General features: G+C 71.2%; 56 protein-coding genes and 1 tRNA gene (1 of these 57 running past the window's edge). 34 read left to right on the top strand and 23 right to left on the bottom strand.

Going from position 1 to position 55511, the window contains the following annotated elements:
* On the bottom strand, positions 1-1241 hold the 5' portion of the coding sequence (locus AB3X52_RS14100) for an MFS transporter (RefSeq protein WP_367994727.1). Its footprint begins 205 nt before the window's first position; 1241 of the gene's 1446 nt are visible here — the first part of the coding sequence; its start codon is at positions 1239-1241; the stop codon falls past the left edge of the window.
* A gap of 37 nt (positions 1242-1278) precedes the next feature.
* Between AB3X52_RS14100 and nudC the strand changes: the two genes are divergently transcribed.
* Positions 1279-2187 (top strand): NAD(+) diphosphatase, encoded by a 909-nt coding sequence (gene nudC / locus AB3X52_RS14095; protein WP_367994726.1) that lies wholly within the window; start codon positions 1279-1281, stop codon positions 2185-2187.
* A gap of 9 nt (positions 2188-2196) precedes the next feature.
* Here the strand turns inward: nudC and AB3X52_RS14090 are convergent, their stop codons facing one another.
* The gene (locus AB3X52_RS14090) at positions 2197-2460 is read right to left on the bottom strand and encodes a mycoredoxin (protein ID WP_367994725.1); all 264 of its coding nucleotides are present in this window, start codon (positions 2458-2460) and stop codon (positions 2197-2199) included.
* A 74-nt stretch (positions 2461-2534) separates the two neighbouring features.
* Between AB3X52_RS14090 and AB3X52_RS14085 the strand changes: the two genes are divergently transcribed.
* The 4 genes from AB3X52_RS14085 to AB3X52_RS14070 all read left to right on the top strand — a co-directional run bounded on the left by AB3X52_RS14085 (position 2535) and on the right by AB3X52_RS14070 (position 5890).
* Positions 2535-4574 (top strand): ATP-dependent DNA helicase UvrD2, encoded by a 2040-nt coding sequence (locus AB3X52_RS14085; protein WP_367994724.1) that lies wholly within the window; start codon positions 2535-2537, stop codon positions 4572-4574.
* A gap of 489 nt (positions 4575-5063) precedes the next feature.
* A complete protein-coding gene (locus AB3X52_RS14080; RefSeq protein ID WP_367994723.1) occupies positions 5064-5360 on the top strand; it encodes a WhiB family transcriptional regulator in 297 nt (98 codons plus the stop codon).
* 40 nt (positions 5361-5400) lie between these two features.
* Positions 5401-5595 (top strand): putative WhiB-interacting protein, encoded by a 195-nt coding sequence (locus AB3X52_RS14075; RefSeq protein ID WP_496559906.1) that lies wholly within the window; start codon positions 5401-5403, stop codon positions 5593-5595.
* Between the two features lie 121 nt (positions 5596-5716).
* Positions 5717-5890 (top strand): hypothetical protein, encoded by a 174-nt coding sequence (locus AB3X52_RS14070; RefSeq protein ID WP_367994721.1) that lies wholly within the window; start codon positions 5717-5719, stop codon positions 5888-5890.
* An 82-nt stretch (positions 5891-5972) separates the two neighbouring features.
* Here the strand turns inward: AB3X52_RS14070 and AB3X52_RS14065 are convergent, their stop codons facing one another.
* The 5 genes from AB3X52_RS14065 to AB3X52_RS14045 form a co-directional block, all read right to left on the bottom strand.
* Complete coding sequence (locus AB3X52_RS14065; RefSeq protein ID WP_367994720.1) at positions 5973-6686, bottom strand: hypothetical protein; 714 nt, start codon at positions 6684-6686, stop codon at positions 5973-5975.
* 117 nt (positions 6687-6803) lie between these two features.
* The gene (locus AB3X52_RS14060) at positions 6804-6962 is read right to left on the bottom strand and encodes a DUF5679 domain-containing protein (protein ID WP_348859957.1); all 159 of its coding nucleotides are present in this window, start codon (positions 6960-6962) and stop codon (positions 6804-6806) included.
* A gap of 531 nt (positions 6963-7493) precedes the next feature.
* On the bottom strand, positions 7494-9347 hold the full coding sequence (locus AB3X52_RS14055) for a thiamine pyrophosphate-dependent enzyme (protein ID WP_367994719.1): 1854 nt from the start codon (positions 9345-9347) through the stop codon (positions 7494-7496).
* A 49-nt stretch (positions 9348-9396) separates the two neighbouring features.
* Positions 9397-10143 (bottom strand): acetate uptake transporter, encoded by a 747-nt coding sequence (locus AB3X52_RS14050; RefSeq protein ID WP_367994718.1) that lies wholly within the window; start codon positions 10141-10143, stop codon positions 9397-9399.
* Positions 10144-10155: 12 nt separating this feature from the next.
* Positions 10156-13236, bottom strand: coding sequence for an FAD-binding and (Fe-S)-binding domain-containing protein (locus AB3X52_RS14045; RefSeq protein WP_367994717.1), 3081 nt, complete (start codon positions 13234-13236; stop codon positions 10156-10158).
* Between the two features lie 85 nt (positions 13237-13321).
* Between AB3X52_RS14045 and AB3X52_RS14040 the strand changes: the two genes are divergently transcribed.
* On the top strand, positions 13322-14371 hold the full coding sequence (locus AB3X52_RS14040) for a PHP domain-containing protein (RefSeq protein WP_437440554.1): 1050 nt from the start codon (positions 13322-13324) through the stop codon (positions 14369-14371).
* Between the two features lie 11 nt (positions 14372-14382).
* Positions 14383-14928: a M48 metallopeptidase family protein gene (locus AB3X52_RS14035; RefSeq protein ID WP_367994715.1), complete on the top strand. Its 546-nt coding sequence runs from the start codon at positions 14383-14385 to the stop codon at positions 14926-14928.
* A 91-nt stretch (positions 14929-15019) separates the two neighbouring features.
* Here the strand turns inward: AB3X52_RS14035 and AB3X52_RS14030 are convergent, their stop codons facing one another.
* A complete protein-coding gene (locus AB3X52_RS14030; RefSeq protein ID WP_367994714.1) occupies positions 15020-15562 on the bottom strand; it encodes an NUDIX hydrolase in 543 nt (180 codons plus the stop codon).
* Positions 15559-16935, bottom strand: coding sequence for a zinc-dependent metalloprotease (locus AB3X52_RS14025; protein ID WP_367994713.1), 1377 nt, complete (start codon positions 16933-16935; stop codon positions 15559-15561). Before AB3X52_RS14025 ends, AB3X52_RS14030 begins: the two co-directional genes overlap by 4 nt.
* 59 nt (positions 16936-16994) lie before the next feature.
* Between AB3X52_RS14025 and AB3X52_RS14020 the strand changes: the two genes are divergently transcribed.
* From AB3X52_RS14020 to AB3X52_RS13990, 7 genes are all read left to right on the top strand, one after another.
* Positions 16995-17423: a molybdenum cofactor biosynthesis protein MoaE gene (locus tag AB3X52_RS14020; RefSeq protein WP_367994712.1), complete on the top strand. Its 429-nt coding sequence runs from the start codon at positions 16995-16997 to the stop codon at positions 17421-17423.
* Between the two features lie 34 nt (positions 17424-17457).
* On the top strand, positions 17458-17751 hold the full coding sequence (locus tag AB3X52_RS14015; RefSeq protein ID WP_367994711.1) for a hypothetical protein: 294 nt from the start codon (positions 17458-17460) through the stop codon (positions 17749-17751).
* Positions 17752-17818: 67 nt separating this feature from the next.
* Positions 17819-18871 (top strand): YlbL family protein, encoded by a 1053-nt coding sequence (locus tag AB3X52_RS14010; protein WP_367994710.1) that lies wholly within the window; start codon positions 17819-17821, stop codon positions 18869-18871.
* Positions 18868-19470: a PPA1309 family protein gene (locus tag AB3X52_RS14005; RefSeq protein ID WP_367994709.1), complete on the top strand. Its 603-nt coding sequence runs from the start codon at positions 18868-18870 to the stop codon at positions 19468-19470. Before AB3X52_RS14010 ends, AB3X52_RS14005 begins: the two co-directional genes overlap by 4 nt.
* On the top strand, positions 19467-22379 hold the full coding sequence (locus AB3X52_RS14000) for a UPF0182 family membrane protein (RefSeq protein WP_367994708.1): 2913 nt from the start codon (positions 19467-19469) through the stop codon (positions 22377-22379). The genes AB3X52_RS14005 and AB3X52_RS14000 overlap by 4 nt, the downstream gene beginning before the upstream one ends.
* A gap of 69 nt (positions 22380-22448) precedes the next feature.
* A tRNA-Met gene (locus AB3X52_RS13995) sits at positions 22449-22525 on the top strand.
* A gap of 124 nt (positions 22526-22649) precedes the next feature.
* Positions 22650-23534, top strand: a complete 885-nt coding sequence (locus AB3X52_RS13990; protein WP_367994707.1) for an OBAP family protein — start codon at positions 22650-22652, stop codon at positions 23532-23534.
* A gap of 40 nt (positions 23535-23574) precedes the next feature.
* On the opposite strand, the gene AB3X52_RS13985 is transcribed toward AB3X52_RS13990, so the two are convergent.
* A complete protein-coding gene (locus tag AB3X52_RS13985; protein WP_367994706.1) occupies positions 23575-24228 on the bottom strand; it encodes a GntR family transcriptional regulator in 654 nt (217 codons plus the stop codon).
* Between the two features lie 279 nt (positions 24229-24507).
* On the opposite strand from AB3X52_RS13985, the gene AB3X52_RS13980 reads away from it, so the two are divergent.
* The 10 genes from AB3X52_RS13980 to AB3X52_RS13935 all read left to right on the top strand — a co-directional run bounded on the left by AB3X52_RS13980 (position 24508) and on the right by AB3X52_RS13935 (position 32276).
* Entirely contained in the window at positions 24508-25290 is a 783-nt protein-coding gene (locus AB3X52_RS13980) for an ABC transporter ATP-binding protein (RefSeq protein ID WP_367994705.1), read from the top strand.
* Positions 25277-25987, top strand: a complete 711-nt coding sequence (locus tag AB3X52_RS13975; RefSeq protein ID WP_367994704.1) for an ABC transporter ATP-binding protein — start codon at positions 25277-25279, stop codon at positions 25985-25987. The genes AB3X52_RS13980 and AB3X52_RS13975 overlap by 14 nt, the downstream gene beginning before the upstream one ends.
* A gap of 2 nt (positions 25988-25989) precedes the next feature.
* Positions 25990-26871 carry a branched-chain amino acid ABC transporter permease gene (locus AB3X52_RS13970; RefSeq protein ID WP_367994703.1) on the top strand — a complete coding sequence of 294 codons (882 nt, stop codon included), beginning with the start codon at positions 25990-25992 and terminating at the stop codon, positions 26869-26871.
* The gene (locus AB3X52_RS13965; protein WP_367994702.1) at positions 26871-27959 is read left to right on the top strand and encodes a branched-chain amino acid ABC transporter permease; all 1089 of its coding nucleotides are present in this window, start codon (positions 26871-26873) and stop codon (positions 27957-27959) included. The genes AB3X52_RS13970 and AB3X52_RS13965 overlap by 1 nt, the downstream gene beginning before the upstream one ends.
* On the top strand, positions 27956-29209 hold the full coding sequence (locus AB3X52_RS13960) for an ABC transporter substrate-binding protein (RefSeq protein ID WP_367994701.1): 1254 nt from the start codon (positions 27956-27958) through the stop codon (positions 29207-29209). The genes AB3X52_RS13965 and AB3X52_RS13960 overlap by 4 nt, the downstream gene beginning before the upstream one ends.
* 215 nt (positions 29210-29424) lie before the next feature.
* The gene (locus AB3X52_RS13955; protein WP_437440553.1) at positions 29425-29715 is read left to right on the top strand and encodes an HU family DNA-binding protein; all 291 of its coding nucleotides are present in this window, start codon (positions 29425-29427) and stop codon (positions 29713-29715) included.
* A 164-nt stretch (positions 29716-29879) separates the two neighbouring features.
* Entirely contained in the window at positions 29880-30239 is a 360-nt protein-coding gene (gene fdxA / locus AB3X52_RS13950) for a ferredoxin (RefSeq protein WP_367994700.1), read from the top strand.
* A gap of 2 nt (positions 30240-30241) precedes the next feature.
* Positions 30242-30910: a helix-turn-helix transcriptional regulator gene (locus tag AB3X52_RS13945; protein ID WP_367994699.1), complete on the top strand. Its 669-nt coding sequence runs from the start codon at positions 30242-30244 to the stop codon at positions 30908-30910.
* Positions 30907-31257 carry a cupin domain-containing protein gene (locus AB3X52_RS13940; protein WP_367994698.1) on the top strand — a complete coding sequence of 117 codons (351 nt, stop codon included), beginning with the start codon at positions 30907-30909 and terminating at the stop codon, positions 31255-31257. The genes AB3X52_RS13945 and AB3X52_RS13940 overlap by 4 nt, the downstream gene beginning before the upstream one ends.
* Before the next feature lie 140 nt (positions 31258-31397).
* Positions 31398-32276, top strand: coding sequence for an HpcH/HpaI aldolase/citrate lyase family protein (locus AB3X52_RS13935; protein ID WP_367994697.1), 879 nt, complete (start codon positions 31398-31400; stop codon positions 32274-32276).
* 152 nt (positions 32277-32428) lie between these two features.
* Here AB3X52_RS13935 and AB3X52_RS13930 read toward each other — a convergent pair whose 3' ends face one another.
* Positions 32429-33223: a thioesterase family protein gene (locus tag AB3X52_RS13930; protein WP_367994696.1), complete on the bottom strand. Its 795-nt coding sequence runs from the start codon at positions 33221-33223 to the stop codon at positions 32429-32431.
* Positions 33224-33325: 102 nt separating this feature from the next.
* Here AB3X52_RS13930 and AB3X52_RS13925 point away from each other — a divergent pair, with 102 nt between their 5' ends.
* Positions 33326-33550 carry a hypothetical protein gene (locus AB3X52_RS13925; RefSeq protein ID WP_367994695.1) on the top strand — a complete coding sequence of 75 codons (225 nt, stop codon included), beginning with the start codon at positions 33326-33328 and terminating at the stop codon, positions 33548-33550.
* Positions 33551-33701: 151 nt separating this feature from the next.
* Positions 33702-34460 (top strand): alpha/beta hydrolase family protein, encoded by a 759-nt coding sequence (locus AB3X52_RS13920; protein ID WP_367994694.1) that lies wholly within the window; start codon positions 33702-33704, stop codon positions 34458-34460.
* A gap of 3 nt (positions 34461-34463) precedes the next feature.
* Here the strand turns inward: AB3X52_RS13920 and AB3X52_RS13915 are convergent, their stop codons facing one another.
* The 6 genes from AB3X52_RS13915 to AB3X52_RS13890 form a co-directional block, all read right to left on the bottom strand.
* Entirely contained in the window at positions 34464-36203 is a 1740-nt protein-coding gene (locus tag AB3X52_RS13915; RefSeq protein WP_367994693.1) for a hypothetical protein, read from the bottom strand.
* Between the two features lie 35 nt (positions 36204-36238).
* Positions 36239-37105 carry a PaaX family transcriptional regulator gene (locus AB3X52_RS13910; RefSeq protein WP_367994692.1) on the bottom strand — a complete coding sequence of 289 codons (867 nt, stop codon included), beginning with the start codon at positions 37103-37105 and terminating at the stop codon, positions 36239-36241.
* 79 nt (positions 37106-37184) lie between these two features.
* Positions 37185-38462 (bottom strand): kynureninase, encoded by a 1278-nt coding sequence (locus AB3X52_RS13905; RefSeq protein WP_367994691.1) that lies wholly within the window; start codon positions 38460-38462, stop codon positions 37185-37187.
* A 36-nt stretch (positions 38463-38498) separates the two neighbouring features.
* Positions 38499-39347: a tryptophan 2,3-dioxygenase gene (locus tag AB3X52_RS13900; protein ID WP_367994690.1), complete on the bottom strand. Its 849-nt coding sequence runs from the start codon at positions 39345-39347 to the stop codon at positions 38499-38501.
* Between the two features lie 95 nt (positions 39348-39442).
* Complete coding sequence (locus tag AB3X52_RS13895) at positions 39443-39940, bottom strand: VOC family protein (protein ID WP_367994689.1); 498 nt, start codon at positions 39938-39940, stop codon at positions 39443-39445.
* 131 nt (positions 39941-40071) lie between these two features.
* The gene (locus AB3X52_RS13890; RefSeq protein WP_367994688.1) at positions 40072-41448 is read right to left on the bottom strand and encodes an MFS transporter; all 1377 of its coding nucleotides are present in this window, start codon (positions 41446-41448) and stop codon (positions 40072-40074) included.
* A gap of 363 nt (positions 41449-41811) precedes the next feature.
* On the opposite strand from AB3X52_RS13890, the gene AB3X52_RS13885 reads away from it, so the two are divergent.
* A complete protein-coding gene (locus AB3X52_RS13885; RefSeq protein WP_367994687.1) occupies positions 41812-42795 on the top strand; it encodes a universal stress protein in 984 nt (327 codons plus the stop codon).
* 108 nt (positions 42796-42903) lie between these two features.
* Here AB3X52_RS13885 and AB3X52_RS13880 read toward each other — a convergent pair whose 3' ends face one another.
* A complete protein-coding gene (locus AB3X52_RS13880) occupies positions 42904-43140 on the bottom strand; it encodes a hypothetical protein (RefSeq protein WP_367994686.1) in 237 nt (78 codons plus the stop codon).
* Between the two features lie 444 nt (positions 43141-43584).
* On the opposite strand from AB3X52_RS13880, the gene AB3X52_RS13875 reads away from it, so the two are divergent.
* Genes AB3X52_RS13875 through AB3X52_RS13865 form a run of 3 tightly spaced genes read left to right on the top strand, consistent with a single transcriptional unit; the run spans position 43585 to position 47211 of the window.
* Positions 43585-45735: a DEAD/DEAH box helicase gene (locus AB3X52_RS13875; RefSeq protein ID WP_367994685.1), complete on the top strand. Its 2151-nt coding sequence runs from the start codon at positions 43585-43587 to the stop codon at positions 45733-45735.
* 51 nt (positions 45736-45786) lie between these two features.
* The gene (locus AB3X52_RS13870; protein WP_367994684.1) at positions 45787-47040 is read left to right on the top strand and encodes a low temperature requirement protein A; all 1254 of its coding nucleotides are present in this window, start codon (positions 45787-45789) and stop codon (positions 47038-47040) included.
* A 27-nt stretch (positions 47041-47067) separates the two neighbouring features.
* Positions 47068-47211: a hypothetical protein gene (locus tag AB3X52_RS13865; RefSeq protein ID WP_367994683.1), complete on the top strand. Its 144-nt coding sequence runs from the start codon at positions 47068-47070 to the stop codon at positions 47209-47211.
* 119 nt (positions 47212-47330) lie between these two features.
* Here AB3X52_RS13865 and AB3X52_RS13860 read toward each other — a convergent pair whose 3' ends face one another.
* The 3 genes from AB3X52_RS13860 to AB3X52_RS13850 form a co-directional block, all read right to left on the bottom strand.
* Complete coding sequence (locus tag AB3X52_RS13860) at positions 47331-48506, bottom strand: 4-hydroxybenzoate 3-monooxygenase (protein WP_367994682.1); 1176 nt, start codon at positions 48504-48506, stop codon at positions 47331-47333.
* A gap of 67 nt (positions 48507-48573) precedes the next feature.
* On the bottom strand, positions 48574-49803 hold the full coding sequence (locus AB3X52_RS13855; protein WP_367994681.1) for a glycosyltransferase family 2 protein: 1230 nt from the start codon (positions 49801-49803) through the stop codon (positions 48574-48576).
* A 31-nt stretch (positions 49804-49834) separates the two neighbouring features.
* Complete coding sequence (locus AB3X52_RS13850) at positions 49835-50137, bottom strand: hypothetical protein (RefSeq protein ID WP_367994680.1); 303 nt, start codon at positions 50135-50137, stop codon at positions 49835-49837.
* Positions 50138-50270: 133 nt separating this feature from the next.
* On the opposite strand from AB3X52_RS13850, the gene trxA reads away from it, so the two are divergent.
* On the top strand, positions 50271-50651 hold the full coding sequence (gene trxA / locus AB3X52_RS13845) for a thioredoxin (RefSeq protein WP_367994679.1): 381 nt from the start codon (positions 50271-50273) through the stop codon (positions 50649-50651).
* 56 nt (positions 50652-50707) lie between these two features.
* Positions 50708-51007, top strand: a complete 300-nt coding sequence (locus AB3X52_RS13840) for a chorismate mutase (RefSeq protein WP_367994678.1) — start codon at positions 50708-50710, stop codon at positions 51005-51007.
* A gap of 3 nt (positions 51008-51010) precedes the next feature.
* On the opposite strand, the gene AB3X52_RS13835 is transcribed toward AB3X52_RS13840, so the two are convergent.
* Positions 51011-52264 (bottom strand): ROK family transcriptional regulator, encoded by a 1254-nt coding sequence (locus AB3X52_RS13835; protein WP_367994677.1) that lies wholly within the window; start codon positions 52262-52264, stop codon positions 51011-51013.
* A 146-nt stretch (positions 52265-52410) separates the two neighbouring features.
* Here AB3X52_RS13835 and xylA point away from each other — a divergent pair, with 146 nt between their 5' ends.
* Entirely contained in the window at positions 52411-53586 is a 1176-nt protein-coding gene (gene xylA / locus AB3X52_RS13830) for a xylose isomerase (protein ID WP_367994676.1), read from the top strand.
* 18 nt (positions 53587-53604) lie between these two features.
* The gene (locus tag AB3X52_RS13825) at positions 53605-55029 is read left to right on the top strand and encodes a xylulokinase (protein ID WP_367994675.1); all 1425 of its coding nucleotides are present in this window, start codon (positions 53605-53607) and stop codon (positions 55027-55029) included.
* Positions 55030-55080: 51 nt separating this feature from the next.
* Here AB3X52_RS13825 and AB3X52_RS13820 read toward each other — a convergent pair.
* Positions 55081-55511, bottom strand: a 431-nt coding sequence (locus AB3X52_RS13820) for a D-arabinono-1,4-lactone oxidase (protein ID WP_367994674.1), incomplete at its 5' end; no start/stop codon positions are given.

Below are 55511 nucleotides of genomic sequence, written 5' to 3'. Positions count from 1 at the left end.
GCCGTGCCGCTGTCGGCCGGCGGGATGCCACCGACCGCGGCCGTGCTCGCCGGCGAGCTGATCAGTCCCGCGCCGGCACCGACGACGGCCAACCGCCAGTCCAGGTCGAGCAGGCCGGTGCGGTCCGGCACGAGCGCGAGCAGCAGAGAGCCAAGTGCCGCGACGGCGAGGCCCAGGACCAGCACGCGCAGGGCGCCGTACGACGCCACCAGCCGCCCCGCCACCGGCCCGAGCGCCGCCATGACGAGGGTCATCGGCAGGAAGGCGAGCCCCGAGACGAGGGCGCTGTGTCCCCGGACGTCCTGGAGGTCGAGGCTGTAGAAGTACAGCACCGCGAAGAAGGTGATGAAGTAGCCGAGCGCCGCGACGTTGGCGGCCACGAAGCTGCCCGACCGCCACAGCCGGAGCGGCATGAGCGGCGTCCCGCCGGTCGCGGCCAGACGGTGCTGGCGCGCGAGGAACGTGGTCAGGACGAGCGCGAAGACGGCGAGCGACGCCAGGATCAGCGGCGAGCCCCAGCCGCGGGCCGAGGACTCGATGAGGGCGTAGACCAGCGCCGCGAGCGACACCGCGGAGAGGGCGGCCCCGGCGAGGTCGACCCGCGGCGTGCGCGCCGGCGGGCCGTGCCGCTCGGCCGGGATCGCGGACCACCCGAGGCCCCAGGTGACGAACGCGAGCAGCATGCTCAGCCCGAACCCGAACCGCCAGGTGCTGACCTCGACGATGATCCCGCCGAGGACGGGCCCCGCCGAGAGCCCCAGCGAGGCGCCTCCGGCCCAGATCCCGACGGCACGGGCCCGGGCAGCCGGCTCGGCATACTCGAAGACCAGGATCGTCAACGTCTGCGGCAGCATCACCGCGGCGCCGACCGCCTGCACGACGCGGCCGACGAGGAGGACCGGGAGCGTGGGCGCCAGCGCGCAGAGCAGGCAGCCCAGGGCGAAGCAGGCGATGCCGGTGAGGAAGGCCGTCCGCCGCCCGAGGCGGCTCCCGACCGCGCCGCCGGGCAGCAGGAGCGCGGCGTAGCAGAGCGTGTAGAGCGAGGAGATCCACTGCAACTGGCTCGAGGAGGCGTGGAAGGCCGGCCCGATGTCGGGCACGGTGACGTTGACGATCGTGGAGTTGAACATCGACAGCGTCAGGCCGAGCGTCATCGCGGTGAGGACGGCCGCGCGCCCGGTGGTGGTCGGCGGGATCGGCCGCCCGGTCTCGCCCGCACCGGTCTCCTCCGCCCTCGTCACCGAGCCAACCTAGCGAGCGCCCACTAGCGTGGGGATCGTGCCTCCCACCCACCAGCACGTCCACGAGCAGCTGACCGGCAACGCCCACGACCGCAGCGGCCACCGCCGGCGCGACCAGGCCTGGCTGGACGCGCGCTGGAACGACGAGACGACGAGGGTCCTCGTCGTCGCCGGCAGCCGCGTCGCGCCGGCCGACCAGACCGTCGGCTGGCTCAGCCCGGCACAGGCGCCGGACGGGATCCGGGTGCTGCTGGGGGAGCATGACGGACGCGCGGACTTCGCCGTCCTCACCGATCAGTCGTACGCCGGCGACGACTGGGTCGGGCTGCGCGGGCTGTTCCCCGCGCTGCTCGCCGACAGCACCGACGCCACCTTGGTGTTCCACGCGATCGGGCTCGCCGAGTGGCATCGCGCCACCCGCTTCTGCGCCCGCTGCGGGCAGTCCGTCCACCCGGCCGCGGCCGGCCACGAGCTCGTCTGCGACCAGGGCCACCAGACGTTCCCGCGCACGGACCCGGCGGTGATCATGCTCATCACCGACGGCGAGCCGGGCGCCGAGGACGAACGCTGCCTGCTCGGCCATCACGCCCGCTGGCCGGAGGGGCGGTTCTCGACGCTGGCAGGCTTCTGCGAGCCGGGGGAGTCGCTCGAGGACGCGGTCCGCCGCGAGGTGGGGGAGGAGACCGGCGTGGTCGTCGGAGAGGTGACCTACTTCGGCAACCAGCCGTGGCCGCTGCCCGCGAGCCTCATGCTCGGGTTCACCGGCCGAGCCGTCGCGACCGAGATCGAGTGCGACCTCGAGGAGATCGCGCATGCGCGCTGGTTCACCCGCGCCGAGCTGCGGACGGAGACCGCGAGCGGCGCGATCGTGCTGCCGGGCGGCGTCTCGATCAGCCGTTCGCTCGTCGAGGCGTGGTACGGCGCCCCGCTGCCCGGCAGTTGGTGAGCCCCGCGGTCACTCCGCCAGCGCGGCGAGCTTCTCCTTGACCTGCATGATGCTCGGGTTGGTCATGGAGGTGCCGTCGGCGTACACCAGCGTCGGGACGGTCTGGTTGCCGTCGTTGACCGACTCGACGATCTGAGCGGCCTCGGGGACCTGCTCGATGTCGACGATCTCGTAGCTGATGCCTTCCCGCTCGAGCTGTCCCATGAGGCGCTTGCAGTAGCCGCACCACGGGGTGGTGTACATCGTGAACGGTGCAGTGAAGCTGGCAGACATCAGACTGTCCCCTCCGGCATCTAGGGTGTGTTCGTCGGACTCAACCTTCCCATTGCCAGGAGTGTTCCCACCGCATGACCTCTGACGCCCTCCTCGACGCCCTCGACCCCGAGCAGCGCACGGTCGCGGAGGCGCTGCGGGGCCCGGTGCGGGTGCTCGCGGGGGCAGGGACGGGCAAGACCCGGGCGATCACCCACCGGATCGCCCATGGCGTGCGGTCCGGCGTCTACGCGCCCACCGAGGTCCTGGCGGTGACCTTCACGACCCGCGCTGCGGGGGAGATGCGCCACCGGCTGCGCACGATGGGTGCCGGCGCGGTCCAGGCGCGGACGTTCCACAGCGCCGCGCTGCGCCAGCTGCGCTACTTCTGGCCCAAGGTCCACGGCACCGAGCTGCCGGCGCTCACCGAGTCGAAGATCCCGATGATCGCCGCGGCCGCCCGTCGTCAGCGGGTCCAGACCGACCAGGCGCTGCTGCGCGACCTCGCCTCCGAGATCGAGTGGGCCAAGGTCAGCAACGTCCATCCCGACGACTACGCCAAGGTGGCCGCGGCCCGGCGCCGCGAGGTCACCGGGCTCGACGCGGCGACCGTGGGCCACGTCTTCGCGGCCTATGAGGAGACCAAGCGCGGCCAGGGCCGGATGGACATGGAGGACGTCCTGCTGCTCACCGCCGGCCTGCTGAGCGAGGACGAGCGGGTGGCCGCGCAGGTCCGACGACAGTACAAATGGTTCGTCGTCGACGAGTTCCAGGACGTCTCGCCGCTCCAGTCCGCGCTGCTCGACCTCTGGCTCGGCGGGCGCGACGAGATCTGCGTGGTCGGTGACCCGGCGCAGACCATCTACTCTTTCGCCGGCGCCGACGCTGACTACCTCCGCGACTTCCCGCGGAAGTTCCCGGGCGCGACCTCGGTGGAGCTGGTGCGCAACTACCGCTCCACGCCGCAGGTCGTTGCCGCGGCCAACACCCTCCTCGCCGGGTCCGCGAGCCAGGGCGTCGAGCTCCGCGCCCAGCGTCCCGCCGGGCCCGCGGTGACCTTCGCCGAGCGCTCCGACGAGGTCGACGAGGCCGAGTCGGTGGCGGCCGAGATCCTCCGCCTGCACCAGTCCGGCCGGCCCTACTCCGAGATCGCCGTCCTCTTCCGGATCAACGCACAGTCGGAGACCTTCGAGGAGGCGCTCGCCGCCCGCCGGATCCCCTACGTCGTCCGCGGCGCCGCCCGGTTCTTCGACCGTCCTGAGGTCCGCGAGGCGGTGACCAGGCTGCGGGGCGCCGCCCGCTCCGGTGACGGCGAGGCCGGCGGCGAACAGCTCCTCGAGACCGTCCACGGCACGCTCGCGGGGATGGGCTGGACCTCGCGGCCCCCGGAGGGCCGGGGCCAGACCCGCGACCGCTGGGAGTCCTGGCAGGCGCTCGTGGACCAGGCCGCCGAGTTCGCCGCCGGTGGGGGAGACCTGAGCGGCTTCGTCGCCGATCTCGACCGGCGCGCCGCCGAGCAGCACGCTCCCGTGGCCGAGGGCGTCACGCTCGCCACCTTCCACGCCGCCAAGGGCCTGGAGTGGGACTCCGTCTTCCTCGTCGGACTCCAGGACGGCACCCTGCCGTTCTCCTACGCCTTGGAGTCGCCGGCCGCGCTGGAGGAGGAGCGCCGACTCCTCTACGTCGGCATCACCCGCGCCCGCCTCGACTTGGCGATCTCGTGGGCGCAGGCGCGCCAGCCCGGTGGTCGCGCGAGCCGCAAGCCGTCGCGCTTCCTCGACCCGCTCCTGCCCGACCGTCCTCGGGCGCAGGAGCGTCGCCCCGGAGTGGGCAAGGCCCGGATGTGCAAGACCTGCGGTCAACCGCTCGGCTCCCGCGAGGAGAAGGTCCGCGGTCGCCACGAGGACTGCCCGGCGGCCTACGACGAGGCGCTGTTCGAGCGGCTCCGCAGCTGGCGCAAGGAGGTCGCCGGCAACAAGCCGGCCTTCACCGTCTTCACCGACGCGACCCTCGAGGCGATCGCCGAGCGCAAGCCGTCCTCGCTCGATGAGCTGCTGCGGGTCAACGGCGTCGGGAGGAGCAAGCTCGACGCCTACGGCGAGGACCTCCTCGGGCTGGTCGCCGAGGCCGGTTAGAGGTGTGCGCCGAGATTTCCCCGAAATCCGTCGTTAATTCGTTTGCCGGGTGAAGGATCGCCGGGATAGCGTGCTGCAGACAAGCCCGAAACCGCGCACCCGGACCTGGCACGTCCCGCGCTCGAATCACCCGAAGGAGGTGGCCCCGATGATGACCAAGATTCCGAACCCCGCGATGGCTCTCAAGCCGTCCGGCCTTGGCATGCCTGCGTGCGGCCACGTCGTCCTCCCGGCGTTCGCCGGTGCGGGTGCCGCTGCTGGCTATGGCTTCGGTCGAGTTCGCGTCCAGGGACACGTGTCTCTTCTCGACGCGACGACCGATGTCTGGACCGCCAAGGCCCGCTTCGAGGCCACGGGTGACCCAGCCTGGAGTCCACCGACTGCGTGAGCGCACGCACTCGGCAGCCTCCAGGCCGCGGAACCCGAAACCCGGGATCCGCGGCCGTTTTGTTTCTCCACCGCGATCAGGTCAATGGAAGGAGGTGTCACATGACCAGCGTTCTCGAGCCCACCCTCGGTCTTCTTCACGACGAGGCTGGACGGGTCGACGAGGAGCTGCTGCCGTGTCGGGTCAACAACCCGGAGCTGTGGTTCGCCGAGTCGCCCGCCGACGTGGAGTCCGCCAAGGCGCTCTGCCAGGACTGCCCGGTCCAGGGGCTCTGCCTTGACGGCGCACTTGCCCGGCGCGAGCCCTGGGGCGTCTGGGGCGGGGAGCTCTTCCTGCAGGGGGTGGTGATCCCCAGGAAGCGTCCTCGGGGCCGACCGCGCAAGAACGAGGCCGCCTGACGCGGCGCCTCCCGATCCATATCCGAAAGCAGCAACCGAGATGACCATTCTTCGAACCAGGAGTACTCAGATGAGCTTGATGCCCGAAGACCTGGCGCGCGCGCAAATGTCCGCGCGCCTGGGAGAGGCGCAGCAGATGCAGCGGGCCCGCAATCTGGTCCGTGCCCGCCGACTCAGCCGGAAGGCTGAGAAGGCGGCCCAGCAGGCGCGCCTGGCCCTCGCCCGCGCCCTGTGATGGCCTGTGATGGCTCCACCCTGATCGCGGGTGTGTGAACGATCGGCCCGTCCGAGAGAACCTCGGGCGGGCCGATCCGCATGTCGTCGTGGTGGTGGGGACCGGCGTCTACAGTGACGGCGTGAGCGACGCGACGCGGACGTGCGACTTCTGTGGCCGGACCGAGAGCGATGCCGGCCGCCTGCTGCTGTGGACCACGGCCGTCGAGAACGGCCAGCACAAGGATTTCTGCGACCGCTGCTCCCGCGAGCACCTCCGCAGTCTGGAAGCGAAGCTCGACTCCGAGTGGTGGTGACCCGTGACGGTGCGGCGATGAGCGCGACGGCTCACCGGTAGGCGAGGAGATCCCAGGCGCACCCACAGTGCGGATGGCGGGGTCACGTGCGCACGTCGGGAGGACCCGCGCGGCGGACCGTGCACGTGGACGACCAGCTGGCCGGGCGTTCGCCGTCGGCGTACGCGACGATCTCCCGCGCGGCCCAGGGGAGCGCGATCGCCTGGAGCAGCGGGTCGGGCGCGGGCAGCCGATGGTGATGGGAGAGCTGGTCGAGCACGAGGCTCCGGCGCGGGTCGCTCTCGCCGAGCGCGGCGTCGACGCAGCGCAGGCAGGCGGTCGCGCCCGGCACGACGAGCGGTCCGACGGTCCAGGCGTCCGGGCCGCCCTCGACGAGCAGGTGGGGCGTGCCGGCCCGGAGGAGCGCATCCGTCCGCTCGCGGGGAAGCGGTCCGTCGGCGAGGAGGACGATGAGCGCCGTGCGCCCCGGCCGGTCCGCCGGGCGGGTGACGACCGTGCCGGGGAGGATCGCGCGGAGAGCGTCGACGAGCCCGCGCGGTCCGTCGAGCACGACCGGCTGCGGAGGAGCAGCGGCGCCGACCACGAGGCCGGCCTCGCGGAGGATGTCGAGCGCCCGTCGCGCAGGCACGGTCCGCGGTGAGGCGGTCAGGCCGACGGTGAGGTCGGCCAGCAGGCGGCGTACGTCGGCGGTGTCGGGCAACACCGCGCGATGAGGCGGGTCGACGCCGATCTGCAGGTGGCGGTCGTCGCGGCGGACCGGGACGTAGGCCGCGCGCAGCCGGAGAGGTGGCTCCATGCCCGCACTGTCACACGGATCGCGGATCCGGCGCGGCCGTCATCCACAGGAGACGACTCGGCCCCCGGTCCGTGTGTGTGGACCGGGGGCCGGACGTCGTCGGCGAGAGAGCGGTGCTCAGGCCTTGCCGAGGATGCGGTTGAGGTTGGTGCCGCAGACCGGGCAGACGGCCTTCGCCATCTTGGTGCCCTTCTCGTTCACCTTGATCTCGCCGGTGGCCTCGCGCTTCTCCTTGCACTTCACGCAGTAGAACTCGCCGCTCCAGGTCTCCGCCATGACGGCCTCCTTGCTTCTGTGTCTCTGGTCGTCGCGACGGGGATGTCAATGGGAAGCCCGTCGGAAGCCCGCGGCAGCGGGCCGACTCGACCTTATGACACGCGGTGGTCTTCCGCGTAGCAGGCGGGCTGAGCGTGGTGCCGCGTGTCGTCCGGCTCCGCCCGGGGTCGAGTCCCGAGGATGGCCGCGGCGGGCTCTGAGGTCGGGGGCCCGCACGACGGCATGAAGAGACCCCCGGTGCCTGGATCGCCCTTCGCCTTCCCCTTGCGAAGGCCGTCCGGCGGCGCCGGGGGTCTCGTCTGACCAGAAACCTAGGGACCAGCCGGGGCGCCGGTCAACGTCACACCTCCCCAGGCTGTGGAAGATCCTGTGGAGAACTGGGGAGAACCTGTTGAGGACCGGTGGACGACACGCCGCAATCGGTGGGACAGCGCTGTGGATTCCTGATCTAGCGGAGTCGCGGATCCACGTCTGACCTGCGACGACGTCCGTCCACCGGTTGTGGACGGAAAATCGGCACGCTGACTTGGGTCAGTCCTCCGTGCGTCGCTCGGCCGCGTCTGCCACCTTGCCGGCGACCTTGGCGATGGCGTCGGGGATGCGGCCCGCCGACGTGGAGGTCTCGAAGCTCGCCTCGTCGAGCACGTCCTTCACCATCTGCAGGGCGATCCGATTCCGGTTCGGCGTGCCCTCCCGCAGCGCCGCGAGCATCTTCGTGACCTGGTCCTTCTTCACCTTCGCGGGAAGCGGTGGCTCGTGCTGGTCGACGACCATCTCGACGATCGCCGGACCGTCGACCTCCATCGCCGCCCGCAGAGCCCTGGCGCACTCCTCTGCTCGGTCGACGTGGAATCCCGTCGCGCCGCAGGCCTCGGCGAACTTCACGAAGTCCATCGGCGCGACGTCGACGCCGTACTCGGGATTGCCGAGGAAGACCATCTGCTCCCACTTGATCAGGCCGAGCGTGTTGTTCTTGATCACCACGACCTTGACCGGCAGCCGGTGTTGCACGCAGGTCAGGAAGTCGCCCAGCTGCATGGTGAGCGAGCCGTCACCGGTGAAGACCACCACCTGACGGCCCGGGTAGGCGGCCTGTGCGCCGATCGCGTACGGCAACCCGGCGGCCATCGAGCAGTTGGTGCCGCTGAAGCTGAACCGCATGTCACCGCGGATCTTCACCTGTCGGGCCACCCAGGTGGTGACCGTCCCCGAGTCTCCGCACACGATCGCGTCGTCGGCGAGCGCGTCGTTGAGCGCCCATGCCGGCACCTGTGGCTTCATCGGCAGGTCATCACGGGTGCCGCGCTCCTCCATCAGGGCCCACCAGTCCCGCATCCCCGCTTGGGCCTGCTCCAGGAACGAGCGGTCCTCGTTGCGGTCGAGGTGTGGCAGCAGCTCTCGGAGCGTCGCCGCGGCGTCGCCGCAGAGCCCGACGTCGACGGGATATCGCAGTCCGATCCGAGCCGGCCGGTCGTCGATCTGCACGCACACCGCTTGACCCGGGGAGGGGAGGAACTCGATGTAGGGCATGCTGCTGCCGACGATCACCAAGGCGTCGCACTGCTCCATCGCGTCCTCGCTGGGTCTGGTTCCGACGAGGGCGATCGATCCGGTGGTGTACGGCGAGTCGTCGGGAAGGCAGTCCTTGCCCAGCATGGCTTTGACCACCGGCGCCCCCAGCTTCTCGGCGAGCTGCTCGAGCTCCGCACCTGCACCGCGTGCGCCGGCGCCGGCGAGGATGGCGACCTTCGTCCTCCCGCGGAGTACGGCGGCCGCATCCTCGAGGTCGCGGCGCTCCGGCACGCGGATCGGCGGCCGGTACGCCGTCGAGCTGTGCCCGGGCACGTTGCGCTGGAAGCGCATGCCGGCCTCCGCCGGTGCGGCCTGATAGTCGATCGGGAACGCCAGATGCGCCGGGCCACGCTCGGTGAGGGCCGTCCGGCAGGCGTAGTCGACGACGTTCGGGATGCTCTGCGGGCTCATGATCCGCTGGTTGTAGACGGCGACGTCGTTGAAGAGGTAGTCGGTGTTCATGTCCTGCAGGTAGCTCGTGCCGACGAGGTCGCTGTAGGTCATGCCCGAGATCGCCAGGATCGGCGCCTGCTCGAGCTTGCTGTCGAGCAGGCCGTTGAGCAGGTGCGCGGCCCCCGGTGCTGCGGTGGAGAAGCAGACCCCAAGCCGGCCGGTGAACTTCGCGTACCCCACGGCCGCCATGGCAGCGACCTCCTCGTGGCGCACGTGCACGTACTGGATCTGCTCGTGGCGCTTGCGCAGCGCGTCCATCAGCCCGTTGATGCCGTCGCCGGGCAGTCCGAACACGGTGTCGACGCCCCACTCGATCAATCGGTCCACGAGTGCGTCAGATGCGGTTGCGGTCTCTGCCATGGTTGTCGGGCCTCCTTCTCTCTACGAATCTCGTACGGCGTCGCGCGGGTCAGGCGGCGGTCTGGTGCCGCGGGCCGAGCAGCGGCAGGACGGGGCGCTGCCACGTGCTGTTGATGACCATCGCGGACGCGGTGTAGGCCGCCAGCGCGGCCGACGCGATCAGGCAGTAGCCGCCGATGTGCCCGACGAGCGACGGCATCGACGAGCCGTAGTAGTCCTGGATGCCCGAGAGCGTGAACCCGGCCGCGAGCGTCAGCAGGATCGCGACGAAGGCGCCGTTGAGCCGCACCGCCACGATGCCGAGCATCAAGGCGATGTAGCCGAAGCAGAACAGCTCGAGCGCCAGCATCCTCATCGCCCCCGACCCCGGTGTCGCCGCGATCATCCCGGTCGCCTGCATCAGCAGGAATGTGGCGACCACGACGTTGTTGGCGCCGAAGACCCCGAAGGCCGTCCCGGCGAACTGGTTCTCGCGTCGGAAGGCGATGAGCCCGCCGATGAACTGGGCGATCCCAGCGAAGACGAGGACGGACGGGACGGTCGCCGGCAAGGCCGACGTGCCGACGAAGCCGCTCAACGGCCAGGCGATGATGAACGTCCCGGTGGCGAAGCCGAGCAGCGCCATGGACGCCGGTTCGCCGATCGAGGCCTCATGTCGCTCCTCGATGAGCGAGATCTCGTCGGGGACCAGGTAGCGCGTGTCCACCGGGCCGCCCTTCGTCCAGAGTCGGACGGGCGCGTGAGCACCGTCGTGGCCCATCGCCTCCGTGGTGCGCGTGACGTTTCCTTGCGACATCGTGATCTCTCCTTATCTGTGACGGAGGCGGCGCCGGAGGACTGTCATCGCCGTGAGGGCGGCGACAGCACCGGCGGCCGTCGCGGGACGGGTGAGCGCGCCGCGGTCGCGGTGCGCCCGGTCGGCTCCCCGGTAGGGCCGGGGGAGACGCTGGTGAATACGACGTTCGGGCCGTCCGGTGGGCTGGCGAGGGTCGGGAGCGTCGAGCCCGGCGGCGAGCAGCTCGATGCTGTGGACGGCGGCCCGATCGGTGAGCTGGGTGATCTGCTCGCGGCAGCTGAAGCCGTCGGCCACCACCACGGTGTCCGGGCGGGCCTCGCGCACTTGCGGCAACAGGACACGTTCGCCGGCGGCCACGGAGACGTCGTACTTCTCGCCTGCTTCATAGCCGAAGCTGCCCGCCATTCCGCAGCAGCCGCTGTCGGGGACGGTGAGGCGTACGCCGGCGCGCTCGAGGAGCGTCTTCTCGGCGTCGTACCCGAGGACGGCGCCCTGGTGGCAATGCACCTGGACGAGAGCATCACCTCCGATCTCGGGTGGCGCCCACTCCGGTGCCAGCCGCTCGAGAGCCTGTGCCACCGTGAAGGTCTGCTGCGAGAGTCGCTGCGCGTTCTCGTCGTGGGGAAGCAGGTTGGGCAGTTCGTCGCGGAAGACGGCGACACAGGAGGGTTCGATGCCGATCACGGGGATCCCCGCCTCGATGTCGGGCCTCAGCTCGTCCAGAATCCGACGCAGGTAGCGTGTCGCGGTCGGCACCATGCCGTAGTCGTAGAGCGGGCGGCCGCAGCACATCGGAGTGCGGGAGAGGCGCACGCGCAGGCCGGCGGCCTCGAGCACCTCGACCGCCGACATCGCGACGTGCGGCTCGAAGTGGTCGGTGAAGGTGTCGGTCCACAGCAGCACCTCGCGTCCGTCCGGGTTCGCCGGCCGCCGATGGCGGTCCCGGGCGCGGAACGTCCGATCGGTGAAGCGCGGCAGCTCGCGCTCGGGTGCCACGCCGGCGGTGGTCTTGAGGAGGGTGGCGGTGACCGGAGCATGCGTGAGCGTGTTGACCGCACCAGGGGCGATCGCGGCCAGGCGTGCCCACCGTTGGATCAGGCCCAGGGCGTACGCCGACCTCGGCCGCAGCCTGCCGGCGTAGTAATGGGAGAGGAACTCCGCCTTGTAGGTGGCCATGTCGACGCGCACCGGGCAGTCGCCCTTGCAGCCCTTGCAGGCGAGGCAGAGGTCCAGCGCCTCCTTCACGCCGTCGTCGCGCCAGGGGTGGGTCCGCTCCCCGGCCTGCTGCATCATCTCGAAGAGCATCCGCGCGCGGCCGCGGGTGGAGTGCTTCTCCTCACGGGTGACCATGAAGCTCGGGCACATCGTGCCGCCCTCGAGATGCCGGCACTTGCCGATGCCGAAGCAGCGGTTGGCGGCGTCGGCGAAGCCGTATCCGTCCTCGGGGAACCGGAAGTGGGTGGGCAGGTCCGGTGGCGTGTAGTGCGGTCCCAGCCGCAGGTTCTCCGTGGGCGGCGGGGTCCGCACGACCTTGCCGGGGTTCATCATCCCGAGGGGATCGAAGATGTCCTTGAACTCCTCGAAGGCCCCGACCAGCTCGGGGCCGTAGAGGCGTTCGAGGAACGCGGCCTTGAGCACGCCGTCGCCGTGCTCCCCACTGGGCACCCCGCCGTGTCGGATGACCAGGTCGGCGGCCTCGCCCAGGAAGCGGCCGAATGTCTCGATCCCCTCGGCGGTCTTGATGTCGAGGTCGAGACGGTTGTGGATGCACCCTTGCCCGAAGTGGCCGAAGAGGACGGTGTGGTAGCCGTACCGCTCGACCAGCTCGCGGTAGTCCCGCAGGTAGTCCGGAAGTCGCGAGGGATGCACGGCCGCGTCCTCCCAGCCGGCGAGGCCGGCGTGCTCCTGGGGGATCCGGGTGGACCCGATAGCGCCGCGGCGGATCTCCCAGATATCGGACTCGTGCCGCTCGTCGCCATAGTTCTTGATGTCCGGCGGATGCGGCAGGTCGCGGATTCGGCCCACGAGCGCCTCGGCCTTGCGGTCGGTGTCCTCCTGCGTGTCCCCGCCGTACTCGACGAGCACGAAGGTGCTGCCCGCCGGCAGCTCGGCCATGCCCTCCGACTCGAAGCCCTTCTTCCTCAGGTTGTCGACGATGCCCGACTCGAAGAACTCCAGACCGTGGGGTCCGGTGTCGAGCACCTCGGTCACGTGCTCGGCGGCCGTGGGGGAGTCCGGGTAGCCCAGCACGACCAGCGACCGCTTGGCCGGCCAGGGCAGCAGCCGCACCTTCGCGGAGAGGACGAGCACGCAGGTTGACTCGGTGCCGACCAGAGCGCGAGCCGTGTTGAAGCCCTTCTCGGGAAGGAGATCGTCGAGGTTGTAGCCGCTCACCCGGCGGGGGATGTCCGGGTAGCGTGCGCGCACGAGATCGCCGTACCTGTCGCGCAGGTCGCGCAGGCGACGGTAGATCTCTCCCCGTCGGCCGCCCGCGGCGATGATCGTGTCGAGCTGTTCCTCCTCCTCGAGTCCGAGGCACATCCTCGTGCCGTCGTAGAGAAGCACGTCCAGCTCGATGACGTTGTCGACGGTCTTGCCGCCGTAGACCGAGTGCGTGCCGCACGAGTTGTTGCCGATCATCCCGCCGAGCGTGTTGTGGTCGTGGGTCGCCGGATCGGGGGCGAACGTCAGCCCGTGCTCCATAGCGGCGTAGCGGAGCTGGTCGCAGATCACGCCCGGCTGGACGATGGCGGTGCGCGCGTCGGGGTCGAGCTCGACGATCCGGTTCATGTATTTCGAGAAGTCGAAGATCACCCCGTGGTTGACGCTCTGTCCGGAGAGGCCGGTGCCGCCGCCGCGCGCGAGGATCGGAGCCTGGTGGGTGCGGCACACCTCCACCGCCCGGACGACGTCGTCCGCGGTGCGGGGCACGACGACGCCGAGCGGCATCATCCGGTAGATGGACGCGTCGTTGGCGTACAGGTGCCGGCTGGCCGTGTCGAAGCGCACCTCGCCCTCGACGACGCGCAGCAGATCACGGGCAAGCCGACCGCGGTCGGTGGGCGCCTGGCGGGGCGGGAACAGCGTGCTCATCGTGGGCGTCGCCTCACTTCTGTCGTATCACGACATATCCGTTCCACGCCCTCGGTACCCTCCCGTCCTCCGGCCATGCGCGAGAATGGGACACGTGGAGGACGCGTACGACGCCGGTGCGGTCACAGCCCTGCGCCGGATCGCCTTCCTGCTGGAGCGAGGGCGCCAGGACACCTACAAGGTCAAGGCGTTCCGGGCGGCGGCCGCGGCGATCCTGCCGCTCCCGGAGTCGGAGGTGCGCGAGCGCGCGGAGGCGGGGACGCTGACCGAGCTACCCGACGTGGGCGCCTCGACCGCCGCCGTCATCGCCGACGCGGTCGCCGGACGCACCCCGGAGCGGCTTGCCCGCGCGGAGGAGGAGCTCGGCGGTCCGCTCACCGCCCGCGGCGCGGGAGAGGCGCTCCGCGCCCGGCTGCGCGGCGACCTGCACTCCCACTCCGACTGGTCCGACGGTGGGTCCCCGATCGAGGAGATGGCCTTCAGCGCGATCGAGGTCGGCCACGACTACCTCGTGCTCACCGACCACAGCCCGCGGCTCAAGGTCGCGCGCGGGCTGTCGGCCGAGCGGCTGCAGCGGCAGCTGGGCGTGGTCGAGGCGGTCAACGCCCATCTCGACGGGGCATTCAGCCTCCTCAAGGGGATCGAGGTCGACATCCTCGACGACGGCAGCCTCGACCAGACGGAGGACATGCTCGAGCGGCTCGACCTGCGGGTCGCGAGCGTCCACTCCAAGCTCGCCATGGAGCCGGCCCAGATGACGCGGCGGATGGTCACCGCCATCACCACCACGCGGATGAACGTCCTCGGCCACTGCACGGGCCGCCTCGTCACCGGTGGCCGGGGGACCCGCCCCGGGTCGCGGTTCGACGCGACGGCGGTCTTCGAGGCCTGCGCCGAGCACGGTGTCGCCGTCGAGATCAACTCCCGGCCGGAGCGGCGTGACCCGCCGACCCGGCTCCTGGAGCTCGCCCGGGACGCCGGCTGTCTCTTCGCGATCGACTCCGACGCCCACGCGCCCGGGCAGCTCGACTTCCTCGTCCTCGGCTGCGAACGGGCGGAGGCGGTCGGCATCGAGCCGGACCGGATCGTCAACACCTGGACGCGGGACCGTCTGCTGGCCTGGGCGAACGGCTAAGGTCTCGGTGCATGGAGCAGCCGGAGGTGGAGGTGCGCCGGAGCAGTCGCCGGCGGCGTACCGTCTCTGCCTACCGCGACGGCGAGCGCATCGTCGTGCTCATCCCAGCCGCCATGTCGCGGCGTGAGGAAGCGGAATGGGTCGAGCAGATGGTCGCCCGCATCGAGAAGTCCGAGCAGCGCCGCAAGCCCTCCGACGACGAGCTCCTGCGGCGCGCGACAGCGCTGAGTGACCGCTACTTCGGCGGCCTCGCCATCCCCGAGTCCGTCCGCTGGGTCGACAACCAGCAGAGCCGCTGGGGCTCGTGCACGCCGGGCGACCGTTCCATCCGGCTGAGCGCGCGGCTGCAGGGCATGCCGTCGTGGGTCATCGACTACGTCCTCGTCCACGAGCTCGCCCACCTCTTCGAGCCCCACCACAACGCCCGCTTCTGGGGTTGGGTCGACCGGTTCCCACAGGCAGAGCGCGCCAAGGGCTATCTGCTCGGCTGGTCCGCCGCCAGCAGGCTCCCCGCGCCGCCGGGCGAGGAGGAGGCCGACGCCGCCGACGTCGACTGAGGGTCGAGTCCCGAGTCGTGGTGGCTCGAGCTGAGGATCGTGGTTCGCCGAACGACCATCCACCGCAACTCGACCCGCCATGGGCCGCGACTCAACTCAGCCGGGCGCGGGCGAGCGAGACCAGCTCGACGAGGTCGGGCTCGGGGTCGGGGAGGGCGTCGGCGGGCCACCAGCGGACGTCGAGCGACTCCTCGCTCACGGCATGGGAGGCGTCCGCGGGGGCGACGGCGACGAAGCGCACGTCGAGGTGGTGTACGCCGCCGGCAGGGCCGCAGAACGGGACCTCGTGCTCGCTCAGCTGGACGGGTGTGGGCAGCAGACGCAGCCCGGCGAGCCCGGACTCCTCGGTCGCCTCACGCGTCGCGGCGGCGAGCAACGAGACGTCGTCGGGCTCGAGGTGGCCACCGAACTGGAACCACCGCCGCGCCTTGGCGTGCAGCGTGAGCAGCGTCTGTGCGCCGTCGGCGCTGAGCACCAGGCAGGAGGCCGTGAGATGGTCGGGCACCGACGAGCGCAGGACGCCGCCGGGATGCTCCTCGAGATGAGCGACGTAGCGCTCGCGCAACCGGGCCTGGTCGCTGGTCGGGGGCGTCCAGGCACGGAGCACCGAGAGCGCGTCGGCGTGGAGGCTCACTCGGCGTCGGGGGTGTCGCCCGACTCGCCGCCACCCTCGAGCAGCTTGCGCAGCTCGGCGTCGAAGTCGTCCTCCGTCAGCGCGGCAGGGGCTTCGGCGCCCTCGCGGAAGCCGAGGGGGTCGTCGAGATCCTTCGCCGTCGGCAACAGCGCCGGCGACATCCAGACGCCGTCGCGGGCCTCGATGCCCTGACGGGTGCGCAGCGAGCCCCAGAGGGTGGCGGCGTCGCGGAGGCGGCGCGGCCGCAGCTCGAGGCCGACGAGGGTCGCGAAGGTCTGCTCCGCGGGGCCCCCGGCGGCGCGCCGGCGGCGTACGGCCTCCTGGAGCTTGGCCGCGGCGGGCATCCGCTCGGCGGTGGCGAGGCCGACGACCTCGTCGACCCAGCCCTCGACCAGCGCGAGGACGATCTCGAGCCGCTCCAGGGCGGCCTTCTGCTGGGGGGACTCGGGCAGCTCGAACATCCCGGTCTCGAACGCCTTCTGCAGCTCCTCGGGGTTGTTCATGTCGAGCCCCTGGAGCTGCTCCTGCACGCGCTGCTGGATGGCGTCGAGGTTGATCTCGACGCCGGTGGCGTAGTCGCGGACCGCCCCGATCACGTGGTCGCGCAGCCACGACACACCCGCGAAGAGCCGCTGGTGGGCGGCCTCACGCAGCGCGAGGAAGAGCAGGACGTCGTCCTCGGACACGCCGAGACCCTCCGCGAACGGCGCGATGTTGGTCGGCAGGAGGGCGGCGCGGCCCGGCTCGGTGAGCGGCACGCCGATGTCGGAGACGGAGAGGACGTCGCCGGCGAGCTGGCCGAGACCGGAGCCGGCCTGGTTGGCATAGAGCGCGCCGACGGCCTTGCCGAGGAAGCCCATCATCGGGCCGGCCATCGCCTTCATCTCCTCGGGCAACTGGGTGCTCATCGCGTTGACCGACGACTGCGCGACGGGCTCGACCAGCACCTTCCACACGTCGAGCGTGTTGACCAGCCACTCCGCCCGGCTCCAGGCAGTGGCGGTCTTCACCCCGGAGGGGAAGGCGGTGGTGTCGTCGAGCCAGTGGTCGGCGAGCTGGACGGCGTCGGCGACCGCGTCCTTCTGACGCTGGGTGACGGACGGGTCGGGCCGCTGCGCGACGGTCTTGCGGGCGAGGTCGAGCGCGACGTCCCAATTGAGCGGGCCGTCGTAGGGCTGCATCAGGGCCTGCAGTTGGCCGAAGAGCTGGCTGAGGTCGGGCATGCCGCCACCGGCGGGGAAGCCGGGGAAGCCGCCGGCTCCGCCGGCGCCACCGGCCGCGCCACCGAAGAGTCCCTCGAAGGGTGTGCCCTTGAACGGGTTCTGCGGCTCGTCGGGCTCTTCCGGACCGGGCTGGCCAGGGGTCTCACTCATGCTTCCAATCTACGTGTGCGGCCAACGCCTCACCAACGCAGACGTCGTAGGGTCGACCCATGACGCACCCGGCCGTGAAGCTCGTCGACATCCGCGACGCCCCGCTCGACGTCGCGGAGATCGTCGACGCGCTCGACGACGATGCGTCCGGCGGCCTCACGCTGTTCGTCGGGCGGGTCCGCGACCATGACCACGGCAAGGGGGTCGCGGGGTTGGAGTACTCCGCCCACCCGACCGCGCTCGACCGGCTCCGCGAGGTCTGCGAGAAGGTCGCCGCCGACCACGGCGTCAACGGCCTGGCCGCGGTCCACCGGGTCGGCACCCTCGCGATCGGCGACATCGCCGTCGTCGTCGCCACCACCTCGGGGCACCGCGGCGAGGCGTTCGACGCCTCCCGCGACCTCATCGACACGCTCAAGGCCACCGTCCCGATCTGGAAGCACCAGCGGTTCAGCGACGGCACCGACGAGTGGGTCGGCGCGCCGTAGCCGTTCGACGCCCTGGGCTGCCTACCCTGCTGGGGTGGAGATCCTGCTCTGGCTCGTGCCGGCCGCCGTCGTGACGGCGCTCGCGATGCTCTGGGTCGCCTGGCTGGGGCGCGAGGGTCGTGGGGCGGTCGACCGTGAGGTCGCCGTACGCCGGCTGGCCGACGCGCTCTCCCGCGACCGCGACGGGCGGGAGTCCCCGCGCTACGCCGCGCCGCGTCCGGCTCGCGACCGGAGCAGCGGGGTCGCCGTACGACCGGCGCAGCGGCAGGCCGCGAAGGGTGCCGGCCGGGACTCCGCGCGCGACGCCGCGAAGCGCCGCGCGTCCTGAGCCCGCGCCCGGTGAGCGCCGAGGGCGTCTCAGCGCCGTCTTGGGCGGGAATGAGAAGGTAGCCCGCATGACGCACCGCACGCTGGCCGGCCTCATCGCGCTGCCGCTCGTGCTGCTCCTGGTCGTGCTGGCGTGGGTCGTGCCGCTGCCCTTCACGATCTACAGTCCCGGGCCGACGGTCAACGTCCTCGGCGACTACCAGGGGCAGCCGATCGTCCACGTCGACGGCCACAAGGCCTACCGAGACGCCGGCGAGCTGCGGATGACGACCGTCTCCGAGACGACGCGCACCGCCAAGCTCGGGCTGTGGGCGCTGCTGCAGGCCTGGGTGAGCAAGGACGACGCGGTCTATCCGCTCTCGGTGGCCTATCCGGACGTCCACGGCACGACCAAGGGCGACCGTCAGCAGGGTGCGCTGGACATGGCGACGGCGCAGGACGACGCCGTCGCGGCGGCCCTGGAGAAGCTCGGCTACCACGTCGGCTCGGTCGTCGCGGTGGCGCAGGTGACGGCGAAGGCGCCGGCCGCCGGCGTGCTCAAGACCGGCGACAAGGTGCGCAAGATCAACGGCACATCCGTGAAGACGCCCGACCAGGCGGTCAAGGCCGTGCAGTCGGTGAAGCCCGGTGACGTCGTGAGGCTCACCGTCCAGCGCGGTCACCGGACCATGACCACGAAGGTCACCTCGGGCCGCCGGAACGGCAAGGCCTACCTGGGCGTCGGGCTGGGGACGACCTACGACTTCCCGTTCGACGTGCGGATCGGCATAGACCCCACCATCGGCGGGCCCAGCGCCGGCCTCATGATGGCGCTCTCGGTCTACGACACGCTCACCCCGGGCTCGCTGACCGGGGGTGACCCGGTCGCCGGGACGGGGACCATCGACGAGAAGGGTCAGGTCGGCGCGATCGGCGGGATCCAGCAGAAGATCCCCGCCGCCCAGCACGACGGCGCCAAGCTCTTCCTCGTGCCGGCCGACAACTGCCAGGATGTCGTGGGGGCCGATCGTGGTGACATGCGGCTGGTGAAGGTGAGCACGTTCGACGGCGCGCTGTCCGCCATCCAGACCTGGGTGAAGGACCACGGTGCGCCCCTGCCGAGCTGTGGGAGCGGCGCATGAGCGAGAGTCACAGGGACGTCACCGGGGACCTCGACGTGGACCCGGCGCTGGCCGCCGCCGTCCTCGAGATCGAGGAGCACGTCGCCGGCGAGGGCTGGGATGGCCCCGCGCGGCTCTACGCCCTGGTCGACACGGCCGCCTTCGTGGCCGCCGAGCCGACGCTCGCGTCGTTGATGGGGCTCGACGAGTCGTCGGCCGCCGGGTCCCTGACGCCCGTCGAGCAGGACCAGCTCGCCTCCGGAGACCGGCTCGAGGAGGTCCTGCAGACGACCGCCTGGCCGGCCGAGGTGGCCGGTTGTGCAGCGGTCGTCGAGCGTCTCGTCCTCCCGCCGGGTGCTGACGCGGAGATCCCGGAGGATCCGGCGGCAGCGGAGGAGTTCGCGCGCGAGCACCCCGACCGCCAGGAGGTGCGGATCGTCGCCGGCGTGACGCGCGGCGGCTCGACGTACACCGCCCTTCGGCTGCGCGCCCACGACGACGCCCAGTCCGTGGTCGGCGGCGCCGACCTGGTGCCCCAGCTCACCCAGCTGCTGGCGGCGACGCTGGCCGACGACGACGTGAGCGGCCAGAGCAACCCGAGCGGGCCGGAGGAGCCGTGAGCGAGCTCTTCGACGACGATCCCCACGACGCACCGCCGCGGCGGCCGTCGACGCGTGCCCGGTGGCTGGTCATCAGCGGCGTCGTCCTGGTGCTCTTCTTCTTCGCCCTCACCACGTTCGCCTCGCTCTACACCGACGGGCTCTGGTACCACTCCGTCGACTTCGACAGCGTCTTCGGGACCCTCTTCTGGACCCGGACGATCCTCTTCGTCGTCTTCGGGCTGCTCATGGCGGCCGCGATCGCGGTGCCGGTCTGGCTGGCCTACCGTGCGCGGCCGTTCTTCCATCCGGCCGACGACCACGGCGGCCTGGAGCGCTACCGCGACGCCATCACGCCCATCCGGACCTGGCTGCTCGTCGGCGTCGCGGGCATCTCCGGCATCTTCGCCGGCGTCTCCGGCGCGGGCCGGTGGCGCACCTACCTGCTGTGGCGCAACGGCGTCCCCTTCGGAAGCAAGGACCGGTTCTTCCACCGCGACGTCGGGTTCTACGTCTTCGACCTGCCGTGGTGGCACTATCTGGTCAACTTCGCGCTCACCGCGCTCATCCTCGCCACGCTGGCCTCGCTCGTCGTCCACTACGTGTATGGCGGCATCCGCCTCGGGGGAGCGGTCCGTGATCGGATCTCGCGTCCGGCGGGCGCCCAGATCTCGGTCCTCGTCGGGCTGGTCCTCGCGCTCAAGGCGGTCGACTACTGGCTCGACCGCTTCGACCTGGTCCACGACTCCGGTCCGGTGCTCGACGGCATCGGCTACACCGACGACCACGCCGTACTCCCGGGGAAGAACATCCTCATCGGCATCTCGGTGATCTGTGCGCTGCTCTTCTTCGCCAACGTGTGGCGGCGCAGCTGGCAGCTCCCGTCCGTCGGGATCGGGCTGCTCCTGGTCTCGGCGATCGTCCTCGGTCTGATCTGGCCGGCGATCGTGCAGGCCTTCCAGGTCAAGCCGTCGCAGTCCGACAAGGAGCGGACCTATCTGGCGGCCAACATCGCCGCGACCCGGGCGGCGTACGGCATCGACGACGTCGAGACGGTGGCCTACAAGCCGACGGCCGACGCGTCCGCGACGAGCGCCAAGGCCCTCGACAACGCGGCCTCCTCCGTCCCGGTCGCCGACCCGGTGTGGGTGCGCGACGAGTTCGAGCAGATCCAGCAGGGTCGGTCCTACTACACCGTCGCCCCCGAGCTCGACGTCGACCGCTACGACATCGACGGCCACGACCGGGCGCTCGTCCTCGGCGTCCGGGAGCTCAAGCAGAGCGGGATCAGCACCAGCGACCGGACCTGGACCAACCTGCACACGGTCTACACCCACTCCAACGGGGTCGTCGCGGCCTATGCCAACCAGCGCGGTCGTGCGGACGCCACCGAGCACGCCGACACGCAGTGGGCCGAGGGGCGTGACGACAGCGACCTGACGGCCGGCCAGAAGAACGTCCAGGACCAGGTCTACTTCGGTGAGGACAGCCCCGACTACTCCATCGTCGGGCGTCCGGCCGGGGCCAAGTCGGTCGAGCTCGACTACGGCAGCAACGAGGGGCAGCAGACGACGACGTACGCCGGCAAGGGCGGTGTGCCGATCGGCTCCACGTTCCGCCGGTTGATGTATGCGATCCAGTACGGCTCGGCCAACTTCCTCCTCTCCGAGCGTGTCAACGACGACTCGAAGGTGCTCGACAACCGCACCCCGCAGCAGCGGGTGGAGAAGGTCGCACCGTGGCTCACGCTCGACGACGACGCCTACCCGGTCGTCGAGGACGGGCGGATCCTGTGGGTCGTCGACGGCTACACGACGACCGACCGCTACCCGCAGTCCGCGAGCGACTCGTTCGCCGCGATGACCAACGACGCGCGGCCGACGACGTCGGGCACGCAGACGGTGCCGACCGACGAGATCAACTACATGCGCAACGCGGTGAAGGCCACCGTCGACGCCTACGACGGCACCGTCCACCTCTACGCCTGGGACGACAGCGACCCGATCCTGAAGACCTGGGAGAAGGCCTTCCCCGGAGTCGTTGAGAAGAAGGCCGACATCCCGGCCGCGCTCCTGCCGCACCTGCGCTACCCCGAGGATCTCTACAAGGTCCAGCGCTACCAGCTGGCGAAGTACCACGTCACCGACGCGGTCGACTTCCTCAACGCCAACGACCAGTGGTCGGTCCCGGACGACCCCAACAACCCGAACCACCAGCAGACCCCGGCCCGGATGTTCCTGCCGGGCGCCAGCGGCGACTCGACGTGGTCGATCACGTCAGCGTTCACGCCGCTGTCACGCCAGAACCTGGCGGCCGTCATGACGGTCGACTCCGACGCCACGGACCCGAAGAACTACGGCAAGATCCGCGTCCTCACCGGCTTCGGCCAGGGCACCGCCGGGCCGGGGATGATCAGCAATACGTTCCGCACCGACTCCCGCATCGCCGACGCCATCGCGCGATTCAGCCGGAGCGCCAGCTCGGCGGCGTGGGGCCAGGTCCTCACCGTCCCCACGGCGTCGCACGGGTTGTTGTACGTCGAGCCGGTCTATGCCAGTCCGCTCAGCGGCTCCGGCAGCAACTACCAGCGGTTGGCCTACGTCCTGGTGTCGTACGACGGCCGGGTCGGCTACGGCCGCACGCTCGGCGCGGCCCTGAGCAACGCCCTCGGCGGCGGTACGGCGGGCCAGGGTGGCCAGCAGTCGGGGAACGGCGGGCAGGGGACGGGCCGGAGCAGTGGTCAAGGCTCCGGCACCGGCCAGACCCAGGGCGACCACGACACCCAGGTCCGGTCGCTGCTTGCCCAGGCGCAGCAGCTCTTCGACCGCGCCGACGCCGCGGGCCGCTCCAACGACTTCGCCCTGCGGGAGAAGCTCATGCAGCAGGCCGAGGCCAAGGTCGACCAGGCCCTCGAGCTGCTCAACAAGTAGCCCTCGCAGCCCGGCACGGCCCCCCGATTTGGCGTGCCCGGGGCGACCCTGTAATGTTCTATTCACCGACGCGGGGTGGAGCAGCTCGGTAGCTCGCTGGGCTCATAACCCAGAGGTCGCAGGTTCAAATCCTGCCCCCGCTACCAATCGGACGAGGTCCGGATCGAAAGATCCGGACCTCGTTGCTTTTGTCGTCCTCCTTGCGCGGAGCGGCCAACATGTCCGCGCGTCCCGGGGCGTTGGATGCCTGCTGCCGGGTACCGACCGCGCATGACACGGAGGACTGATGGTGAGAACGCCGCCGGGACCGTGCAGCGGCTGGGAGTCGGGATCGCGGCGGGAGCGGCGGCCGTGATGACCGTCGCGCTGGGGCGCAAGGTCGTGGCCACGGCGAAGGTCGGCAAGGGTCACCCACTCAAGCACCGGCTGGGAGTCGGGATCGCGGCGGGAGCGGCGGCCGCGATGACCGTCGCGTTGGGGCGCAAGCTCGTGGCCACGGCGAAGATCGGCAAGGGTCACCCACTCAAGCACCGGCTGCTCGATATGGCAGCCGGCACGATGCAGCCGAAGTACCCGTTGCAGGCGATGAGCACCTACCTCAACGGGTTCCACATGTACGCCGACGACATGGGGCGCCAGGTCGAGGCGAGCCATTTCTGCATCCATCTGCGGCACGATCTGCATCAGTGTGTGATCTTCGACCGGAACGCGGTCGACGCGAGGCTCATCGGGATCGAGTACATCATCAGCGAAGAGCGTTTCCGCAGCTTGCCGGAGGAGGAGAAGAGGCTCTGGCACAGCCACCACTACGAGGTGAAGTCGGGCATCCTGGCCGCGCCGGGGATCCCGGACCTCGCCGAGCATGCGTACTTCGCGGACCTGGTCACCACCTACGGGAAGACGTTCCACACCTGGCAATACGACCGTGACGACTTCCCGTACGGCATCCCTCAGCTGATGATGGGGCTGACCGAGGACGGGCAGGCCGACGAGCGTCTCATCGGGGAACGTGACCGCCGGCTCGGCATCTCCACACCGCACAAGCGACGCAACCGGGCCGACATCCCGATGCCGCACGTGGTGCCCGGCGCCAACCCGTGGGAGAGCGGCCGGACGGTCCAGACCCAGCTCCAGGAGATGGACTTCAGGCGCTGAGAGGGGCGACCGACCTCGGCGTACCGGAGATCCGGAGGGGTCAGGCGGGGTCGGACTCGCGGAGTGCGGTCATGACGCTGGCGATATGGGCGCGTACGGCGGCCTGTGCGGCCTCCGGGTCGCGGGCGGCGAGCCCCTCGATGATCGCCAGGTGCTGGGGGAGCGAGGCCTGAGGACGGCCGGGACGGTAGGCGAGTCGGAACTGGTGGCGGACGTTGCGGGCGCGCAGCTGTCCGATGACCTCCGCGGCCACCGGCTGGGCCGCGATCCGGATGACGGTCTCGTGCAGCTGCTGGTTGAGCCGGGAGTATCCGACCACGTCGCCGTGGTCGACGCAGGCGCGCATCCGGTCGCCGAGGGCCTGGAGGTCGGCGATCTCGTCGTCCGAGATGCGCTCGGCGGCCTTGGCCCCGCACAGGCCCTCGACCATCATGCGGACCTCGGTGATCTGGATCGCCTCCTCGACGCTGACCACGCGCACTCGGGCGCCGCGGTTGGCGATGCGCTCGACGAGGCCTTCATGGGTGAGGTCGATCAGGGCCGTGCGGACGGCGCCGCGCCGAGCGCCGAGCGACTCGGAGAGCTCGGCCTCGACCAGCCGCTGGCCGGCGACCAGCTCGCCGGCCAGGATGCCGCGACGCACCGCATCGGCGACCTCTGCCGGTGAGGCCAACCGCTCAGCACCGACCTCCATAGGACCTCCTCGGCTAGCGACGGGCGGACCGGACCGGCGCCGCGACTGCATGCGGCGCATTGGTGGACGCTATTCCACACGTTTCTGGCGTCAAGATCGTAGACGATTTCGTTCACATGGAAGCCGCGCTCGTGCTTGGATCCTCTCGCCACCGCACCGAGACCGGTTCGTGACCCATAGTTTCACACATAATTGTTGACAATTTGGTCGCGGATCCGTACGGTCCAGCCGTGTGATCGGGCGCACAGTCGAGCATGTGGCACGAGAGAAGGGCGGCCGATGGGCGCGCAGTTGAGGCTCACCGACGTGAACCTCCGATTTGGTGGAATCAAGGTCCTCACCGACGTTGCGTTCAGCGTCGAGCCGGGGCAGATCCTCGGTCTCGTCGGTCCGAACGGTGCGGGGAAGACGTCGCTGTTCAACTGCATCAGCGGTCACTACCGGCCCAGTTCGGGCTCGATCACGATCGACGGCGTCGAGGTCCTCGGTACGGCGCCCGCGACTTTGGCGCGGCACGGCCTCGCCCGGACGTTCCAGCACCCCGCGCTGCAGTTGGGCGCCACCGTCCTGGAGAACGTCCTGCTGGGAGCGCACACCCGGCTCCCGGGCGGGCCGATCGAGTGGTCGCTGCGGCTGCGCCGGCAGACGCGCTCGGAGCGCGAGCTCCGGACCGAGGCGCTCGCGCTGCTCGACCGCCTCGACCTCGGCTGGGCCGCGAACCGGCGCGCGGACGAGCTGTCCCACGGTCTTCACAAGGGCATCGAGCTCTGCCGGGCCCTGCTGTCCCGACCGAAGCTCCTCCTGCTCGACGAGCCGGCCGCCGGCCTGCCGCATGCGGAGGTCGAGCAGCTCATCGAGACGGTCCGGCGGATCCGGCGCGACGACGACATCACCGTCGTGATCGTGGAGCACCACATGGGACTCATCGCGGCGCTCACCGACCGCGTCGTCGTCCTCGACCACGGAAGCAAGCTCATGGAGGGCACAGCCGCCGAGGCTCAGTCCGACCCGCGGGTGATCGAGGCCTACATCGGGAAGGACGCGGCCGATGACGTTGCTTGAGCTCGAGTCCGTGACCGCGTCGTACGGCCCGGTCCAGGTGCTCGACAACGTGTCCCTCTCGGTGCCCGAGGGCGGCGCGGTCGGCATCCTCGGCGCCAACGGCGCCGGCAAGACGACGACGCTGCGCTCGATCAGCGGGACCGTGCGCGCCGGCGGCAAGATCCTCTTCGACGGAGCCGACATCCGCGGGAAGCGCCCCGAGCAGGTGGCCGCCTTGGGCATCGCGCACGTGCCGGAGGGCCGCGGCAGCTTCGGTGCACTCACCGTGCGCGAGAACCTGCGCGTCGGCGCCTACCTGCGCCGCGACCGCAAGGGCATCGAGTCCGACATCGACTTCCTGCTCGACCTCTTCCCGAACCTGAAGGAGCGGTACAAGTCGCACGCCTCGGCGCTGTCCGGGGGCGAGCAGCAGATGCTCGCCGTCGGCCGCGCCTTCATGGCGAAGCCGCGGCTGCTGCTGCTCGACGAGGCCTCGCTCGGCCTCGCGCCGAGCACCGCGAAGCTCGTGTACGACGCCATCGCGAGGCTTCGCCGTGAGTCCGGCATCGCCATGCTCGTCGTCGAGCAGAACGCGAACCTTGCGTTCCGCCTCGTCGACAGCGCCACCGTGCTCGAGACCGGCCGGAGCGTGCTCAGCGGCACGTCGGCCGAGCTCAAGGGCATGGACGAAATCCGACGCGCCTACCTGGGAGGCTGACCGTGGGCCAATTCATCCAGCTCGTCGTCGACGGGCTCTCGAACGGGTCGATCTATGCGGTGCTCGGCCTCGCGATCGTCCTGGTCAACCAGGCGACCGGCCTGATCAACTTCGCGCAGGGCGGCATGGCCGTGCTGTCCGCCTACCTGACGTGGTGGCTGACCACCCACGGGTTCGCGCTCGTCCCGGCGATCCTTCTCGCCGTCCTCGCGTCGTTCCTGCTCGGCGGTCTCCTCGAACGCGTGGTCATGCGTCGGTTCGAGCGTGGCGACCCGGACACGGCGGTCGTCGTGACCATCGGGCTGCTCACCCTGATCACGGGCGTCTGCGGCTGGCTGTGGAGCTACAACAACCAGCAGTTCCCCTCGCTCTTCTCCCTCAAGACGGTCCAGATCTTCGGTGCCGCGGTCAGCGTCCGGTCCATCGGGACCTTCCTGGCGATCGTCGCGATCATGCTGGTCCTGCAGGCGTTCTTCCTCGGGACGAAGTTCGGGCTCGCCCTTCGCGCGGTCGCCAACAACCCGCAGTCGGCGGCGTTCTCGGGTCTTCCCGTCGGGCGTCTGCTCATGGCCGGCTGGGGACTCGCGGCGGCACTGGGCGCGGTCGGCGGGGCGCTCGTCGCTCCGCAGCTCACGCTCACGCCCGGAATGATGGACAGCGCCCTCGTCTACGCGCTGGCCGCCGTCATCCTCGGCGGCCTGTCCAGCCCGATCGGCGTCGTCGTCGCGGCCTGGCTGATCGGGGTCCTCGAGAACCTCGCCGCCGTCTACGTCCACTTCATCGGCTACGACCTCAAGGTCGCGGTCCCGTTCATCCTCATCTTCGTCGTCCTGATCGTGCGACCTCAGGGCCTCTTCGGTCGGAAAGTCGTGGTGCGCGTCTGATGCCTACCGCCGTTGGACTCTTCTCCCGCGCGCCTCTGCGCTGGGTCTTCACCGCGATCGTGGTGATCGTGCTCCTGGTCGTGCCACTCGTCTTCGACGAGTACACCAACCAGAACCTGGCCAGGATCGGCGTGTTCGCCGTGGCCGTTCTCGGCCTCAACGTCGTCATGGGCTACACGGGCCAGGTCTCGCTCGGCCAGATCTTCTTCGTCGGTGCCGGTGCCTATGTCACCGGGTACGGCGCGACCCACGGTTGGAACATCGTCCTCGTCTTCGTAGCGAGCGTGGTCATCCCGGGTGTCATGGGCCTCGTGGTCGCACTCGCCGCAGCACGGCTCGGTGGTCTTGCGATCGCCATGGTGACGATCGCGCTCCCGATCGTCGGCGTACCCCTCGCGAAGCGTCTCTCCGACTACACCGGCGGTTCGCAGGGCATCTCCTCGGCCTTCTCCAATGCGCCCGCGTGGACCGGGCTCTATAACGACCAGTGGCAGCTCTACCTGGTGATCGTCATCGGTGGCGCGGTCTTCCTGCTCACCCGCAACCTGGTGCGCGGCAAGTACGGACGCGCGTTCGCGATCGTGAAGAGCAACGAGGCGGTGGCCGCCTCGATGGGCATCTCGCCGTACCGCTACAAGGTCCTGGCCTTCACGGTCGCTTCGCTCATCGGAGGCGTGAGCGGGTTCCTCTACATGGCCGTCATCCAGTTCACCTCGCCGGAGACCATGACGTTCGGGCACTCCATCACGCTGCTGGCGTCGATGGTGATCGGCGGGGCGGCCAGCATCGTCGGCTCGCTGCTCGGGGGCGCCTACTACGTGCTCGTCCCGCAGTGGACGAACCACATCGACCCCAACATGACCGAGCTGCTGCAGGGTGCGCTGCTCCTGCTGACGCTCTTCGTCCTCCCCGGCGGCGTGGCGACGCTGCCGCGGGTGATCGCACGCAAGCTGCGCCCGAAGAACCGCTCCACCGGCGGCGCGGGGCGCCAAGAGACCCCCTCAGCGCGACCCGCACCGGGGCGGGAAGCAGTGGAGGAGACCCCATCGGTGGGCGGCATCCCAACAGAGAGGCAAGAACAGGCATGAATCGCAAGAAGAACCTGCGGCTGACGGGCGCCATCGCCCTGATCTCAGCCGTCGCGGTGACGCTCGCCGGCTGCGGGCGCGGCGGTGACGGATCCTCCGGCGGTGCGGGCGGCGAGAGCACGGGCATCACCGACTCGACCGTCACCCTCGGCATCACGACGCCTCTCAGCGGTGCGACGGCCGGCCCCGGCACGTGCACCGTCGCCGGCATCAAGGCCTACTTCGGCGCCGTCAACGCCGCGGGCGGCGTGAAGTTCGGGGACGGCAAGACCCGCAAGGTCGAGATCAAGGCGCTGGACGACGCCTACGACCCGCAGAAGGCGAAGTCGAACTACGACCAGCTCAAGGGCAGCGTCTTCGCGATGACCTCGGGGCTGGGTACGCCGACGAACCGCGCCTACCGTGAGGCGGCCATCGCGGACAAGGTCCCGCAGGTCCTCGTCCAGACCGGCGACCCGATCTTCGACGACGCCAAGCAGAGCCCCTACCAGCTCGGCTTCGTGCCGTCGTACGCGAACGAGGGCGAGGCCTTCGGCAAGCTCCTCGCCTCCTCAGGCAAGGACCTCACGGTCGCGATCCTGTCGCAGAACGACGACTACGGCGAGGGCTACGTCGAGGGCTTCAAGAAGGGCATCGAGGGCGCGAGCAACGTCAAGGTCGTCAAGGAGCTGACCTACGAGGCCACCGACACCTCGGTCGACGCCCAGATCACGCAGCTCGCGTCGACGCACGCCGACGTCATGTTCAACGCGATGTCGATCACCCCGCTCGCGATCGCAGCCCTGCAGAAGGCGCAGCAGCTCAACTGGAAGCCGAGCTGGTTCCTGCCCTCGAACACCTCCAGCCCGGAGGCGATCCTCAAGCCGGGCAAGGCCTCGGCGTACCCGGGCGTCTACTCGGTCTCCTTCGCCAAGGCTCCGCAGAGCCCGGCCTTCGCGAAGGACGCGGACGTGACGAAGTTCCTCTCGGACCTGCACAAGTACGCGAAGTACAAGGGCACCCCGGCCTTCCCGCACTGCATGTGGAGCTACATGGTCGGCGCCACGCTCGAGCAGGCCTTCCAGAAGATGACCGACCCGACGCGCGACAGCTTCATGAAGGCCCTCCGCAGCATCTCGGACTTCAAGGCGCCGCTCATGCTCGAGGGCACCTCGGTCAACACGACGATGGACGGCCAGCCTGCGGTCTCGTCGGTCGTCGTGCAGAAGTACAACGGCACCGGCTACTCCACCGTCGACAGCCTCGGCTGACCCTCGGTCGGCCTTGACCGAACGACGCCCCGCCAGGGGCCGGGCGACCCGACGTCGCACGGCCCCTGGCCCCGGCCCGATGCTCGACGCGGGGCCCCGGGCCGCGCCGTCCATGCCCCTGGCGGCATGCCGCCACAGGGCCATGGGTACATTCGCCGCGTCGACAGCAACACCCGTCGGACGGCGGTAGCCGCCGCCGTCCCAGTGGAGAGGACGTGAGGAACGCCGTGAAGAAGGACCAGCTCGTGGAGGCGATCGCCGAGAAGACCGGCCTGAGCAAGGCGGACGCCGGCCGGGCGCTCGATGCTGTCGTCGAGGTCGTCGTGGCCGAGGTCGCCCGCGGTGAGAAGCTCCAGATCCCGGGGCTCGGCACGTTCGAGCCGCGCGAGCGCGGCGCCCGTGAGGGCCGCAACCCGCAGACCGGCGAGACCATCCAGATCGCCGCCACCACCGTGCCGGGCTTCAAGGCGGCGACCGCCTTCAAGTCGGCGGTCGGCGGCAAGTAGCAGCCACCGCCACGGCGGCGTCAGCCGACCCGGCCGGCTCCAGGACGCGTGCCTGCCGCGGCCCGACGGTCGGATGCGGGGGAGGGCTCGCCCAGGCGTGACCTGGGTGCGATTCTCCCGCATCCGCTGTTTTATCCAAGTGATGTTTGTGTAAACTCGGCGACATGACCTACGTGATCGCTCAGCCGTGTGTGGATGTGAAGGACCGGGCCTGCGTCGAGGAGTGCCCGGTCGACTGCATCTATGAGGGCGGCCGGTCGCTCTACATCCACCCGGACGAGTGCGTCGACTGCGGCGCCTGCGAGCCGGTCTGCCCGGTCGAGGCGATCTTCTACGAGGACGACCTCCCGGACGCGTTCGCGCCTTACCTGGCCGACAACGACGCCTTCTTCTCCGAGCCGCTGCCGGGTCGGGACGCCGAGCTCGGCTCGCCGGGGGGCGCCGCGCGGCTCGGGGTGGTCGGCGTCGACACGCCGCTCGTGGCCGCCCTGCCGCCGCAGGGCGAGGCGACGGAAGCGGGCTGACGGTGGCCGAGCGGAGCCGGCAGGACGCCGGGCGTCGGGGCGAGGTCCTGCGGATGCTGCGTGCCGCCGACGGCCCGCTCGAGATCGCGGAGATCGCCGAGCGGCTGGGCGTTCATCCCAACACCGCCCGGTTCCACCTCGAGACCCTCGTCCGCAACGGCCAGGCCGAGCGCGCGCCCTCCGAGCGCAGCGGTCCCGGGCGCCCGGCGCAACTGTTCCGCGCCGTGCCTGGCATGGACCGGGGCGGGCCCCGGCACTACCGCGTCCTCGCCGAGGTGCTCGCGACCGGCCTCGCGGCCGACCCCGACGCGAGCCGGAAGGCTGCGGACGCCGGACGACTGTGGGGGAGCCGGCACGCCGCGGAGACCGCCGAGGGTCCGTCGTACGCCGGCGGCGCGCTCGGTCCGGTCGAGCAGCTCATGCGGATGCTGGACGAGCTCGGCTTCGCGCCCGAGCGCTCCGGTGACGACGCGGCGGAGATCGGGCTGCGGCACTGCCCCTTCCTGGAGCTGGCCGTGACCCGCGCCGACGTCGTCTGTCCCATCCACCTCGGTCTGATGCAGGGTGCGATGGAATCCTGGGAGTCGCCCGTGAGCGTCGACCGGCTCGACGCCTTCGTCGAGCCCGACCTGTGCGTGGCCCACCTGAGCGCTGGAGGAGCATCGTCATGAACACCGTGTCCCTGACCACCCTGGCCGATGAGCAGATCGCCGCTGCCCGTGCGTCCGCGGCGGGCCGGAGCGCCCACACCATCCACGGCGGGCACGACCATGCGCTGCGCCAGACGGTGCTGGCGCTGGCAGCCGGCCGCTCGCTCGGTGAGCACGAGAGCCCGGGCGAGGCGACGCTGCAGGTGCTGGTCGGCCGGGTGCGCCTCGGCGCCGGCGAGGAGTCGTGGGAGGGCGCCGCGGGTGATCACGTCGTCATCCCGCCCGCCCGTCACGACCTGGCTGCGATCGAGGACGCCGTCGTACTCCTCACCGTCGTGGCGGCGGGACCTGACGGCGCCAGCCGATGAGGGCTTCCCGGGCGAGGCGCTAGCTCGCGCCCGCGGCGACCATGATGTCGGTCTTCGCGATCGTCGCGTCGCTCTCGATGCGGGGAGAGCGTCAGCGCGGGTCTACCGTGAGGCGGTAGGAACGAGAGGGAGAACCACGCATGACCGACGCCATCACCGGCACCGTGCTCGCCGAGCGGCGCGCGACCCGCGAGTCCAGCCGGGTCGAGGGCCGCAACGCCCGCTCCTGGCAGCTCGTGTCCGCTCGGCTCGTCGACCAGTTCGACGCCGCCCAGCTGGGCCGGGCGGACCAGATCATCCTCGACCTCGAGGATGCGATCGACTCCTCGCTCAAGGACGAGGCCCGACACAACGTCGTGGGCTGGCTCCGCGACGGTGGCCGCGCCTGGGTGCGCATCAACGACTGGACGACGGTCGAGTGGAGCGACGACCTCGCGGCGCTCGCCGGCCTCGAGGGACTCAGCGGCGTCATCCTCGCGAAGACGGAGGCTGCCGAGCAGGTGACCGACACGTTCCAGCGGCTCGGCGGTCGTACGCCGGTGATCCCGCTGCTTGAGTCGGCGCTCGGGATCGAGGACGCCACCACGATCGCACGGGCGCGCGGCGCGTTCCGGCTCGCCTTCGGCAGCGGCGACTATCGCCGCGACACCGGCGCGGAGAACAACCCGCTGGCCATGGCCTACCCGCGAACCCGACTCGTGCTCGCCAGCCGGATCGGCGGCCTGCCGGGGCCGATCGACGGCCCCACCGTCGGCAGCTCCCATCCGCTGCTGCGCGAGCAGGCCGCCGACGCGGTCGCCATGGGCATGACCGGCAAGCTCTGCCTCGACCACGAGCAGCCGGCCGTCATCAACGAGTCGATGAGCCCGTCGCCCGCCGACGTCGCCTGGGCGCTGGACTTCCTCGGCGAGTTCGAGGCCAACGGCCGCGTCATCCGTGACGGCAGCGACAAGCCGCGCCTCGCCCGCGCCGAGATGATCCGGCGCCGCGCGGAAATCTTCCGGATCAGCCCACAATAGGCGCGTCCGAAACTGTCACGGTGACACCCTGCGCCGTGGGTGATACCTACGACCTGTCACCGACGTCGCCAGGTGACACGGTGACAGTTTGGCGTCACGGCGTCACGGCGTCACGGCGTCACGGCGTCACGGCGTCACGGCGCTCGCGGCGCTCAGGACGGGCGCACGGTGAGCATCTGCCCGACCGTGCCGAACGGTCCGTCGACGTCGTGCAGCACGCTGCTGGTCAGCCCGAGGCCGTCGGCGCCGAACGAGACCGTGGTGTCGAAGCCGGTCCACTCGCCCCGGGGGAGACGGAAGAAGTGCGCGGTGAGGTCGATGTTGGGGAAGGCGACGGCTGTCGGGTCCTCGCGCACGACCATGCCGTTCGCGATGTCCACCAGCCCGGCCACCCGCGCCAGCCTGCTGGCCTCCTCGTCGGCGACGAGGTCATGCCCGGGGCGCACCCAGAAGGAGCCGCGACCGGGCGCCTGGGCGTCGCGGCGTACCTCGGCGGAGGCGATGAAGCCGCCCTGCCACACCGTCGTCGGGTCCCATGGCTTCATGTCCTCGGGCGGCGCGATGGGAGCGTACGCCGTGCCGGCGATCGTGCCGGTGTCGCGCGGCTCCATCAACCAGGCCCGCAGGATCACCGCGTCGCGGCCGGCGTGGGCCATCGTCGCCTGCACGAGCTCGATCGTCCGGCCCGGACGCAGGACGGTCACGGTGACCTCGACCTCCTCGACGGGGAGGGTGCCGAGGATGTCGTACGACAGCCGTCCGATGACGAGACCGTCGCGGCGACGCGCGTCGCGGTCGGTCTCGACGACGTGGGCGAGCAGGCCGAGCGCCGGTGCGATGTGCTGCGTCGCCTGGTCCCACGCACCGCCGACGTGCGGCGACGCGCGGAAGGTGCGCTCGCCGGTCCGTTCGAAGTAGGCCATCGCTGCTCCCGTTCTGCCTGTCATGCCCGGTCGTGCTCTCCCTGCGGCACGACAGTATCCAGCGCCGCCCAGCCGATCCGGCCCGGCCGCCCGCGTAGTCACCGGCCGCACGGGTACCGAGCCCGCATGACGCACTACACCGCTGAGCAGATCGAGGCCGTCCAGCACGTGGTCGAGCGGGTCGGCGCCAACTGGGACGCCGCCACCGAGGGGACCGTCGAGGAGGCGCTGCGCGCGGCGCTTCCCGAGGCCGGCGTCGAGGTCGACGACGGTGACGTCGTCGCCCTCGCGCACGCGATCGAGGAGCAGCGCGGCACGGTGTCGGCCGCCGAGGTGCTGCGGGTCGGCTGAGCGAGACCCGCCGAGAACCTCCCGCTCCCTGCGTGCTGTGATCGGCCATGCTCCGCGGGCGAACGGGCCTCGGATGGCTCCCATCTGGTAGTAGTGGGCGCCGACCGGCGCACGACAGCGCCGGCGACCGAGGGTGTGGCAGGGAGTGGGCATGGCCGAGAAGGTGACGTTTGCGAGCACGGTGGGTCCGCAGCTGGCGGGACTCATCGACCTGCCGCAGGGCGAGGTGCGCGGGTGGGGGCTCTTCGTCCACGGCTTCACCCTCGGCAAGGACTCACCGGCCGCCGCACGGATCTCGAGGCAGCTCGCGCGCGAGGGCATCGGGATGCTGCGCTACGACAACCTCGGTCTCGGTCAGTCCGAGGGCGACTGGGGCGACGGCTCCTTCACGGTGAAGGTGGAGGACACGATCCGGGCGAGCGAGTTCATGGCCGCGCGCGGCACGCCCGTCGAGCTTCTCGTCGGGCACTCCTGGGGTGGGGCGGCGGCGATCGCCGCCGCCCGCGAGGCCGGCATCAGCCGGGCGGTCGCCACGATCGGCGCGCCCGTCGACCCGCGGCACGTCGAGAAGCAGTACGACGCCGTCGTGGAGTGCGTCCTCAAGGACGGTCACGCGCAGTGGCTCGTCGGCGGCCGGGCGTTGACGCTCAAGCGCGACTTCGTCCACGACGTCCGCAACGCCCACCTCCGCACGCGCATCCGCGAGCTCCACCTGCCGCTGCTCGTGATGCACTCGCCGACGGACAACACCGTCAGCATCGACAACGCCAGCGAGATCTTCAACGAGGCGCGTCACCCGCGCAGCTTCGTCTCGCTGGAGGGCTCTGACCACCTCCTCACCGCGCCCGGGCAGGCGCAGCGCGCGGCCAGGATCATCAGCGCCTGGGCCGACCAGTACCTCCGCGACTGAGGTTCAGGGCGTCGACACCGTGGGCGGCTCGGTCTCGCCGGTGCGCTGGAAGTCGGCGTACGGCACGTGCAGGCTGATCGGCGGCGTGACGGTCACGCCGGCGTTCGGCTTGACCGTGATGACGCTGTAGTGGGTGGCGTGGGTCTTCGTGTCGTAGACGAACGCGGTGAAGGTCGCCGGGTGCTTGATGGTGCCGGGATCGGGTGAGGTCGTGGTGTGGCCGCCGCCGCTGCCGTTGGTGTACTCCACGGCCGTGCCCCCGGCGTCGGTCGGGACCTTCGTCGGGCCGACGAAGCTGAACGAGCGCCCGTCGATGACCGCGACCTTGGCGCAGCCGAGCGCCGCGAGCTGCTTCCCGAGCAGGTGGTCGTGGAGGAGGACGAAGTCGGGTTGGCTGCGGCAGATCTCGTCGCCGGTGTCGGTGAGGAACGTGGGGACGTCGACGTCGGGGTCGCGCAGGACGGTGCCGCTGCCGAAGTCGCCGACCGTCGAGATCCGCGGGTCGGCGGCGGTCAGGATGCTCACCCCGTCGACGTCGTGCGCCGTGCCGTCGGCAACCCGCCAGCCCCGCGCCTGCGCCGCGCTCGTGATCGTGTCGGTGTCGTGCAGGCCCGGCGCGAACTCCACCGGCACCCCACCGCTGTAGTAGTCGATCGTGTCGATCAGGTAGGTCTCCACGGACTTGCCGGCGAAGGTCAGGTCGCCGGTGTAGGCGAGGAAGGAGGCGTCGGTGTCGTCGGCCGCGCGGCCCATCAGGCGGGCCATCCCGTTGACGTCCTCGAGGTCCTCGCCCGCGATGAAGAGCACCTGGTCCTTCCCGGCCTTCAGCGCCGGGACGTCGGCGAGGGCCTGGTCGAGGTTGTCCGAGGCCTGGTCGTAGAAGTCGCTGCGGGGCTCCAGGATCGAGAGGAACGGCACCACCTCGCCGACCAGGCCGTCGACCTCGGTGCCGGCGAGGCTGGTCCCCGCGAAGACCGGGCTCCCCACGACGGTCCGCTGGTCGTCGTAGGTGTAGGTGCGGACCGCGGCCACGTCGAGGCCGACGAGCGCCAGGAGCGCGACGGCGGCGGCCGTCCGGCGCAGCCGTGCGTTGTGGGCGGCGATCCGCGCGGCGTCGTCGGGCGGGTAGGCGGCCAGCTTCCGCCGTCGCTGGCGCAGGACGAGCAGCGTCCCGGCCTCGAGGGCGAGTGTCCCGGCGAACCCGACCGAACCCCACACGATGACGTAGCGCTGCGCCGTCGACCGGATCCGGGCGATCTCCGGCTTGGGGTCGTCCCAGAGTTGGGTGAGGTAGCGGCGGGTGGACTTGTCCTGCGGGATCAGGTGGTTCCAGTCGACCGAGAGGTCGAGGCCGACATCCTTCCCCAGCAGCGGGATCTCCCCGTGCTCGGGCCGCACGATGGCGCCGCTGAGCTGGGTGGTGTTCTGGCCGATGACGGGCTTCACCGACACGTGCTGGCCCGCGATCTCGACGCGCGCGGGCGGGGCGTAGCCGATCGCGGTGAGCGCGCCGGCGAACGGCGCCAGCACGAGGAGTACGCCGACCGCGACCCGTCCGGCGAGCCGGAGGCGGCGGAGTCGGGCGAGCCCGTGGAGCCGGGGGAGCCGTGGGAGCCGGGGTCGGCGGCGTGGGCGGGCAGGCCCGAGCGCAGGCGACCTCTCCGGGGCGGCGTCGCTCGCCTCGGGGGTGGGCTCGGGCTCGTGGTTGGGCTCGGTCTCCGGCGTGCTGGTCTGTGGGTCCATCGGTGTCTCCACCGTAGGCGAGGCGGTGTCAGGCGTCAGACGGACCGGGCGAACTCCAGGGCCGCGGCTGCCACCCGGTCGCGGGCCTCGAGGAAGAACGGGATGCTGCGGCGGGCCGGCCAGTCGTCGGGGAGCAGGGTGAGTGGGAGACCCGGGTCGAGGTAGGGGATCGGCCGCCAGCTGTCGAGGACGATCGTCCAGGCATGGAACGCCTCCCGCGGGCCGAGGCCGGACCGGTCGGCGCCGGTGGCACCGGCGGCACCGGTGGCACCGGCGCGGGCGAGGAACTCCGCGTGGAGCCGCGCGATGGCGGTGAGGTCCCACCACCGTCCGACCGCCTCCCGGAGGTCGCGGACGCCGCGCACCTCGTCGGCGACGAAGAGCGTGACGCGCTCGGTGAGCCCCAGGTCGGCGACGATCGCCTCCACCTCGTCGAGCAGCGTCGCCGGACAGATCCAGAGGGCGCCGGTGACCGTGCCGCAGCCCATCCAGCCCAACCGTCGGCGCAGTTGGTGCCGCAGGTCGCGCTCGCGCTCGGGCAGCGAGAACGAGACCAGGCCCCACGGGTCGCCCTCCCGCATGGTGCGCGGGTGGTGGATGCGCCGGTCGCCGCGCTCCAGCATCGGCAGCGCGGCGGGGGAGAGCGCGTAGCCGGCCACGCCCCCGCGGTTCTCCGCGAGCAGGAGGCCACGCGCCTTGACGCGGGACAGCGCCGTCCTCGTCCGCGCCGGCGGGACGTCGACGGCCTCCATCAGCGCCACCAGCGCGGCCGTCGGCATCCAGCCGCCACGTTCGCGCAGGGTGCTGCCGACGACCGTCCGCAGCAGCGAGGTCGTGCTGCCCGGGCGGGAGTCGAGGTCATCGAGGACCGGCCCGTCCACCGCCGGCGCCGTCGTGGTCATGCGGCCACCTCCGTGAGGAGAGAGGAAGAATACGAACGCGCCCGCCTGAGGCGTCCCATGGTCGCTCGCCGGCGCTCGCTCACGCGTGGTTCCTCTTCTCGCGGAGCAGTTGCGCCACGTGGCCCAGCCCGGCCGTGAGCTCGACGAACCCGGTGCTGAGCGGGGAGAGCCCGAGCCGCAGGCCCTGCGGCGGCCGGAAGTCGGGGACGACGCCCCGGGCCCACAGCGCGGCGGTCACCCGGCGGAAGTCGGGATGGTCGAGGGTGACGTGTCCGCCGCGTCGTGAGGGGTCGTGCGGGGAGACGACGCGGACGTCGTACGGCGCCAGCGCCTCGTCGGCGAGCTCGACCGCGAAGTCGGTGAGCGCGACGGACTTCGCGCGGATCGCCGGCATCCCGACTTGCTCGATGAGGGCGAGCATGTCGCGCATCGGCAGCATCCCGACGATGGGCGGGGTGCCGCTGATGAACCGTCGGATGCCGCTCGCCGGCTGGTAGTGGTCGGCCATCGCGAAGGGCGCGTCGTGGCCCATCCACCCCTGGATCGGCTGCCGCAACCGGTCCTGCAGCCGGGCGGCGACGTACCCGAACGCGGGCGCGCCGGGACCGCCGTTGAGGTACTTGTAGGTGCATCCGACGGCGAGGTCGACCTCGTCGGCGTCCAGGCTCAGCTCGACCGCGCCGGCGGAGTGGCACAGGTCCCAGAGCACGAGCGCCCCGGCGTCGTGGGCGGCCGCGGTGATGGCCGGCAGGTCGGCGACGTACGCCGACTTGTAGGCGACGTGGCTGAGGAGCACCAGCGCCGTACGCTCGCCGAGCTCGGCGCGGACCTCGTCGAGCGTCACGCCACCGGCCGGGTCGGGGGTGATCCACCGGATCCTCAGCCCCCGCTCGGCGGCGATGCCCTCGAGGACGAAGCGGTCGGTGGGGAAGTTCTCGGTGTCGGCGACGATCTCGTCGCGCCCCGGACGGCCGTCGACCGCGGCCCGGGCGAGTTTGTAGAGCATCACCGTGGTCGAGTCTGCGACGACCGTCTGACCGGCCGCCGCGCCGAGCACGACCCGACCGAGCAGGTCGCCCAGCTGTGTCGGCGCGTCCATCCACTCCTCGTCCCAGGCGCGGATCAGCCGGCTGCCCCACGGCCCGTCGACGAAGCGGGCGAGACGGTCCCGGGTGGCCTTCAGCGGTCGGCCGAGGGAGTTGCCGTCGAGGTAGGAGACGAGCCCGTCGACCTCGACGAAGGAGCGGCGATGGTCCGCGAGCGGGTCGGCCGCGTCGAGAGCGCGGGCGCGGTCGACCAGGGGAGCGGGGAGCTCGGCGAGGATGTCGGCGTTGTCGTCGGTGAGGTGGTCGGTCATGCGTGGTCCCATCGCTTGGCGGAGGCGAGCAGCGGCTCAGCCGCCGATGGAGGTCCTCACGGTGTAGAGCTCGGGGAAGAAGGTGAGGTCGAGGGCGCGCTTGAGGAAGTCGACGCCGGACGAGCCGCCCGTGCCGGTCTTGAAGCCGATGGTGCGCTGGACGGTGCGCAGATGGCGGAAGCGCCAGAGCTGGAACGCGTCCTCCAGGTCGACCAGGTCCTCGCAGGTCGCGTACGCCTCCCAGTGAGCGGCGGTGTCGGCGTAGATCCGCTCGAAGACCGGCACGAGCGCCGGCGTCTCGACCCAGGCGCGGGAGACGTCGCGGTCGAGGACGTCCCCGGGCACGTCGTGGCCGCGCCGGGCGAGGTGGTGCAGGAAGGCGTCGTAGACCGTCGGGCTGTCGAGCAGGTCGTGCAGCAGCCCCTGGGCGTCGGGCCGGGCGTCGAAGACGTCGAGCATGCGGCGGTTCTTGTTGCCGAGGATGAACTCGACCGCGCGGTACTGGTGGCTCTGGAAGCCGGAGGCGGAGCCGAGGGAGCCACGGAACTCGGCGTACTCGGTCGGCGTCAGCGTCGCGAGCACGGACCACTGCTCAGTGAGCGTGCGGAAGATGTGCTTGACCCGGGCGAGGCGCTTGCGCGCCCGGCGTACGTCGTCGGCCTCGAGATCGGCCCGGACGCCCCTCAGCTCGTGGAGCACGAGGGTGAACCACAGCTCCGTCGTCTGGTGCTGGACGATGAAGAGCAGCTCGTCGGGATGGTCGGTGACCGGATGCTGTGCGGAGAGCAGCGTGTCGAGCCGGAGGTAGCCGGCGTAGTCCATCGTCGAGGCCAGGTCGGTGCGCACACCTGCCTCGAGGGGCCGTTCACCGTCGTCGAGTGCCATGGGCGCAAAGTATCACGAGCGTGACGGCCGTCACGCTTGTGAGATACAGCGGGTGCGCGGCCCCCTCACCGCGCACCCGCTGCTGGTCGTCGGCCTCAGAGGACCTTCGTGCCGTACATCTCGCCCAGCGGGTCGGCGAGGAGCTCGAGGCGCTCGCCGTCGGGACCGCGGAAGTAGATCGAGGTCTTCGACTCGACCTCGTAGTCGATCCCGGCGTCGTCGAGCTTGGCCCGCAGGTAGTCCCACTTCTCGTGGGTCACCGAGATGGCCAGATGGTGCAGTCCGCCGAGGACCTCGGCGTACTCGCCCAGATCGAGGCCCGGGAGGTCGAAGTAGGCGAGCAGGTTGCCCTGGCCGACGTCGAAGAAGAAGTGGCTGGAGCCGGCGTAGTCGCGGTTCTCGAAGATCTCGGTCAGCGGGAACTCGAGGATGCCCTGGAAGAACTCGATGGTGCGGCGCACGTCGGACGAGATCAGGGCGGTGTGGTGGATGCCGCGGGCGCTGCTCTCGGGAAGGGAGCCTGCGGGGGCGAGGAACTCCTTCTTGATCTGCTCGCGGTCCTTGGTCAGTGCGTCGAGATCGATGGTGGTCATCGGTCGCTCCTCCGGGATGAGGTGCGGGGCGCTGCTCGCACGGTCAAAGTGATTGAAAATAAAACTACCTTGCGATGTGGAACGCGTCAACGCCCCGTGGTGTTCCCGGGGCGTCGACGCGCGCGCCGCGGTCAGGCGGCGTCGGACGCGCCGGAGCCGACCAGCTCCCGCGCCTCCTCCTCGGACGCGGCGGCGGGCGCGGAGCCCCACATCCGCCGGCCGTTCGGCTCGTGCAGGAAGAGGAGCGAGACGACGCCGACGACGCCTGCGGCGATGAGGTAGTAGGCCGGCCAGTCCAGGTCACCGGTGGCACCCACCAGTGCGCCGACGACGACCGAGGTGGTGCCGGCGAAGAGCGAGATCGCGACGTTGAAGCTGACCGACAGCCCGGCGCCCCGGACGGCGGTGGGGAAGAGCGACGGCAGCGTGGAGGGGCAGGTCGCGCTGAAGCAGATCAGCGCGAGCCCCATGAGCAGCAGCCCGAGGAAGACGGCGCCGCTGCTCTGGGCGCGGATCAGCAGGATCATCGGGAAGGCCAGCACGATGAGCGCGATCGCGCCGGTCCACATGATCGGCTTCCGACCGACGCGGTCCGAGAGCAGACCGAGCAGGGGGATCAGCAGCAGTGCGATCGCCATGACGACGATCTGCAGCCACTGGGAGGTGGTCGACGAGACCCCGGCGGAGGTGGCGTCGGGGACCGTCTCGGTGACGTAGGTCGGCATGTAGGAGGTGAGCATGTAGTTGGTGACGTTCCAGACGACCACCAGCCCCATGCACACCAGCAGGAACGGCCACAGTCGGGCGAGGACCCTGGCCTCGTCACCGGTCTTGTTGGCCTTCTCGCGCTCCTCGGACTCCTTCTCCAACTCCTGGAAGGCCGGCGTGTCGGCGAGACGGGTGCGCAGGTAGACGCCGACGACGCCGAGCGGGAGGGCGACGAAGAACGGCAGCCGCCAACCCCACGAGTGGAGCTGTGCGTCGCTGAGCCCGGCGTCGACGACCGTCACGATGATCGCGCCCATGAGGTAGCCGGTGAACGTGCCGAACTCGAGCCAGCTCCCGAGGAAGCCGCGTCGCCGATCGGGGGCGTACTCCGCGATGAACGTCATCGCGTTGCCGTACTCACCGCCGGTCGAGAACCCCTGCACGAGCCGGGCCACGAGCAGCAGCACCGGTGCCCAGAAGCCGATCGACCCCTTGTCGGGGATGCACCCGATCGCGAACGTCCCGACCGCCATCAGGATCATCGTGGTCGCGAGCACCACGTTGCGGCCGATCCGGTCCGCCAGGGGACCGAAGAAGAGTCCCCCGAAGGGACGGACGAGGAAGGCCACCGCGAAGAGGCCGAAGGTCGCGACCGTGCCCGCGGTGTCGTTGAGGCCCTGGAAGAAGACGTCCTTGATGGTGGGCTCGAAGTAGGCGTAGACGCCGAAGTCGTACCACTCGGTGATGTTGCCGATCGCCGCGGCGCCGATGGCGCGACGGATGACGGGCGGCTCAGTCACGACGACGTCGTCCACGGACCATCGCCTCGGACGCTCGCGGGGGGCCAGGACTGTCACAGGGAGGGGCATCTCCTTCTCGCCAATGCGGTCGGTTCGTCGGCAGACACCGACAGGGGCGAGGTTCGGTACCCGTGCGGGCGCGGAGCATGAGGTCGGCGGCGTACGACGGCGTGCGGGCTCCGCGTGATCGGCGCCGCAACCGCGCCGACGACCGCCGTCTGCGAGGTCACGGCCGAAAGTCCCGGGTCACCGTGTCGGACGGCCCTGACCCCAGGACGGGGGACCGGAGAGGGTGGAGCTGATGGCAGGTCAACAGTGGCGTCAAGAGTGACGTAGAGCGGCTCGGGACAGAGGAGAAGGATGATGCAGTACGGCGAACGGATCGTGGTCGGTGTCAACGGGTCGGACGGCAGCAACGTCGCGGTCCGCTATGCGGCGCGGGAGGCGACCCGGCGCGACGCCGCGCTGCACCTCGTCCACGTCGTGCCCGCCTGCGTCGACGCGAATCCGGCCGCCTACGTGCTGGGCGCCGCGGCGGTCGAGGCCGCCGGCCGGCGGATCCTGACCGACGCCTACGACCTGGCCCGCTCGCTGGTCGCCGAGGGGCGGGTCTCCACCGAGCTCCTGGCCGGCCCGCGCGCCGACGCACTCGTCGCGGCCGCCGCCGAGGCGGACCTGCTCGTGATCGGCGACGAGCACAAGGCGTACGTCGAGCAGCTCTCCAGCGCGTGGGCGGCCGACGGCGTCGTCCCCCATACGCCGTGCCCCGTCGTCCTCGTCCCGGTGTCTTGGCGGGCGGTCGCCGAGAAGCCGACCGTCCTCGTCGGCATCCGGGACGCGCGTCGCTCGCTGGCGCTCATCGAGACCGGCCTCGACGAGGCGCGCCGCCGGCGTGCGACCGTGGTGCTGCTGCACGCCTCCTACCGGCCCGGGCTCGACCGCGACCACCTCGCTCGTGACGTCGACCGCGAGCTGTGGCTCGAGGAGGATCGCCGCATCGTCGCGGAGGCCGCCGAGCCGCTGCTGGAGGAGTATCCCGACGTCCCCATCGAGATCCGGGCGCTCGTGGGCCGCCCCGGCGCCGTCCTCCGTCGGGCCGCCGCCTCCGCCGGCGTCCTGCTCCTGAGCCGACACCTCACCCAGAAGGCGCCCGGCGCCGACCCCGTGGAGAGCTTCGGCCGCACCGGGCGCCAACTCCTGCGCCGACCGCCGTGCCCGATCGAGATCCTGCCGCCCTCGTCGCAGTGGCTCATCCCCACGCCGCGGCCCGAGTTGGCGCCGTCGGCGCGTGAGGCCGGGCAGCGCCGGCGTACCGCCTCCGCGCCCGCGAAGGTCGCCGCCGGCTGAGTCCGCTCCCGGCGCGAGGACGTCGGTCGGCTCTCGACGGGACTGGCCGACGCCCTGCAACGGCCGGCCGTCGGCGTACGACGACCGGCCGGTCCGGCTCGCGCGGCGTCAGGCCGTCTGGAGTCGCTTCGCGAGGAGCGCCTTCCCCTGCTCGGCGCCCTTGCGGCTGTCGCTCTGCGCCTTGCGGAAGAACTCGGCGAGCTCGTCGTCGCCGGCGCGCTCGGCGTCGGCGATGTAGGTCTCCAACCGCAACGCATTGGCGAGGCAGCTCTCGGTGAACCACAAGATGTTGTAGTCCTTGTCCTGCGTTCCGGTGACGTTCCCGGTCTCTGGATTCTGTGCCATGGCGAACTCCTGATCGGTGGATCTGCCGTGACGGCAGCTCACGTTCGCCGTACCCAGTGCCCATGGCGGCATTCGCTGCGGTGCGGCGGCCGACCAACGCGCGGCGACGCGCGCCGGCGCACGCCGTTGTCGACAGGCCGTGCCGGTCAGTCCGGACACGCCGGGGCAGGAACATCGGTGCCGGCTACCGCGTTGGACCTACGTCAGGGCTAGACTCGACGTCGCGCCGGGCTCGCGGCTCTGACGTCACCCGATTGATCAGCAATCACGGGCTGACCACGAGACGCCGACCCCGACCAGCGCCGATCGCGCAGGTCCAGCGCGTCGCTCCCGCAGTCGCGGGACGTCGTACGCCGGGCGCGGGCCCACCAGGGCCGTCCGACCCCGCGGGGTCGTCGATGTACACGTCATGGCGCGAAGGTGTCGTGACTGGAGGAGGAATCCTTGGCTCGAGGAGCCGCCACTCGCCGGGGCACGCGCCCCGCGCAGTCGCGCAACCGCCGCAAGACCGTTCACAAGGACAACGAGGGCATCATCCCGGTCCTCGCGCAGGTCGTCCGCGAGGTGGAGAACGCCGTGCAGCGACGCTCGGCGATGCCCGACGTCCGCACCAAGTTCCAGGTCGTGGCGCTGCTGGCGCGCGACGAGCGCCACCGCGTGCTCGAGGACACGACGCTCAACGAGCAGCGCCGTGCCGAGCAGCTCAAGCGCCTCGACGGCATCGCGACGATCCTCGCGAAGACCGCCGCCCTCGACTCCCGCCTCTTCGAGCTCCTCGGTGAGGGCGCGGTCGTCTCCGACGCGGCGATCGAGCTCAAGCGCGAGCTGATGGAGCAGGCCGGCCTGGAGGCTCCCGAGGAGGAGCCGCAGGAGCAGGAGCTCGAGACCGTCCCCGCCGTGCCCGACAAGCGTGTCGTCCCGCAGTCGGTCGTCTCCCGACGGCTCGCCAACCCGTTCATGGTCCCCGACTTCTCCGCGGCCAAGCCGGTGGTCCATGCCCGCCGCCTCGCCGGCTGGGAACTCCTCGGGCCGCTCTTCCGCAGTTTCGAGTACGCCGACAGCGGCCCTTCCTGCATGCCGCTGCCCGACCCGCTGACCGCGCCGGTCATCCCGGTCCCCGCCGGCCGGGAGCTGATGTCCCACCAGGTGCAGCTGATCGCCGCCGCGGCGGAGGGTCACCGGACCTTCCTGCTCGCCGACGAGCCCGGTCTCGGCAAGACCGCCCAGGCGCTGCTCGCCGCGCAGGCCGCGGACGCCTACCCGCTCCTGGTCGTCGTCCCCAACGTCGTGAAGACGAACTGGGCCCGCGAGGTGGACATCTGGACGCCGCGCCGGACCAGCACCGTCGTCCATGGCAACGGCGAGAACGTCGACGGCTTCGCCGACATCGTCGTGGTCAACTACGAGATCCTCGACCGCCACGTCGGCTGGCTCGGCGACTTCGGCTTCAAGGGGATGGTCGTCGACGAGGCCCACTTCATCAAGAACAAGTCCTCGCAGCGCTCCCAGCACGTCCTGCACCTCTCCGAGCGCATCCGTGACCGTCACCCCGACCCGCTCCTGATGGCCCTGACCGGCACCCCGCTCATCAACGACATCGAGGACTTCCGCGCCATCTGGCAGTTCCTCGGCTGGATCGACGAGACCAAGCCGCTGGGGTCGCTGCTCGAGGCGCTGGAGGAGACCGGGCTGACTCCCCAGGACCCCGGCTTCTATGGCGCGGCCCGCCGCGCGGTGGTCGCGCAGGGCGTCGTACGCCGCCGCAAGATCGACGTCGCCGCCGACATCCCCGCACGTCGGGTCGCCGACCTGCCCGTCGAGCTCGACGAGGAGCTCGGCCGCTCCATCCGCGAGGCCGAGGCCGAGCTGGCCCGGCGTCTCGTCGAGCGCTACGACATGGCGATCAAGACCCGCACCTCGGGCGCGGGCGAGGTCGACGGCATCGACTACGAGCTGGTCCGCCGGGTCGCGGGCTGGGAGCGCGAGGACAGCGACTCCTCGACCGGCGAGAACGTGTTCGGCATGATGCGCCGCATCGGTCGGGCGAAGGCGGGCCTGGCGGCCGACTACGCCGCCCAGCTCGCACGCAGCGTCGGCAAGGTCGTGTTCTTTGCCAAGCACATCGAGGTCATGGACACCGCTGAGGAGACCTTCGCCCGCCGCGGGATGCGCTACTCCTCGATCCGCGGCGACCAGACGTCGAAGGCGCGGCAGCGCAACATCGACGAGTTCGTCAACGACCCCGACGTCGAGGTCATCGTCTGCTCGCTCACCGCCGCCGGCGTCGGCGTCAACCTCCAGGTCGCCTCCAACCTCGTGCTGGCCGAGCTCTCCTGGACCGACGCCGAGCAGACGCAGGCGATCGACCGCGTGCACCGCATCGGTCAGGACGAGCCGGTCACCGCGTGGCGGATCATCGCCTCGCAGACGATCGACACACGGATCGCCGAGCTCATCGACGCCAAGGCGGGGCTGGCAGCCCGCGCGCTCGACGGGTCCGACGAGGAGCTCACCGCCTCGGCCGACGTCCAGCTCGAGGCGCTCGTCACCCTCCTCACCGAGGCGCTCGAGCGTCGCGAGGGGCTGCGCTTCTGACCTCGTTCGTCACCGGACGCCGGGGCGTGGGGATCGCCTAGATTGCGTCGCATGAGCGACGCCCTGGGCATCTCCCCGCACCGGCGCATCCCGATGGCCGGCCGCGATCCCGACGAGGACGGTCGCGCGGCCACGCCGCTGGAGCTGCTCTACGACCTGACCTTCGTGGTCGCGATCGGGGCGGTCGCCGAGCAGATGGCCGAGCTCGTCGTGGCGGGTCACACCGGGACCGGCATCCTCGGGTTCGTCTTCGGGATGTGGGCCATCCTGCTGGGCTGGATCAACTTCACCTGGCTGGCCTCCGCGTTCGACACCGACGACTGGGTCTACCGGCTGTGGACCATGGTCCAGATGGTCGGCGTCGTCATCGTCGCGCTCGGGATCGTGCCGATGTCCCACAGCCTCGAGGAGCGCGACCACCTCGACACCCACCTGATGGTCGCCGGGTACGTCGTCATGCGGGTCGGCCTCGTGGCCCAGTGGATCAGGGTCAGCCGCGAGTCGCCGGACTTCCGCAGCGTCGCGCTCCGCAACGCCGGTTGGATCCTTCTCGCCCAGGTCGGATGGGTGGTGTTCACGCTGCTCGACCTGCCGCTGCTGCCGACGTTCCTCGTCATGGTGCCGCTCGGCGTCCTGGAGCTCCTCATCGCGCCGCTCGCCCAGGGCCGCGCCAACGGCACGCCGTGGCACCGCCATCACATCGCGGAGCGCTACGGCCTGCTCGCGATCATCGCGCTGGGGGAGGGCGTCGTCGGGACGGTCGCCTCGTCCCGGGGCGCGCTCGGTGGGGCGACCGGCGGCGACTGGGACCTCGACGCGGTGGTGGTCCTCGTCTCCGGCGTCGGGCTGACCTTCGGGCTGTGGTGGAGCTACTTCCTGATCCCGTTCGGTCGGCTGCTGCACGAGCACCCGACACGTGGCTACGTCTTCGGCTTCGGCCACATCCCGATCTTCATCGCGATCGCCGCGACCGGAGCCGGCCTGCACGTCGCGGGACTGTCGCTCGCCGAGGCCGGAAGCGGGATCGGCCGCGTCGGGATCGCGCTCGGCGTCGCGGTCCCCGTCGCCGCCTATCTGCTCGTCATCGACCTCGTCGTCGGCGGCATTCTGGGGAGGCTCCCGCGGTCGAAGCCGCTGATCCTGGCTGGCGTCCTCGCCGTGCTCGGCACGGCGGTCGCCGTCTCGTCGGCCTCACTCGCGGCCGCGCTGCTGCTCACCATGGTGGCGTCCTTCCTCCCGGTCCTCGTCCACGAGCTCGGGGGCAGCCGCTCGCTGACCGCGCGGGACGCGTCGCTCGAGGTCTGAGGTACGCCGGCGGCGTACGCTCTGGGCATGGTGTGGCTGATCATCCTGCTCGTGCTCGTCGCCGCCGGGCTCGCCTACGTGTTCCGCGTCCCGCTGCTCGCCAAGATCCTCGGTCAGCCGCGCAGCCGCATCGAGCGCCACTTCGGCTCGAAGCGCAAGCAGCTGCGCTGACCTCGACGACAGGCGGCCGGGTCAGCGTCCGTGGACGCCGACCCAGCCGCCAGGTCAGCGAAGTCCGTTGCCGGATCCTCAGACTCGACGGGTACTTCTCCGACTCGGCCGTCGGCGGGTCAGAAGCCGAGGGGAAGGCCCGCGTAGTTCTCCGCGAGCCCGGCGGCGCCGGCCGTGCTGCTGGTGACCCAGCGGAGCTGGCTGAGCTGGAGCTGGGCGTCGAACGCATCGCCGGACTGGTGGAGCATCGAGGTCATCCACCACGAGAAGTGCTCGCAGCGCCAGACCCGCCGGAGCGCGGTCTCGGAGTAGGCGTCGGCGAGGGTGGCGTCGTGCTTGCGCAGCAGCGAGACCAGCGCGGGGGCCAGCAGCGCGACGTCGGCGATGGCGAGGTTGAGGCCCTTGGCGCCGGTCGGCGGCACGATGTGCGCGGCGTCGCCGGCGAGGAAGAGCCGGCCGTAGCGCATCGGCTGCTGCACGAAGCTGCGCATCGGTAGCACGGACTTCTCCGTGATCGCGCCGGTCCGCAGCTCCCAGCCCTCCTGGCTGGCGCCGAGGCGGGTGGAGAGCGCCTCCCAGATCCGGTCGTCGGACCAGTCGGCGACGTCGGTGCCGTTCGGCACCTGCAGGTAGAGCCGCGACACGGTCGCCGACCGCATCGAGTGCATGGCGAAGCCGTCGGGGTGCCAGGCATAGATCAGCTCGTCGGTGGAAGGCGGTACGTCGGCGAGGATGCCGAGCCAGGAGTAGGGGTAGACCCGCTCCCACGTCTCCCGCTTCGCCTCGGGGACGGCGGACCGGCTCGGCCCGAAGGAACCGTCGCAGCCGACGACCACATCCGCGTCGAGCCGCTGCTCGGCACCGGTGGCGTCGGTGAAGGTGACGAAGGGACGCTCGCTCTCGAGGTCGTGGAGCGCGACGTCCTGCGCCTCATACACCACCTGCCGTCCGGCCGCCTCCGCGGCGGCGTGCAGGTCGGCCTGGACCTGCGTCTGGCCGTAGACCCATACGCTGCGGCCGACCAGGTCGACGAAGTCGAGGTGGTGGCGCTCGCCGGGCCACTGCAGGTAGATCCCGCGGTGCTCGTCGCCGTGGGCGTCGATGTTGGCACCCAGGCCGGCCGAGCGAAGCAGCTCGACCGAGGAGTGCTCCAGGATCCCGGCCCTGATCCGGGCGGCGACGTACGCCTTCGAGCGGGTCTCGACGACGACGGAGTCGACCCCGTCAGCGGCGAGCAGGTGGGCAAGGAGGAGGCCGGCTGGGCCGGCGCCGACGATCGCGACTTCGGTACGCACCGGGCCATGTCACACCGGACGAGAGCCGCAGCGCGACCGGCAGGTTTCACTGACTGAAAAACGCCTCTCAGCGGGCTCGACGCCGAGGCGGCACAGGACGCCCGGGCGCGTCCGGGCTGTCGGCGGCATCGCGCTGCAGGTCCCAGACGACGCGCTTCTCCCGCGGGCCCACGACGAATGCCTTCACCTCCGAGTGAAGCGCCGCGGCCGCGGAGATGGCCCAGTAGGCGATCGGATAGAGCGCGCCGGCGAGGAGCGCGCCCAGGTCCCACGGGTCGTAGCGGTAGCGGAGCACGATCGCGATGAGCAGCTGCACCGTGGCGACGATCGCGATGGCCGCGCCCCAGCCCATCCCGAAGGCGAAGAAGCCGAGGTCGTGCCCGAAGATCACGTTGAGCGTCGAGAGGATCATCGCCAGCACCCAGCAGATCACCCAGACCAGCGACATGATCGCCTCATAGGCCAGCAGCCACATCCGGCGGTTGCGCCAGCGGAGCACCTCGCGGAGATGGACCCGGAGCACCTCGCCTTGGCCTCGCGCCCAGCGCTTGCGCTGCGACCAGAGCGCCTTCAGCGTGGTCGGGACCTGCATCCCGACGAGCGCGTGCGGCGACTGTGCCGTCTGCCAGCCGGCCAGCAGGAGGCGCCAGGTGAGGTCGATGTCCTCCGTCGCCATGGTGCCGCGGTAGCCGCCGACCGCCAGCACCCGGCCCTTGCGGAACATGCCGAGCACCCCGGCGACGGTCCCGACGCAGCCGGTGAGCGTCTGGGTGCGACGGATGAGCGAGATGACGGCCGCGGCCTCGAGCGTCTGCAGCATGGGGAGCAGCCCGGTCCGGTTGGTCACGTGCGGTGCGCCGGCCACTGCGGCCAGGGAGGCCGAGCTCTCCATCACCGCGGCCATGTTGCGCAGCGCCTCGGGGTGCATGTGGGAGTCGGCGTCGGTGACGACGACGAGGGGGTACGTCGCGAGCTCGAAGCCGATGTTGAGCCGGTCGCCCTTGCCCACGTTGACCGGATCGGGGACGACGCGGCAGCGCGGGTCGTTGCCTGCCGCCTCGCGTGCGCGCTCCACCGTGTCGTCCGTGGAGCCGTCGTCGAGGACGAGCACCTCGAACTCGGGGTAGTCCGAGGCGAGCGCCGCCCGGATCGAGGTGGCCACGACCGGGCCCTCGTTGTAGGCCGGGATCAGCACGCTGACGCCCGGCCACCCCTCCGGGGAGGCGGTCGTGCCGCGGCGCTCATCGGTGAACCGGAAGATCAGGCCGCCGGCGATCCACATCGCCGCCGTGATCACCGGATAGAGCGAGACGACCGTCAGCAGGACCTCAAGTGCTCGTGTGACGTCGATAGCGCATCTCCTCCCGGTCGCGTCGCAGCCGCAGCACGGTGAGCAGGACCAGGGAGGCGCCGAAGGCCACGAGCGTCACCTCCAGGCCGAACACGATGGCGTGCGTGCGGTCCACCAGCCAGGCGGCGACGACGAGCGCGACCGCCCAGGCGAGCGGCCCCACGATCAGCGTCACCAGCACGGCCACCGGATCCTCGCGGCGCAGTGGGCGGAATTCGTCGTCGTGGTCGAGCCACTCCTCCGTGCCCGGACGGGAGAGGCCCCGACGCTCCTCGCTCATGGCCGGCATCTTGCCAGAGCCGGGGGAATCGCCACGGTCTCCGTATCGTTGCAGGTGTCGTGTCGGCAGCCCCGTCACGGACCGACGGACCCGGCCCGGGTCCGCGGTGTCACCCGGCACGGAGAGGACCACCATGGCGACCGTCACCCTCGGCGCGGAGAACTTCGAGAAGACCGTCACGGACAACGAGATCGTGCTGGTCGACTTCTGGGCCAGTTGGTGCGGCCCGTGTCGCCAGTTCTCGCCCGTCTTCGAGGACGCCTCGGGCAAGCACCCGGAGATCGTCTTCGGCAAGGTCGACACCGAGGCCGAGCAGGCGCTCGCCGGTGCCGCGCAGATCACCTCCATCCCGACCCTGATGGCCTTCAAGAAGGGCCACCTCGTCTTCTCACAGCCCGGCGCACTGCCCGCGCCCGCGCTCCAGCAGGTCATCGACGCGGTCGTCGCCCTCGACGTCGACGCGGCGCTGGCCGCCCAGCAGGGCGAGGCCGACGGGGAGCCGACCGAGTCCTGAGCCCGTCATGCGGATGGGGTACGCCGCCGGCGTACTCCATCCGGTTTGATGGACCCGTGACTTCCGACGACGCCCAGGCAGAGCTCCGCCGACTGCGCTCGAGCATCGACAATCTCGACGCCGCGCTCGTCCACCTGCTCGCCGAGCGGTTCAAGTGCACCGAGCAGGTCGGTCGGCTCAAGGCCCACGCAGGGATGCCGCCGGCCGACCCGGCTCGCGAGGCGGTGCAGATCGAGCGCCTGCGCAAGCTCTCCGACGAGTCCGGTCTCGACCCGGCGTTCGCGGAGAAGATCCTCAACGTGATCATCGCCGAGGTCATCCGCAACCACCGGCAGTTCACGGCGCCGGGGGAGTAGCCCTCAGGCGGCTCCGCCGGCAGCGCTGAGGGCGAGATAGCCAGCGGGGTCGGCGATGATGCGGCGTACGACGCTGCCGGCCGCCCCGCGCACGGCCGCGTCCGCACCCAGCCGTGAGGTGAGCACCCGCAGGGGCGCCGCGAGGTGCCGCCCGAGCGACTCCTCGACGCCCGGTCGCAGCCACGGGGCGAGCTCGGCGAACAGGCCGCCGAGGACGACGGCGTCCGGATCGAGCAGGTTGGTCACCGTCGCGAGCGCGACGCCCAGTCGCCGGCCCGCGGAGCGGACGGCGACGACCGAGGTCTCATCGCCGTCCCGGCAGCGGCCCAGCAGCTCGTCGCGGTCGGTGACGCCGGCCTGGGCGATGATCGCGTCCTGTCCCGCGAGCCGCTCGAGGCACCCCCGCCCGCCGCACGAGCACGCCGGCCCGTCCGGGTCGAGGACGACGTGGCCGAGCTCGCCGGCACGCCCGTGGGCGCCACGGAAGAGCCGGCCGCCGACGACGATCCCGCCGCCGATCCCGATCTCACCGGAGACCTGGACGAAGTCGGCCGGCGCCTGACCGCCGAACCACAGCTCGCCGAGCGCGGCCAGGTCGGCCTCGTTCTCAAGGCGCACACCGAGAGGGGTCACCGGTAGGGCGCCGAGGCCCGGGGTGAGGTCGAGGTCGGTCCAGTGCAGGTTGGGCGCAGTGACGAGCCGGTCGTCGGTGACTCCTCCGGGGACGGCGATCCCGATGCCGGCGAGCGCGAGGTCCTGCTCGGCGGCGGCGGCCTCGGCAGCGCGGGCGAGCGCCGCGAGCTCGTCGAGCACGCGCGCGACCTCACCCGCGCCGGGGCCGCGGTTGTCACGCGTCACCACGTGGCGGTAGCGCGGCGCCCCGCCGAGGTCGCACACCACCGCGGCGAGGTAGTCGACGTTGACCTCCAGTCCGAGACCGGCCGCGCCCTGGCGGTCGAGATGGAGCGAGCTCGCCGGGCGGCCCCGGTCGCGCGTCGGCGTACTGCCCGCGCCGCCCGACGCCGAACCCGGCGCCGGTCCCGAGCCGCGCGCCGCGGACTCGGTCACCAGGCCGGCCTCGACGAGGTCGGCGACCAGTCCGGAGACCGACGACTTCGTGAGCCCGGTCCGCGCGGCGACCTGGGCGCGACTGAGCGGGCCAGCGTCGGCGACCTGACCGAGCACGAGCGCCAAGTTGCTCGCGCGCATCCCGGCGTGCTGCAGGGCTGCTCGGCCGGGACCGCTGGGCGTCGACATGGTGCCGATTAGAACAGGTCATGAACCAGACCTCAAGGAGGACTGTTCACGGTGCCAACAGCATTGACATTGCGGTCCAATGAGGCTTGGATCACCATATTAGTCCAGATCGCGAACGAAATGCAGCCAGGAACGAGGGAGCGGCCATGACCAGCACAACGGGAGAGTCCCGCTACACGCCGGTGCCGGAGGACAGGTTCAGCTTCGGCCTGTGGACCGTCGGCTGGCAGGGGGTCGACGTGTTCGGGCCGGCGACCCGCCCTCCGATGGACCCCGCGCACGCCGTGCACAAGCTCGCCGAGCTGGGGGCCTGGGGCGTCACGTTCCACGACAACGACATCTTCGCCTTCGACGCCGACGACACCGCGCGCGATCAGGCGCTCGACTCGTTCCGCAAGGCCCTCGAGGAGACCGGCCTGGTCGTCCCCATGGTCACGACCAACCTCTTCGGGCACCCGGTCTTCAAGGACGGCGGCTTCACCAGCAACGACCGGTCGGTCCGGCGCTTCGCCCTGGCCAAGGTCGCGCGCAACCTCGACCTCGCCGCCGAGCTCGGCGCGAAGACGTTCGTGATGTGGGGCGGGCGTGAGGGTGCCGAGAGCGCGTTCGCGAAGGACATCGGCCTGGCGCTCGACCGCTACCGCGAGGCGGTCAACCTGCTCGGCGACTACGTCCTGGAGCAGGGCTACGACCTCCGGTTCGCGATCGAGCCCAAGCCCAACGAGCCGCGCGGTGACATCCTGCTGCCGACGATCGGCCACGCGCTGGCGTTCATCGAGAGCCTCGACCACCCCGAGCTCGTCGGCGTCAACCCCGAGGTCGGCCACGAGGAGATGGCGGGCATGAACTTTGCCGCCGGCATCGGCCAGGCGCTGTGGGCAGGGAAGCTCTTCCACATCGACCTCAACGGCCAGCACGGCCCGCGCTTCGACCAGGACCTCCGTTTCGGCGCCGGCAACCTGCGCGGCGCCTTCGCGCTCGTCGACCTGCTCGAGACGCACGGCTACGACGGCCCCCGGCACTTCGACTTCAAGCCGCCCCGGACGGAGGACGAGGAGGGGGTATGGGCCTCGGCCGCGGGCTGCATGAAGAACTATCTCGTCCTGCGTGAGCGGGCCGCCGCCTTCCGGGCCGACCCGGAGGTGCAGGCCGCGTTGGAGCACTCCGGAGTCACCACCCTGGGCACGCCGACGCTCGCCGAGGGGGAGACGCTGCAGACCGTGCGCGAGGAGACCTACGACATCGAGACGATGGCCGCGCGCGGGTTCGCCTTCGAGCAGCTCGACCAGCTCGCCATGGACCACCTTCTCGGCGTCCGCTGAGACGGGGACACTGGACGGATGCCTCTCGTCGCCGGGGTCGACTCCTCGACCCAGTCCTGCAAGATCGTCGTCCGTGACGCCGAGACCGGGGAGCTGGTCCGGTCCGGCAGCGCTCCTCATCCTGAGGGCACCGAGGTCCATCCGGACGTCTGGTGGTCCGCGCTCCAGGACGCGGCGGCCGCGGCCGGCGGACTCGACGACGTCGCCGCGCTCGCCGTCGGTGGCCAGCAGCACGGCATGGTCTGCCTGGAGGAGTCGGGAGCCGTCGTACGCCCGGCGCTGCTGTGGAATGACACCCGCTCGGCCGCCGCGGCGGCCGACCTTGTCGAGGAGCTCGGCCGTGACGTCTGGGCCGAGGCCACCGGCTCCGTCCCGGTCGCCAGCTTCACGGTCACCAAGCTGCGCTGGCTCGCCGAGCACGAGCCCGAGTCGGCGGCGCGTACGGCCGGCGTCTGCCTGCCTCACGACTGGCTCACCTGGCGGCTGAGCGGAGGGGATGCCGCGGCCGGCTCGCCGTCCGGTGGTGTGACCGGGCTCGATGCCCTGGTGACGGATCGCAGCGACGCGAGCGGCACGGGCTACTGGTCGCCGGCCGCCGGCGACTATCGCCCGGACCTGCTCGAGCGTGCGCTCGGCCGTGCCGACGTCGTCCTGCCGCGCGTCCTCGGGCCCGTCGACGAGGCGGGACGTACGCCGGCCGGTGCACTCCTCGCCCCCGGCTGCGGGGACAACGCGGGCGCGGCACTCGGGCTGTCGGCCGCGCCCGGGGACGTGGTCGTCTCGATCGGGACCTCCGGGGTCGTGTCGGCGGTGGTGGACGCCCCGACGGCCGACGCCTCCGGCCTCGTGGCGGGCTTCGCCGACGCGACCGGTCGCTACCTGCCGCTGGCGTGCACGCTCAACGCCGCGCGGGTCCTCATGGCCACGGCGCGGCTTCTCGGCGTCGACGTGGAGGCTCTGTCCAAGCTCGCGCTCGAGGCGCCGTCGGGCGTCGGCGGGCTCGTCCTCGTGCCGTACCTCGAGGGTGAGCGGACCCCTGACCGTCCCGGCGCCCACGGCGTCGTCCACGGCCTGACGCTCACCACGGCGGAGCCGTCGTACCTCGCCCGCGCCGCCGTCGAGGGTCTCCTGTGCGGCCTCGCCGACGGTCTCGACGCGCTCCGCGCCCAGGGAGTGCCCGTCGAGCGCGTGCTCCTCGTCGGCGGTGGCGCTCGATCCGAGGCGGTCCGCCGGCTCGCGCCCGTCGTCCTCGGTCACCCTGTGCTCGTCCCGGAGCCGGGGGAGTACGTCGCCGACGGCGCGGCCCGGCAGGCGGCCTGGGTTCTCGCCGGTGGCGGCGCTCCGCCGGTCTGGGACGTCGCCGGCACGGTCGCCTACGATGCCGCCGCCGACCCGGCCGTCCGGGCCCGTTATGCGGAGGTGCGGGACCTCACCGAGCGCTGAGGTCCCCGGGTATGCGACCGCCGCTGCGCCTCCGGCCGCCGACCCGGTTCCTCAGCCGAGATAGCGCTCGAGCCAGGCGTTGCCGAACTTCAGCTCCGGGTCGAAGCGGGCGCGGAGGGACCGGAAGTCCTCCCAGCGTGGATAGAGCGACGCCAGATCGTCAGGTCCTGCGGCGAAGAGCTTGCCCCAGTGGGGACGGGCGCCGAGAGGAAGGAGCAGGTCCTCCATTGCGGGAAGCACGTCGTGCACGCCGTCGGCGTCCAGGCGCCAGGTGAAGTGGAGGGCGAGCGTGTCGGCGCCGTACGCCCCCGACAGCCACAGGTCATCGGCGGCGACCGCACGGATCTCGGCGACCAGCAGGAACGGCGCGAGCCGAGAAGACAGCCTCCGCAGGGCGGCGAGTGCCTCCGCCGCGCGCGTCATCGGCAGAAGGTACTCGGTCTGGAGCTCCTCGCCCCGGCTCGGCTGGAAGCCGAGCCGGA

The sequence above is a fragment of the Nocardioides eburneus genome (assembly GCF_040838215.1).
GTDB lineage: Bacteria > Actinomycetota > Actinomycetes > Propionibacteriales > Nocardioidaceae > Nocardioides > Nocardioides eburneus.
This window is presented reverse-complemented; position numbering and strand designations above follow the sequence as displayed.

Coding starts and splice junctions, on each gene's coding strand:
- AB3X52_RS14090 (WP_367994725.1), bottom strand. CDS start 2,460: ATGTCTGCCAGCTTCACTGCACCGTTCACGATGTACACCACCCCGTGG.
- AB3X52_RS14085 (WP_367994724.1), top strand. CDS start 2,535: ATGACCTCTGACGCCCTCCTCGACGCCCTCGACCCCGAGCAGCGCACG.
- AB3X52_RS14080 (WP_367994723.1), top strand. CDS start 5,064: ATGACCAGCGTTCTCGAGCCCACCCTCGGTCTTCTTCACGACGAGGCT.
- AB3X52_RS14075 (WP_496559906.1), top strand. CDS start 5,401: ATGACCATTCTTCGAACCAGGAGTACTCAGATGAGCTTGATGCCCGAA.
- AB3X52_RS14065 (WP_367994720.1), bottom strand. CDS start 6,686: ATGGAGCCACCTCTCCGGCTGCGCGCGGCCTACGTCCCGGTCCGCCGC.
- AB3X52_RS14060 (WP_348859957.1), bottom strand. CDS start 6,962: ATGGCGGAGACCTGGAGCGGCGAGTTCTACTGCGTGAAGTGCAAGGAG.
- AB3X52_RS14055 (WP_367994719.1), bottom strand. CDS start 9,347: ATGGCAGAGACCGCAACCGCATCTGACGCACTCGTGGACCGATTGATC.
- AB3X52_RS14050 (WP_367994718.1), bottom strand. CDS start 10,143: ATGTCGCAAGGAAACGTCACGCGCACCACGGAGGCGATGGGCCACGAC.
- AB3X52_RS14045 (WP_367994717.1), bottom strand. CDS start 13,236: ATGAGCACGCTGTTCCCGCCCCGCCAGGCGCCCACCGACCGCGGTCGG.
- AB3X52_RS14040 (WP_437440554.1), top strand. CDS start 13,322: ATGGGACACGTGGAGGACGCGTACGACGCCGGTGCGGTCACAGCCCTG.
- AB3X52_RS14035 (WP_367994715.1), top strand. CDS start 14,383: ATGGAGCAGCCGGAGGTGGAGGTGCGCCGGAGCAGTCGCCGGCGGCGT.
- AB3X52_RS14025 (WP_367994713.1), bottom strand. CDS start 16,935: ATGAGTGAGACCCCTGGCCAGCCCGGTCCGGAAGAGCCCGACGAGCCG.
- AB3X52_RS14020 (WP_367994712.1), top strand. CDS start 16,995: ATGACGCACCCGGCCGTGAAGCTCGTCGACATCCGCGACGCCCCGCTC.
- AB3X52_RS14010 (WP_367994710.1), top strand. CDS start 17,819: ATGACGCACCGCACGCTGGCCGGCCTCATCGCGCTGCCGCTCGTGCTG.
- AB3X52_RS14005 (WP_367994709.1), top strand. CDS start 18,868: ATGAGCGAGAGTCACAGGGACGTCACCGGGGACCTCGACGTGGACCCG.
- AB3X52_RS13990 (WP_367994707.1), top strand. CDS start 22,650: ATGACACGGAGGACTGATGGTGAGAACGCCGCCGGGACCGTGCAGCGG.
- AB3X52_RS13985 (WP_367994706.1), bottom strand. CDS start 24,228: ATGGAGGTCGGTGCTGAGCGGTTGGCCTCACCGGCAGAGGTCGCCGAT.
- AB3X52_RS13980 (WP_367994705.1), top strand. CDS start 24,508: ATGGGCGCGCAGTTGAGGCTCACCGACGTGAACCTCCGATTTGGTGGA.
- AB3X52_RS13975 (WP_367994704.1), top strand. CDS start 25,277: ATGACGTTGCTTGAGCTCGAGTCCGTGACCGCGTCGTACGGCCCGGTC.
- AB3X52_RS13965 (WP_367994702.1), top strand. CDS start 26,871: ATGCCTACCGCCGTTGGACTCTTCTCCCGCGCGCCTCTGCGCTGGGTC.
- AB3X52_RS13960 (WP_367994701.1), top strand. CDS start 27,956: ATGAATCGCAAGAAGAACCTGCGGCTGACGGGCGCCATCGCCCTGATC.
- fdxA (WP_367994700.1), top strand. CDS start 29,880: ATGACCTACGTGATCGCTCAGCCGTGTGTGGATGTGAAGGACCGGGCC.
- AB3X52_RS13940 (WP_367994698.1), top strand. CDS start 30,907: ATGAACACCGTGTCCCTGACCACCCTGGCCGATGAGCAGATCGCCGCT.
- AB3X52_RS13935 (WP_367994697.1), top strand. CDS start 31,398: ATGACCGACGCCATCACCGGCACCGTGCTCGCCGAGCGGCGCGCGACC.
- AB3X52_RS13930 (WP_367994696.1), bottom strand. CDS start 33,223: ATGACAGGCAGAACGGGAGCAGCGATGGCCTACTTCGAACGGACCGGC.
- AB3X52_RS13925 (WP_367994695.1), top strand. CDS start 33,326: ATGACGCACTACACCGCTGAGCAGATCGAGGCCGTCCAGCACGTGGTC.
- AB3X52_RS13920 (WP_367994694.1), top strand. CDS start 33,702: ATGGCCGAGAAGGTGACGTTTGCGAGCACGGTGGGTCCGCAGCTGGCG.
- AB3X52_RS13915 (WP_367994693.1), bottom strand. CDS start 36,203: ATGGACCCACAGACCAGCACGCCGGAGACCGAGCCCAACCACGAGCCC.
- AB3X52_RS13910 (WP_367994692.1), bottom strand. CDS start 37,105: ATGACCACGACGGCGCCGGCGGTGGACGGGCCGGTCCTCGATGACCTC.
- AB3X52_RS13905 (WP_367994691.1), bottom strand. CDS start 38,462: ATGACCGACCACCTCACCGACGACAACGCCGACATCCTCGCCGAGCTC.
- AB3X52_RS13900 (WP_367994690.1), bottom strand. CDS start 39,347: ATGGCACTCGACGACGGTGAACGGCCCCTCGAGGCAGGTGTGCGCACC.
- AB3X52_RS13895 (WP_367994689.1), bottom strand. CDS start 39,940: ATGACCACCATCGATCTCGACGCACTGACCAAGGACCGCGAGCAGATC.
- AB3X52_RS13885 (WP_367994687.1), top strand. CDS start 41,812: ATGCAGTACGGCGAACGGATCGTGGTCGGTGTCAACGGGTCGGACGGC.
- AB3X52_RS13880 (WP_367994686.1), bottom strand. CDS start 43,140: ATGGCACAGAATCCAGAGACCGGGAACGTCACCGGAACGCAGGACAAG.
- AB3X52_RS13870 (WP_367994684.1), top strand. CDS start 45,787: ATGAGCGACGCCCTGGGCATCTCCCCGCACCGGCGCATCCCGATGGCC.
- AB3X52_RS13865 (WP_367994683.1), top strand. CDS start 47,068: ATGGTGTGGCTGATCATCCTGCTCGTGCTCGTCGCCGCCGGGCTCGCC.
- AB3X52_RS13850 (WP_367994680.1), bottom strand. CDS start 50,137: ATGAGCGAGGAGCGTCGGGGCCTCTCCCGTCCGGGCACGGAGGAGTGG.
- trxA (WP_367994679.1), top strand. CDS start 50,271: ATGGCGACCGTCACCCTCGGCGCGGAGAACTTCGAGAAGACCGTCACG.
- AB3X52_RS13835 (WP_367994677.1), bottom strand. CDS start 52,264: ATGTCGACGCCCAGCGGTCCCGGCCGAGCAGCCCTGCAGCACGCCGGG.
- xylA (WP_367994676.1), top strand. CDS start 52,411: ATGACCAGCACAACGGGAGAGTCCCGCTACACGCCGGTGCCGGAGGAC.
- AB3X52_RS13825 (WP_367994675.1), top strand. CDS start 53,605: ATGCCTCTCGTCGCCGGGGTCGACTCCTCGACCCAGTCCTGCAAGATC.